51 protein-coding genes (2 of these 51 only partly in view) are annotated in these 56963 nt (G+C 72.9%); 36 read left to right on the forward strand and 15 right to left on the reverse strand.

Annotated elements, in window-relative coordinates; all coding sequences use genetic code 11:
- Positions 1-1505, forward strand: the 3' portion of a protein-coding gene (locus BM223_RS18970; protein ID WP_038675948.1) for an ABC transporter permease. 1147 nt of this gene lie to the left of the window's left edge; the window shows 1505 of its 2652 coding nt (coding positions 1148-2652); the start codon falls outside the window, past its left edge; it ends in the stop codon at positions 1503-1505.
- On the opposite strand, the gene yidC is transcribed toward BM223_RS18970, so the two are convergent.
- Both yidC and BM223_RS18980 read right to left on the reverse strand, forming a co-directional pair.
- Entirely contained in the window at positions 1506-2306 is an 801-nt protein-coding gene (yidC, locus tag BM223_RS18975; RefSeq protein WP_038675950.1) for a membrane protein insertase YidC, read from the reverse strand.
- Between the two features lie 60 nt (positions 2307-2366).
- On the reverse strand, positions 2367-2666 hold the full coding sequence (locus tag BM223_RS18980; RefSeq protein ID WP_038675952.1) for a hypothetical protein: 300 nt from the start codon (positions 2664-2666) through the stop codon (positions 2367-2369).
- 182 nt (positions 2667-2848) lie between these two features.
- On the opposite strand from BM223_RS18980, the gene BM223_RS18985 reads away from it, so the two are divergent.
- From BM223_RS18985 to BM223_RS19020, 8 genes are read left to right on the forward strand one after another with little or no spacing between them, the layout of a single operon-like run.
- On the forward strand, positions 2849-3469 hold the full coding sequence (locus BM223_RS18985; protein WP_038675954.1) for a TetR/AcrR family transcriptional regulator: 621 nt from the start codon (positions 2849-2851) through the stop codon (positions 3467-3469).
- Positions 3466-4266 (forward strand): TIGR03084 family metal-binding protein, encoded by an 801-nt coding sequence (locus tag BM223_RS18990; protein ID WP_038675956.1) that lies wholly within the window; start codon positions 3466-3468, stop codon positions 4264-4266. The genes BM223_RS18985 and BM223_RS18990 overlap by 4 nt, the downstream gene beginning before the upstream one ends.
- A complete protein-coding gene (locus BM223_RS18995) occupies positions 4263-5978 on the forward strand; it encodes an acyclic terpene utilization AtuA family protein (RefSeq protein WP_038675958.1) in 1716 nt (571 codons plus the stop codon). Before BM223_RS18990 ends, BM223_RS18995 begins: the two co-directional genes overlap by 4 nt.
- The gene (locus tag BM223_RS19000) at positions 5975-7126 is read left to right on the forward strand and encodes an acyl-CoA dehydrogenase family protein (protein WP_038675960.1); all 1152 of its coding nucleotides are present in this window, start codon (positions 5975-5977) and stop codon (positions 7124-7126) included. Before BM223_RS18995 ends, BM223_RS19000 begins: the two co-directional genes overlap by 4 nt.
- Positions 7126-7596 (forward strand): SRPBCC family protein, encoded by a 471-nt coding sequence (locus BM223_RS19005; protein WP_052138091.1) that lies wholly within the window; start codon positions 7126-7128, stop codon positions 7594-7596. The genes BM223_RS19000 and BM223_RS19005 overlap by 1 nt, the downstream gene beginning before the upstream one ends.
- Positions 7593-9209 (forward strand): acyl-CoA carboxylase subunit beta, encoded by a 1617-nt coding sequence (locus BM223_RS19010; RefSeq protein ID WP_038675962.1) that lies wholly within the window; start codon positions 7593-7595, stop codon positions 9207-9209. Before BM223_RS19005 ends, BM223_RS19010 begins: the two co-directional genes overlap by 4 nt.
- 5 nt (positions 9210-9214) lie before the next feature.
- Entirely contained in the window at positions 9215-11188 is a 1974-nt protein-coding gene (locus BM223_RS19015) for an acetyl/propionyl/methylcrotonyl-CoA carboxylase subunit alpha (RefSeq protein WP_038675964.1), read from the forward strand.
- Positions 11185-12354, forward strand: coding sequence for an acyl-CoA dehydrogenase family protein (locus tag BM223_RS19020; RefSeq protein WP_038675966.1), 1170 nt, complete (start codon positions 11185-11187; stop codon positions 12352-12354). The genes BM223_RS19015 and BM223_RS19020 overlap by 4 nt, the downstream gene beginning before the upstream one ends.
- 68 nt (positions 12355-12422) lie before the next feature.
- On the opposite strand, the gene BM223_RS19025 is transcribed toward BM223_RS19020, so the two are convergent.
- Together BM223_RS19025 and BM223_RS19030 are read right to left on the reverse strand one after the other, a co-directional pair.
- A complete protein-coding gene (locus BM223_RS19025) occupies positions 12423-13946 on the reverse strand; it encodes a class I adenylate-forming enzyme family protein (protein WP_038675969.1) in 1524 nt (507 codons plus the stop codon).
- Positions 13943-15169, reverse strand: a complete 1227-nt coding sequence (locus BM223_RS19030) for an alpha-hydroxy acid oxidase (protein ID WP_038675972.1) — start codon at positions 15167-15169, stop codon at positions 13943-13945. Before BM223_RS19030 ends, BM223_RS19025 begins: the two co-directional genes overlap by 4 nt.
- 213 nt (positions 15170-15382) lie before the next feature.
- Between BM223_RS19030 and BM223_RS19035 the strand changes: the two genes are divergently transcribed.
- The 22 genes from BM223_RS19035 (at position 15383) to BM223_RS19140 (ending at position 37420) form a co-directional block, all read left to right on the forward strand.
- Positions 15383-18094, forward strand: coding sequence for an alpha-L-rhamnosidase (locus tag BM223_RS19035; protein ID WP_052138092.1), 2712 nt, complete (start codon positions 15383-15385; stop codon positions 18092-18094).
- Complete coding sequence (locus BM223_RS19040; protein ID WP_052138093.1) at positions 18091-19071, forward strand: ABC transporter permease; 981 nt, start codon at positions 18091-18093, stop codon at positions 19069-19071. Before BM223_RS19035 ends, BM223_RS19040 begins: the two co-directional genes overlap by 4 nt.
- A complete protein-coding gene (locus BM223_RS19045) occupies positions 19068-19964 on the forward strand; it encodes an ABC transporter permease (RefSeq protein ID WP_052138094.1) in 897 nt (298 codons plus the stop codon). Before BM223_RS19040 ends, BM223_RS19045 begins: the two co-directional genes overlap by 4 nt.
- Positions 19961-20953, forward strand: a complete 993-nt coding sequence (locus tag BM223_RS19050; RefSeq protein ID WP_038675974.1) for an ABC transporter ATP-binding protein — start codon at positions 19961-19963, stop codon at positions 20951-20953. Before BM223_RS19045 ends, BM223_RS19050 begins: the two co-directional genes overlap by 4 nt.
- On the forward strand, positions 20950-21906 hold the full coding sequence (locus tag BM223_RS19055; RefSeq protein WP_038675976.1) for an ABC transporter ATP-binding protein: 957 nt from the start codon (positions 20950-20952) through the stop codon (positions 21904-21906). The genes BM223_RS19050 and BM223_RS19055 overlap by 4 nt, the downstream gene beginning before the upstream one ends.
- A gap of 61 nt (positions 21907-21967) precedes the next feature.
- Positions 21968-23554: an ABC transporter substrate-binding protein gene (locus BM223_RS19060; protein WP_082003487.1), complete on the forward strand. Its 1587-nt coding sequence runs from the start codon at positions 21968-21970 to the stop codon at positions 23552-23554.
- Positions 23555-23590: 36 nt separating this feature from the next.
- The gene (locus tag BM223_RS19065) at positions 23591-24376 is read left to right on the forward strand and encodes an SDR family NAD(P)-dependent oxidoreductase (RefSeq protein WP_038675980.1); all 786 of its coding nucleotides are present in this window, start codon (positions 23591-23593) and stop codon (positions 24374-24376) included.
- 36 nt (positions 24377-24412) lie between these two features.
- The gene (locus tag BM223_RS19070) at positions 24413-25342 is read left to right on the forward strand and encodes an NAD(P)-dependent oxidoreductase (protein WP_038675981.1); all 930 of its coding nucleotides are present in this window, start codon (positions 24413-24415) and stop codon (positions 25340-25342) included.
- Entirely contained in the window at positions 25339-26271 is a 933-nt protein-coding gene (locus tag BM223_RS19075; protein WP_038675983.1) for a zinc-dependent alcohol dehydrogenase, read from the forward strand. The genes BM223_RS19070 and BM223_RS19075 overlap by 4 nt, the downstream gene beginning before the upstream one ends.
- A gap of 28 nt (positions 26272-26299) precedes the next feature.
- A complete protein-coding gene (locus BM223_RS19080; RefSeq protein WP_038675985.1) occupies positions 26300-27082 on the forward strand; it encodes a hypothetical protein in 783 nt (260 codons plus the stop codon).
- Complete coding sequence (locus tag BM223_RS19085) at positions 27079-27828, forward strand: IclR family transcriptional regulator (protein ID WP_075018676.1); 750 nt, start codon at positions 27079-27081, stop codon at positions 27826-27828. The genes BM223_RS19080 and BM223_RS19085 overlap by 4 nt, the downstream gene beginning before the upstream one ends.
- A 39-nt stretch (positions 27829-27867) precedes the next feature.
- Complete coding sequence (locus tag BM223_RS19090) at positions 27868-28731, forward strand: fumarylacetoacetate hydrolase family protein (protein ID WP_038675988.1); 864 nt, start codon at positions 27868-27870, stop codon at positions 28729-28731.
- Positions 28732-28863: 132 nt separating this feature from the next.
- Positions 28864-29238, forward strand: coding sequence for a PLD nuclease N-terminal domain-containing protein (locus BM223_RS19095; RefSeq protein ID WP_038675990.1), 375 nt, complete (start codon positions 28864-28866; stop codon positions 29236-29238).
- 59 nt (positions 29239-29297) lie between these two features.
- On the forward strand, positions 29298-29780 hold the full coding sequence (locus tag BM223_RS29860) for a hypothetical protein (RefSeq protein ID WP_052138096.1): 483 nt from the start codon (positions 29298-29300) through the stop codon (positions 29778-29780).
- The gene (locus tag BM223_RS19105) at positions 29777-30775 is read left to right on the forward strand and encodes an NAD-dependent epimerase/dehydratase family protein (protein WP_038675991.1); all 999 of its coding nucleotides are present in this window, start codon (positions 29777-29779) and stop codon (positions 30773-30775) included. The genes BM223_RS29860 and BM223_RS19105 overlap by 4 nt, the downstream gene beginning before the upstream one ends.
- Before the next feature lie 43 nt (positions 30776-30818).
- Entirely contained in the window at positions 30819-31739 is a 921-nt protein-coding gene (locus BM223_RS19110) for an AEC family transporter (protein ID WP_038675993.1), read from the forward strand.
- A gap of 45 nt (positions 31740-31784) precedes the next feature.
- The gene (locus BM223_RS19115; protein ID WP_052138097.1) at positions 31785-32906 is read left to right on the forward strand and encodes a YihY/virulence factor BrkB family protein; all 1122 of its coding nucleotides are present in this window, start codon (positions 31785-31787) and stop codon (positions 32904-32906) included.
- A 12-nt stretch (positions 32907-32918) separates the two neighbouring features.
- Entirely contained in the window at positions 32919-33650 is a 732-nt protein-coding gene (locus BM223_RS19120; protein WP_038675995.1) for an IclR family transcriptional regulator, read from the forward strand.
- Positions 33651-33769: 119 nt separating this feature from the next.
- On the forward strand, positions 33770-34660 hold the full coding sequence (locus BM223_RS19125) for an ABC transporter substrate-binding protein (RefSeq protein ID WP_038675997.1): 891 nt from the start codon (positions 33770-33772) through the stop codon (positions 34658-34660).
- Positions 34657-35568 (forward strand): amino acid ABC transporter permease, encoded by a 912-nt coding sequence (locus BM223_RS19130; protein WP_235319096.1) that lies wholly within the window; start codon positions 34657-34659, stop codon positions 35566-35568. Before BM223_RS19125 ends, BM223_RS19130 begins: the two co-directional genes overlap by 4 nt.
- The gene (locus tag BM223_RS19135) at positions 35565-36347 is read left to right on the forward strand and encodes an amino acid ABC transporter ATP-binding protein (protein WP_269465044.1); all 783 of its coding nucleotides are present in this window, start codon (positions 35565-35567) and stop codon (positions 36345-36347) included. The genes BM223_RS19130 and BM223_RS19135 overlap by 4 nt, the downstream gene beginning before the upstream one ends.
- Positions 36344-37420, forward strand: a complete 1077-nt coding sequence (locus tag BM223_RS19140) for an aminotransferase class I/II-fold pyridoxal phosphate-dependent enzyme (protein ID WP_200887049.1) — start codon at positions 36344-36346, stop codon at positions 37418-37420. The genes BM223_RS19135 and BM223_RS19140 overlap by 4 nt, the downstream gene beginning before the upstream one ends.
- On the opposite strand, the gene BM223_RS19145 is transcribed toward BM223_RS19140, so the two are convergent.
- The 3 genes from BM223_RS19145 to BM223_RS19155 all read right to left on the reverse strand — a co-directional run bounded on the left by BM223_RS19145 (position 37385) and on the right by BM223_RS19155 (position 41302).
- Positions 37385-38428, reverse strand: a complete 1044-nt coding sequence (locus BM223_RS19145) for an AraC family transcriptional regulator (RefSeq protein WP_038675999.1) — start codon at positions 38426-38428, stop codon at positions 37385-37387. The two genes, BM223_RS19140 and BM223_RS19145, sit on opposite strands and share 36 nt — an antisense overlap.
- Before the next feature lie 322 nt (positions 38429-38750).
- The gene (locus tag BM223_RS19150; protein WP_052138098.1) at positions 38751-40127 is read right to left on the reverse strand and encodes an FAD-binding oxidoreductase; all 1377 of its coding nucleotides are present in this window, start codon (positions 40125-40127) and stop codon (positions 38751-38753) included.
- Entirely contained in the window at positions 40124-41302 is a 1179-nt protein-coding gene (locus BM223_RS19155; RefSeq protein ID WP_038676001.1) for a cytochrome P450, read from the reverse strand. The genes BM223_RS19150 and BM223_RS19155 overlap by 4 nt, the downstream gene beginning before the upstream one ends.
- A 101-nt stretch (positions 41303-41403) precedes the next feature.
- Between BM223_RS19155 and BM223_RS19160 the strand changes: the two genes are divergently transcribed.
- The 4 genes from BM223_RS19160 to BM223_RS19175 are packed head-to-tail and all read left to right on the forward strand — an operon-like array spanning position 41404 to position 45727.
- Positions 41404-43047: an HAL/PAL/TAL family ammonia-lyase gene (locus BM223_RS19160; RefSeq protein ID WP_038676003.1), complete on the forward strand. Its 1644-nt coding sequence runs from the start codon at positions 41404-41406 to the stop codon at positions 43045-43047.
- On the forward strand, positions 43044-43988 hold the full coding sequence (locus BM223_RS19165; protein WP_038676005.1) for a PDR/VanB family oxidoreductase: 945 nt from the start codon (positions 43044-43046) through the stop codon (positions 43986-43988). The genes BM223_RS19160 and BM223_RS19165 overlap by 4 nt, the downstream gene beginning before the upstream one ends.
- An 18-nt stretch (positions 43989-44006) precedes the next feature.
- The gene (locus BM223_RS19170) at positions 44007-45122 is read left to right on the forward strand and encodes an S-(hydroxymethyl)mycothiol dehydrogenase (protein ID WP_038676007.1); all 1116 of its coding nucleotides are present in this window, start codon (positions 44007-44009) and stop codon (positions 45120-45122) included.
- Positions 45119-45727 (forward strand): MBL fold metallo-hydrolase, encoded by a 609-nt coding sequence (locus BM223_RS19175; RefSeq protein ID WP_038676009.1) that lies wholly within the window; start codon positions 45119-45121, stop codon positions 45725-45727. Before BM223_RS19170 ends, BM223_RS19175 begins: the two co-directional genes overlap by 4 nt.
- 150 nt (positions 45728-45877) lie before the next feature.
- Here the strand turns inward: BM223_RS19175 and BM223_RS19180 are convergent, their stop codons facing one another.
- The gene (locus BM223_RS19180; protein ID WP_052138099.1) at positions 45878-46639 is read right to left on the reverse strand and encodes a tyrosine-protein phosphatase; all 762 of its coding nucleotides are present in this window, start codon (positions 46637-46639) and stop codon (positions 45878-45880) included.
- Between the two features lie 185 nt (positions 46640-46824).
- Between BM223_RS19180 and BM223_RS19185 the strand changes: the two genes are divergently transcribed.
- Positions 46825-47991, forward strand: a complete 1167-nt coding sequence (locus tag BM223_RS19185) for a phospholipase D-like domain-containing protein (RefSeq protein ID WP_158510149.1) — start codon at positions 46825-46827, stop codon at positions 47989-47991.
- Positions 47992-48050: 59 nt separating this feature from the next.
- Here BM223_RS19185 and BM223_RS19190 read toward each other — a convergent pair whose 3' ends face one another.
- The 7 genes from BM223_RS19190 to BM223_RS19225 form a co-directional block, all read right to left on the reverse strand.
- Entirely contained in the window at positions 48051-48866 is an 816-nt protein-coding gene (locus tag BM223_RS19190; protein ID WP_038683096.1) for a DUF1295 domain-containing protein, read from the reverse strand.
- Positions 48866-50119: an SAM-dependent methyltransferase gene (locus tag BM223_RS19195; RefSeq protein WP_038676013.1), complete on the reverse strand. Its 1254-nt coding sequence runs from the start codon at positions 50117-50119 to the stop codon at positions 48866-48868. Before BM223_RS19195 ends, BM223_RS19190 begins: the two co-directional genes overlap by 1 nt.
- The gene (locus BM223_RS29865; RefSeq protein ID WP_082003490.1) at positions 50116-53352 is read right to left on the reverse strand and encodes an FAD-dependent oxidoreductase; all 3237 of its coding nucleotides are present in this window, start codon (positions 53350-53352) and stop codon (positions 50116-50118) included. Before BM223_RS29865 ends, BM223_RS19195 begins: the two co-directional genes overlap by 4 nt.
- A complete protein-coding gene (locus BM223_RS19210; RefSeq protein ID WP_038676015.1) occupies positions 53352-54077 on the reverse strand; it encodes an anti-sigma factor in 726 nt (241 codons plus the stop codon). The genes BM223_RS29865 and BM223_RS19210 overlap by 1 nt, the downstream gene beginning before the upstream one ends.
- The gene (sigK, locus tag BM223_RS19215; RefSeq protein ID WP_038676016.1) at positions 54074-54682 is read right to left on the reverse strand and encodes an ECF RNA polymerase sigma factor SigK; all 609 of its coding nucleotides are present in this window, start codon (positions 54680-54682) and stop codon (positions 54074-54076) included. The genes BM223_RS19210 and sigK overlap by 4 nt, the downstream gene beginning before the upstream one ends.
- Before the next feature lie 40 nt (positions 54683-54722).
- On the reverse strand, positions 54723-55412 hold the full coding sequence (locus BM223_RS19220) for a fasciclin domain-containing protein (protein ID WP_038676018.1): 690 nt from the start codon (positions 55410-55412) through the stop codon (positions 54723-54725).
- Between the two features lie 81 nt (positions 55413-55493).
- Positions 55494-56963 carry the 3' portion of a molybdopterin-dependent oxidoreductase gene (locus BM223_RS19225; protein WP_038676021.1) on the reverse strand. It continues 51 nt past the right edge of the window, so 1470 of the gene's 1521 nt are visible here — the last part of the coding sequence; its start codon lies beyond the right edge, outside the window; its stop codon occupies positions 55494-55496.

The raw sequence follows: 56963 nt of genomic DNA on the forward strand, positions 1-56963 counted from the left end.
TGGTCGCGCTGGTGGCCGGGTTCGGCTTCCTGTCCGCGCTGCTCGCGGCCGTCGTCCCCGCGTTCGCGGCCTCGCGCCAGGACGTCGTCGCGGTGCTCGCGGGCCGCCGCGGCGAGGGCCGGCCCTCGCGCCGCTCGCCGGTGGTCGGCCTGGTCCTGATCGGGCTCGGCGTGGCCGGCTCCGTGGCCGGTTCCCGGCCCGGCGGCGGCAGCTCGGCGCTGCTCGTCGGCGGCTCCGCGATCGTCTCCGTGGTCGGCATGATCTTCCTGGTCCCGGTGGTCGTGGCCGCCGTCGCCCGGCTCGCCGCGCGGCTCCCGCTGCCCCTGCGCTTCGCCGCCCGCGACGCCGCGCGGCACCGGATGCGGACGGTCCCGGCGATCGCCGCCGTCGGAGCCACCGTCGCCGGCGTGATCGCGCTCGGCATCGCCGTCACCAGCCAGGCGGCCTCCGACGAGCAGGGCTACTCGCCGATGCTGCCGATCGGCAACGGCGCCGTGTCCCTGCCGACCGATGCCACCCCCGGCCAGGTCGACGAGGTCGAGGAGATCCTCCGCAAGGGACTGCCCGACGCCCCGCGCGAGCGGGTCACCGGCGTGGTCATGGACGGCGCGGACCACTCGCTCGACATCGGGCTCGCCCACGGGGACCAGCGCGTGATGACCAGCTACTGGGGGATCCTCGGGACGTCGTTCCTCGTCGCGGACGAGCTGCCCGGCTACCTCGGCACCCGCCCCGACGACCGCGCCGCGGCCGACCGGGTGCTGGCCGACGGCGGGATCGTCGTGCTGCGCAACCGGAGCGAGAAGGCGCTCCCCGCCGACCGGCTCACCGTCGAGGTCGGCGAGGTGCCGTTCGAGGGCGGCGAGATCGCGCACCTGCGCCACGCCGACCTCCCGGCCGCAGCCGCCCGGGTCCCCGAGCGCTCGTCGCCCGTGGCCGCGGTGCTCTCGCCCGAGGCCGCCGCGCTGCTCCGGCTGCCCACCGCAACGACGGCGATCGCCGTACGACCGACGATCGAGAAGGGCGCGCTCAAGAACGTCAACGAGCAGCTCGCCGCCAGCACTGCCAACGTCGAGCTCCAGGTCGAGCGCGGCTACCAGCCCGAGGCCGCGACCCGGATCATCAAGATCGTCCTCGCCGTGCTGGGTGGGATCCTCATGCTCGGCGGCACCCTGACCGCGACCTTCCTCGCCCTCTCCGACGCCCGGCCCGACTTCGCCACCATGGCCGCCGTCGGCGCCCGGCCCCGGACCCGGCGCGGGGTCGCGGCGTCGTACGCCTTGGTGGTGGGCCTCGTGGGCGCGCTGCTCGGCGCCCCGATCGGCTTCATCCCCGGGGTCGCGATCAGCCGCCCGCTGACCTATGACGACGTCACCAGCAGCACCCTCCTCGCCATCCCGTGGCCCCTGCTGGGTGCCGTGGTCGTGGGGCTGCCGCTGCTGACCGCGCTGATCGTCGGGCTGGCGGCCCGCAGCCGGCTCCCGCTCGTCGCGCGCCTCGACTGATCACGCGGCGGCGGCGCGCCGCGCCGCCGCCGGGGAGCCCGGTGTCGGGAACCACCGCGTGATCACGGCGCTCTGCCCGAGGGTCCAGCCGGCGTTGCACACCCAGTAGGCGAGGAGCGCGACCGGCGCGATGCCACCGGTGAGTAGCAGGCCCGCCGCGGAGAGCAGCGGCATCAGCTGCTGGGCCTGGACCATCGCGTCCGGGAGGTCGGCGAGCACGGTGTTGGGCGCGACGACGAAGCGCTGGGTGACGAAGCTCAGCGCGGCCGCGGTCCCGGCCAGGGTGGCGACGACGGCCAGGTGCGCGGCGCCGCCGCCGAGGTAGCCGTGCGCCGCCAGCGGGACGCCGGCCAGGGTGGCCGCGCCGAACGAGGCGACCAGTGCGGGCGTGAGCGCGCCGACCGCCGTCCCGCCGGCGACCTGGGCGAGCAGGTGGTAGAGCGCCATCCAGACCGGGATCTGCAGGAGCAGGGGCAGGCAGCCGAGCCGGGAGATGCCGTGCTCCGCGTTGACCTCGCGGCGCGCGGCGAACAGCTCGCGCATGCTCTCGGGATCGGTCCGCCCGCGGAAGCGCTCGGTGACCTCCTTGAGGTGCGGGCGGGCGCGGGCCCCGGCGTGCGCCTGCCGGACGCCGCGGATCGCCAGGGGCAGCAGCGCCAGCCGGACGACGACAACGACCCCCGCGATGCTCAGCAGCCAGGCGGCGCCACCGCCGGGGTCCAGACCGAGTGCGGCCGCGAGGGCGTGGGTGCCGGCGACGATGCCGGAGAGGGCGTGCGAGATCGGTTCGAGAGGGGACATGCGGAAGCTCCTGGGGTGATGCGGGAAGGGTCGCGTCGTGGCTCGCGGCGGGCGCGAGCGTCAGACCGCCCCAGGAGCGCGCGGCCGGACCGGGTGGTGCACCGGGTCGGTGATGCGCGAGGTCAGCGCGGGCGCGGATCGACCGGCGCGCGCGTGGGCCGGCACCGGGCTCGGTGCGAGGGAGCCGGCGACGGTGAGGTGGAGCAGCGCGGCGAGCGCCAGCGCGAGCACGGTCAGGCCCACCGACGTCGGGGACTCGGCGGCCAGGGCGGGCGTCGCGAGCAGCGCGAGGAGTCCGGCGAGCAGGCCGGCGACCAGCACGGAGGCCCGTGCGGTCAGCGGGTCGGCGTCGCGGCGCATGCGGCGAGCGTAGCCCGGCGTCCGGACTGGACGTACGAAACTCACGCTGGACCGACGGAACTTCATCGGTCCAGCGTGAGTTTCGCCGGTCGACCGGCGAAACTCCCGCCGCCTCCGGGCCACCCCCGATCCAACTTAAAGTCAGGCTTGACTGTTTGTTTGTCCCGCGACATGCTGGCTCCGTGAGCGCCACCACCCGCGTCCCCCAGGAGGAGCGGACCCGCGTCATGCGGCAGCGGCTGATGGACGCCACGGTCGAGCTGCTCGTCGAGAAGGGCTTCGGCGGGACGACGACCACCCTCGTCTCCGAGCGCGCCGGCGTCAGCCGGGGTGCCCAGCTGCACCACTTCCCGACCAAGAACGACCTCGTCGTCGCGGCGGTCAGCCACCTCACCGCGATCCGCGGCTCCGACCTCGAGGCCGCGGTCGCGCGGCTGCCGCGGGGCGAGGGGCGGACCGAGGCGGTTGTGCAGATGCTGGGCGACCACTTCGCCTCCGACGTCTTCACCGCGGCGCTCGAGCTCTGGGTCGCCGCCCGCACCGACGAGCACCTGCACGAGGCCGTCGCGCCGCTCGAGCAGCACCTCGGGCGCGAGACGCACCGGCTGACCGTCGAGCTGCTCGGGATCGACGAGGGGCGGCCCGGGACGCGCGAGCTGGTCCAGGCGACGCTCGACCTGGTCCGCGGCCTCGGCCTCGCCAACACGCTCGGCGACGACGCCCGCCGGCGCCGCCGCATCCTCACCGAGTGGGCGCGCACGCTCGACGCCGCGCTCCGCAACCCGCAAGGAGACGACGCATGAGTGTCCTCGACGACGTCATCGCCGACCTGGAGGCGGAGGGCGACCAGCTCCGCGCGACGGTCGCCGCCCTCGACGCCGACGGCTGGCGCACGACGACCCCCGCCGAGGGCTGGGACGTCGCCACCACCGTCGCGCACCTCCTGTGGACCGACGAGGTCGCGGTGCTCGCCGCGGGCGCGCTCGCCGACGACGCGGGCAAGCAGGCCTGGGACGCGGTCGTCCTCACCGCCATCGAGGACCCCACCGGCTTCGTCGACGCCGAGGCGCTGCGCATCGGCGCGGCGAGCTCCGACGAGCTCCTCGCCCGGTGGGACGCCGCCCGCCCCGCGCTCGTCGCGGCCCTCCGCGAGCACCCCGACGGCCAGAAGCTCCCGTGGTTCGGGCCGCCGATGTCGCCGACGTCGATGGCGACGGCGCGCTACATGGAGACCTGGGCCCACGCGCTCGACGTCTACGACGCGATCGGCGCCCGGCCCGAGGTCACCGACCGGATCCGGCACGTCGCCCACATCGGCGTCCGCACCCGCAACTTCGCCTACGCCAACAACGGGCTCGAGGCGCCCGCCGAGGAGTTCCGCGTCGAGCTCACCGCTCCGAGCGGCACTCTCTGGACCTGGGGTCCCGAGGACGCCGCCCAGCGCGTCACCGGCGACGCGTACGAGTTCTGCCAGCTCGTCACCCAGCGCATCCACCGCGACGACACCGGCCTGAAAGCGGTCGGCGACGACGCCGAGAAGTGGCTGACCATCGCCCAGGCCTTCGCGGGCCCGGCCGGCGGCGGGCGGGACCCCCGATGACCCAGCCGATCAAGATCGCCAACTGCAGCGGCTTCTACGGCGACCGTCTCTCCGCCCTGCGCGAGCAGCTCGAGGGCGGCGAGGTCGACGTCGTCACCGGCGACTACCTCGCCGAGCTGACCATGCTCATCCTCGGCATGGACACCCTGCGCGACGCCGACCTCGGTTACGCGCGCACCTTCCTCAAGCAGCTCGACGACACCCTCGGCCTCGCGCTCGACAAGGGCGTGAAGATCGTCAGCAACGCCGGCGGCCTCAACCCGGCGGCCCTCGCCAAGAAGATCGACGAGCTCGGCACCGGCGCCAAGGTGGCGTACGTCGAGGGCGACGACCTGCGCCCGGCCGACCTCTTCGAGGGCGCGCTCACCGCCAACGCCTACCTCGGCGCGTTCGGCATCGCGTCGGCGCTGAGCAACGGCGCGGACGTCGTCGTCACCGGCCGGGTCACCGACGCGAGCGTCGTTGTCGGTCCCGCGATCGCCCACCACGGCTGGGCTCCCACCGACTACGACGCCCTCGCCGGCGCCGTCGTCGCGGGCCACGTGATCGAGTGCGGGACGCAGGCCACCGGCGGCAACTTCTCCGGGTTCACCGACCTGTTCCGCGCCGGTGCACCGATGACGAAGCCGCTGGGCTTCCCGATCGCCGAGATCGCCGCCGACGGCAGCAGCGTGATCACCAAGCACGACGGCACCGGCGGGGCGGTCACCGTCGACACGGTCACCGCGCAGCTGCTCTACGAGATCCAGTCGACCCGCTACCTCAACCCCGACGTGACCACCCGGCTCGACTCGATCCGGCTCCGCCAGCAGGGTCCGGACCGGGTCGAGATCAGCGGCGTCACCGGCGCGGCGCCCGCCGAGCAGCTCAAGGTCGCGGTCAACACGCTCGGTGGCTACCGCAACCAGGTCGAGTTCGTGCTCACCGGCCTCGACATCGACGCCAAGGCCGATTGGCTGCGCAGCCAGCTCGACCCGCAGCTCACCGCGCAGAGCGTCACCTGGACCCAGACCCCCGCACGTACGGGCGATGCGGACACCGAGGAGGGTGCCTCGGTCATCCTGCGCTGCATCGGCAAGGACCCCGAGGCGGGCCCGCTCGGCAAGCCGTTCACGGGTCCCGCGGTCGAGCTCGCGCTCGCCAGCTACCCGGGCTTCACGATGACCACGCCGCCCCAGAAGCCCAGTCCCTTCGGCATCTACCGCCCCGAGTACGTCGACCGCGCCGCCGTCGAGCACACCGTCGTCCACCACGACGGCACCCGTGAGGTGATCGCCGACCCCACCGAGTTCGCCGACCCGGCGGAGCTCGACCCGGACCTCGGCAAGCGCCCGTCGCCGTACCCGGCGCCGGCCGACACGATCACCCGCCGGATGCCGCTGGGCACGTTCGTGCACGCCCGCTCCGGCGACAAGGGGGGCAACGCCAACCTCGGCCTGTGGGTCAAGAACGACGGCTCGGAGCGCTACGAGGCGCGCGTCCAGTGGCTCGCCAAGATCGTCAAGGACCGCAAGATCCGCGAGCTGGTGCCCGAGGCGAAGGACCTCGACATCGACGTCTACGTGCTGCCCAACCTCGGCGCGGTCAACGTCGTCATCCACGGCCTGCTCGGCGACGGCGTCGCCGCGTCCACGCGGTTCGACCCCCAGGCCAAGGGCCTCGGCGAGTGGGTCCGCAGCCGCATCGTCCACATCCAGGAGGACCTCGTATGACCAGCTTCGACCACGGCTGGACCGACGAGCAGCGCGCGCTCAAGCAGAGCGCGATCGCCTTCACCCAGCGCGAGGTGACTCCCCACCTCGACCAGTGGGAGAGGGACGGCGAGCTGCCGCGCGAGCTGCAGAAGAAGCTCGCCCACGCAGGCCTGCTCGGCGTCGGCGTCCCCGAGGAGGTCGGTGGCGACGGCGGCACGCTGCTCGACATCTGCGCGGCCCAGGAGGGCTTCATGGAGGCCGGCTGGTCCGGCGGCGCGATGGCGTCGGCGTTCACCCACGGCATCGCGATCCCGCACATCATCCAGAACGGCAGCCCCGAGCTGATCGACGCGTGGGTGCGCCCGACCCTGGCCGGCGACCTGATCGGCTCGATGGCGGTCACCGAGCCGGGCACCGGCTCCGACGTCGCGAGCATCACCACCCGCGCCGTCCGCGACGGCGACCACTGGGTGATCAACGGCGCCAAGACGTTCATCACCTCCAGCGTCCGCGGCGACTTCGTCACCACCGCGGTCCGCACCGGCGAGGCCGGGGCGCACGGCATCTCGATGATCGTCGTCCCCAAGGGGACGCCGGGCTTCACCGTCTCGCGCAAGCTCGACAAGATGGGCTGGCTGGCCTCCGACACCGGCGAGCTGTCGTACGTCGACGTGCGCGTCCCGGTCGGCAACCTGGTCGGCGAGGAGAACCACGGGTTCTACTACATCGCCGAGAACTTCGTGACCGAGCGGATCTTCCTCGCGCTGATGGGCTACGGCCACGCGCTGCGCTGCCTCAACCTCTCGGTCCAGTACTGCAAGGACCGCGAGACCTTCGGCAAGCCGCTGGTGAAGAACCAGGTGGTGCGCGCCAAGCTCGTCGAGATGCACCGCCAGGTCGCGATCGCCCGCACCTACACGCTCGAGGTCGCCCAGCGCTACGTCGCCGGCGAGAACGTCATCGCCGAGGCCTGCCTGGCCAAGCAGACCGCCGTCGACACGGCGGTGTGGGTCGCCGACCAGGCGGTCCAATTGCACGGAGGAATGGGGTACATGCGCGAGTCCGAGGTCGAGCGGCACTACCGCGACGTCCGGCTGCTGCCGATCGGCGGCGGCGCCACCGAGGTCCTCACCGACCTCGCGGCCAAGCTGCTGGGGTACTCCTGATGGGCATCCTGAAGCCGCTGGGCGGCGAGGTGACGGTGCACATGAAGGCGCCCGTCGAGGACGTCTGGGCGCTGGTCAGCGACGTCACCCGGATCGGTGAGTTCTCGCCCGAGACCTTCGAGGCGCAGTGGACCCACGGCGCCACCGGCCCGGTGGCCGGCGCGCGCTTCAAGGGACACGTGAAGCGAAACGGCGTCGGCCCCGTCTACTGGACGCCGTGCACGGTCACGAAGGCCGAGCCCAACCAGGTGTTCGAGTTCGCCGTCGGTCTCGACGGCAACGCCCTCAACACGTGGGGCTACCGGATGCAGGCCGAGAACGGCGGCACGAGCGTCACCGAGTACTTCCGGCTCACGCCGGCCTGGTACATGCGCGGCTACTGGCTGGTCCTCGGCCGGCTCCGCGGCAAGACCAACGAGCGCGGCATGCGCACGACCCTGGAGAGGATGAAGGCGGTGGTGGAGGCATGACCACGACAGAGGCCACGGAGGTCGAGCCTGTCGAGAGCCCGGAGCAGTCCCGTCGTACCGCGATGGAGGCCAAGCTCGCCGACCTGCACGCCGAGCAGGCGAAGGCGGTCGAGGCCGGCGGCAAGTACATCGCCCGGCACAAGGAGCGCGGCAAGCTCACCGCCCGCGAGCGGATCGACCTGCTCGTCGACGAGGGCTCGGCCTTCCTCGAGCTGATGCCGCTGGCCGGTTGGGGGAGCGACTTCGCGGTCGGCGCCTCGCTGGTGACCGGCATCGGCGTCGTCGAGGGCGTCGAGTGCCTGATCGTCGCGAACGACCCCACGGTCAAGGGCGGCGCGCTCAACCCGTGGTCGCTGAAGAAGTCCTTCCGGGCGGCCGAGATCGCTGAGAAGAACTTCCTCCCCACGATCAACCTGACCGAGTCCGGCGGCGCGGATCTCCCCACGCAGAAGGAGATCTTCATCCCCGGCGGTCGCGGCTTCCGCGACCTGACCCGCTCATCGGCGCGCAAGCAGCCCACCATCTCGGTGGTCTTCGGCAACTCGACCGCCGGCGGCGCCTACGTCCCCGGCATGAGCGACTACGTGATCATGGTCAAGGAGCAGGCCAAGGTGTTCCTGGCCGGCCCGCCGCTGGTGAAGATGGCGACCGGTGAGGAGTCCGACGACGAGACGCTCGGCGGTGCCGAGATGCACTCGCGGACCTCCGGTCTGTCCGACGCTCTCGCGATCGACGAGCACGACGCGATCCGCCTCGCCCGTCGTACGGTCGCCCGGCTCAACTGGCGCAAGCAGGGCGACGTCCCCACCGAGGCGTTCGCCGAGCCCGACCTCGACCCCGAGGACCTGCTCGACCTGATCCCCACCGACCTCAAGGAGCCGTTCGACCCGCGTGACGCGATCCTGCGGATCGTCGACGGCACCGGTCCGGGCAACGAGCTCGCGTTCGACGAGTTCAAGCCGCTCTACGGCTCGGCGCTCTGCGTCGGCTGGGCCAAGCTGCACGGCCACCCGATCGGCATCCTCGCCAACGCGCGCGGCGTGCTGATGAGCGAGGAGGCCCAGAAGGCCGCGCAGTTCATCCAGCTGGCCAACCAGAAGGACACGCCGCTCCTCTTCCTGCACAACACCACCGGTTACATGGTCGGCGCGGAGTACGAGCAGGGCGGCATCATCAAGCACGGCGCGATGATGATCAACGCGGTCTCCAACTCGAAGGTGCCGCACCTGACCGTGATCATGGGCGCGTCCTACGGCGCCGGCAACTACGGCATGAACGGCCGCGCGTACGACCCGCGCTTCCTGTTCACCTGGCCCTCGGCCAAGTCGTCGGTGATGGGCCCCGCCCAGCTCGCCGGCGTGCTCGAGATCGTCGCCCGCGAGTCCGCGGAGAAGAAGGGCCAGCCCTTCGACGCCGAGGGCTTCGTCGCCATCAAGCAGATGGTCGAGGAGCAGATCGAGGAGCAGTCGCTGCCCTACGTCCTCTCCGGGATGGTGTACGACGACGGTGTCATCGACCCGCGCGACACCCGGACGGTGCTGGGCATCTGCCTGTCCGTCATCGACAACCAGCCGATCGAGGGCGCCATGAACTTCGGCGTCTTCAGGATGTGAGCGCCATGATCACGCGACTTCTGGTGGCCAACCGCGGCGAGATCGCGCGCCGCGTCTTCCGCACCTGCCGCGACCTCGGCATCGAGACCGTCGCCGTCCACTCGGACGCCGACGCGGGGATGCCGTTCGTGCGCGACGCGGACGCCGCCGTCCGCCTGCCGGGGAGCACGCCGGCCGAGACCTACCTGCGCGGCGACCTCGTCATCGCCGCCGCGCTCAAGGCCGGCGCCGACGCCGTCCACCCGGGCTACGGCTTCCTCTCCGAGAACGCCGCGTTCGCCCGCCAGGTCGCCGAGGCCGGGCTGACCTGGGTCGGCCCGGACCCGTCGTCGATCGAGCGGATGGGCTCGAAGATCGAGTCCAAGAAGCTGATGGAGGCGGCCGGCGTCCCGGTGCTCGGCAACTTCACGGCCGACACGGCGAGCGACGACGACCTGCCGCTGCTGGTCAAGGCGTCGGCCGGTGGCGGCGGTCGCGGCATGCGCATCGTGCGCACGTTGGCGGACCTGCCGGGTGAGATCGAGAAGGCCGCATCCGAGGCCGAGTCGGCGTTCGGCGACGGCACCGTCTTCGTCGAGCCGTACGTCGAGAGCGGGCGGCACATCGAGGTCCAGGTGCTCGGGACGCCGGACGGCACGATCGTCCTCGGCGAGCGCGACTGCTCGGTGCAGCGCCGGCACCAGAAGGTGATCGAGGAGGCGCCCGCGCCCGGGCTTCCCTCCTCGACCCGGCAGGCCCTGCACGAGGCGGCCCAGGCCGCGGCCGAGGCGATCGACTACCGCGGCGCCGGCACCGTCGAGTTCCTCTACGACCCGGCCAAGGACCGCTTCTACTTCCTGGAGATGAACACCCGCCTCCAGGTGGAGCACCCCGTCACCGAGGCGATCTACGGCGTCGACCTGGTCGCGCTGCAGATCGCGGTCGCCGAGGGACATTCCCCCCAGGTCGACGTGGGGGAGCCGAACGGGCACGCCGTCGAGGTCCGGCTCTACGCCGAGGACCCGGCCCACGACTACCAGCCGCAGAGCGGGCGCATCGCCCGGTTCGAGGTGCCCGGTGTGGTCAGCGCGTTCGAGGGCCCTTCGTCGTACGGCATCCGGCTCGACTCGGGCGTCGGCTCGGGCGACGAGATCGGCACCTTCTACGACGCGATGATCGCCAAGGTGATCGTGCACGCGCCGACCCGCGAGCAGGCGCTGCGCCAGCTCGCCGGCGCGCTCGCCAAGGCGCGGCTGCACGGCCTGGTCACCAACCGCGACCTGCTGGTCAACCTGCTGCGCGACCCGGTGCTCACCGGTGGCGACATGCACACGACCTGGCTCGACACCGCCGATCTGGCCGCGCTCGCGGCCGGTCCCGGTGCCGAGGGCACCGCGCAGCTGTCGGCCTTCGCCGCGGCCGTGGCGCTCGCCGAGGCCGCACGGCTCGGACGTCCGGTGCAGAGCCGGATCCCGTCCGGCTGGCGCAATGTCGTCGCCGGCCCGCAGGTCACGACGTTCCTGCACGGCACCGACGAGCTGCCCGTGCACTGGTACGGCGGCCGCACGTTCCGCTCCGCCGACCTGGAGTGTGTCGTGGTCACGGCGGCCGGGCCCGACGTCGTCGAGATCGAGGTCGACGGGGTGGCCCGCACGTTCCGGGTGTTCACCGAGGGGGATCGCGTCGACGTCGAGTCGTCGCTCGGGCACGTCGCGCTGCGCCGCAAGCCGCGCTTCGTCGACCCGTCCACCCAGGTGGCGGCCGGCTCGATGCTCGCTCCCATGCCGGGCAGCGTGATCGCGGTCCGCGCGGCGGTCGGGGACGTCGTCGCCGAGGGGCAGCCCATCCTCGTGATGGAGGCCATGAAGATGCAGCACACCATCGCGGCGCCCTACGCGGGCACCGTCACCGAGCTGTCGGCGGTCGCCGGTCAGCAGGTCGAGGCGGGCGCCGTGCTCGCCGTCGTCGAACCCGCCGAGTCCGAAGGAGAGGACGCATGACGCAGACGATGTTCACCGAGCCGGAGGAGCGCGTCGCGCTGCGCGAGGCGGTCAAGAAGCTCGCGAGCAAGTACGGCCGCGAGTACGTCGAGAAGCAGGCCCGCGAGGGCGGCAAGATGACCGACATGTGGCTCGAGATGGGCCGCAACGGCTTCCTCGGCGTCAACATCCCCGAGGAGTACGGCGGCGGTGGCGGCGGCATGGCCGACCTGGCCGCCGTCCTGGAGGAGTCGGCCGCGGCCGGCGCCCCGCTGCTGATGATGGTCGTCTCGCCCGCCATCTGCGGCTCGATCATCACGCGCTGCGGCACCGAGGAGCAGAAGCAGCGCTGGCTCCCCGCGATCGCCGACGGCACGCACCTGATGGCCTTCGGCATCACCGAGGCCGACGCCGGCTCGAACTCGCACCAGATCACCACGACCGCCACCCGCGACGGCGACCACTGGGTGATCTCGGGCCAGAAGACGTTCATCTCCGGCGTCGACGAGGCCCAGTCGGTGCTCATCGTCTCGCGCACCGAGGACGCCAAGACGGGCAAGCTCAAGCCCGCGCTGTTCGTCGTACCGACCGACGCGGAGGGGTTCACGAAGCAGCCCATCCCCATGTCGTGGCAGGCCCCGGAGAAGCAGTTCACGCTCTTCCTCGACAACGTGCGGGTCCCCGTCGACGCGCTGGTCGGCGACGAGGACGGCGGCCTCTGGCAGCTCTTCGCCGGCCTCAACCCGGAGCGGATCATGGGCGGCGCCTTCTCGTGCGGCATCGCCCGCTACGCGCTCGAGAAGGCGACGTCGTACGCCAAGGAGCGCTCGGTGTGGAAGGACCAGCCCATCGGCGCCCACCAGGGCATCGCGCACCCCCTCGCCAAGGTGAAGATCGAGCTCGAGCAGGCCCGCCTCCTCTGGCAGAAGGCCGCCGCGCTCTACGACGCCGGCGACGACTTCACGGCCGGCGAGTACGCCAACATGGCCAAGTACGCCGGCGGCGAGGTCGCCTGCAACGCCACCGACGTCGCCGTCCACACCCACGGCGGCAACGGCCTGACCCAGGAGTACGGCCTCGGCAACATGCTCGTCGCCGCCCGCCTCGGCCGGATCGCCCCGGTCAGCCGCGAGATGATCCTCAACTTCGTCGCCATGCACTCCCTGGGCCTCCCCAAGTCCTACTGAGCTCCGTCGTACCGGACAAAACGGTCGTGAAATCGCCTGTTTCACGACCGAATTGTCCGGTACGACGCTCAACCCCGGAGGTCGTCGCGGCGGATCTTGCCGGTGGCGGTCTTCGGGAGCTCGGGGACCAGGTGCACCTCGCGCGGGGCCTTGTACGCCGCCAGGCGGGTGCGGGTGTGGGCGATGAGCTCGTCGGCGGTGGCGGTCCGTCCCGCGGCCAGGACGACGTGGGCGACGACGATCTCGCCGCGGTAGTCGTCCGGGCGGCCGACGACGGCGGCCTCGTGGACGGCGGGGTGCTCGTAGAGGACGTCCTCGACCTCGCGCGGCCAGACCTTGTAGCCGGAGACGTTGATCTGGTCCTTGAGCCGGTCGACGAGGTAGATCCAGCCGTGGGTGTCGACCACGACGACGTCGCCGGTGTGCAGGCGGCCGGCGGGCATCGTGCGCGCGGTGGCCTCGGGGTTCGCCCAGTAGCCCGGGACGACCTGGGGGCCGGTGACGACGAGCTCGCCCGGCTCGCCCGGGGCGGCGGGGTCGTCCTCGTCGGTGACGACCTCGATGCCGACGCCGGGGAGGGCGCGGCCGATGGCGACCGCTCCTGAGAGCGGGTCGACCGGGGCGGCCTCGCCGAGGGGGACGGCGACGACGGCGGACGTCGTCTCGGTCATGCCGTAGACGTTGTGGAGGGCGATCCCGAAGCGGTCGCGGAAGCGGTCGATCGACGCCTGGGGGACGGGCGCGCCCCCGGTGTAGACCGCGCGCAGGGACGCGAGGTGGCGGCGGTCGGCCCACGCCAGCTGCTCGATCGCGTGGAAGGCGGTGATCGAGGCGATCGTGTACGTCGCCCGCTCGGCCTCGATCGTCGCGACCGCGTCGGCGGGGTCGAAGCGGCCGGACAGCGCGAGCATCGCGCCACCGCCACCGCCACCGCCACCGCCACCGACGAGCGCCAGCGCGCCCGAGGCGACCGCGCCGGTGATGTGGAAGAGCGGCGCGGCGGCGTAGACGACGTCGTCCTCGGTGAGCCCGATCCAGGCACCGAAGCGCTCGACCGTGGCGAGCACGTTGGCGTGGGTGTTCATCGCGCCCTTGGGCGGACCGGTGGTGCCGGAGGTGTAGGTCAGCATCGCGACGTCGTCCGGTGCGACCTCGGCCTCCGGCACGACGACGTCGCCCGGCCGCACCGGGTCGACGGCGCCGTCGCCCACCGCGAGCCACCACCCGACCGCGGTGCCGTCGGCGGCCGGCCGGAGCGCCTCCGCGTCCGCGGCGCCGGTGATGACGCCGACCGCGCCGGAGTCGGCGAGCAGGTGGTGCAGCTCGCGGTCGCGGTACATCGGGTTCGCCAGGACGCCGACTGCGCCGAGCCGCCACAGCGCGAGCAGGGCGAGCGGGAAGGCGGGGACGTTCTGCAGGTGCAGCGCGACCCGGTCACCCGCTCCTACACCGCGGGCGGCGAGGTCGGTGGCGAGGACGGCGGCGTCGGCGTCCAGCTCGGCGGCGGTCCAGCGCCGGCCGCGGTGGCTCAGCGCGACCCGGTCGGGTGCCGCGAGGACCCGCGCTCGCCAGGCGGCGGTCAGCGTCGTCACGGCAGGTTCCGCGGCAGTGTGACGTGGCGCGGCGCGAGCTCGGCGACCGAGCGGGCGCCGAGCAGCCGCATGGTGCGCGCCAGCTGGGTCTCGAGGATGTCGATGCTGCGCTCGACGCCGGGCAGCCCGCCGGCCATCAGCCCGTAGAGGTAGGCACGGCCGATGAGGACGAAGTCGGCGCCGAGCGCGAGCGCGGCGGCGATGTCCTGGCCGTGCATGATGCCGGTGTCGAGGATGATCTCGGCGTCGGTGCCCAGCGCGGCTCGGGTCTCGGGCAGCAGCGTCAGCGGGACGGGCGCGCGGTCGAGCTGGCGGCCCCCGTGGTTCGAGAGGACGACGGCGTCGGCCCCCGCGTCGACGGCGCGGCGCGCGTCCTCGACGGTCTGGATGCCCTTGACGACGAGCTTGCCGGGCCAGCGCTCGCGCAGCCAGGTGAGGTCGTCGAACGAGACCGACGGGTCGAACATCGCGTCGAGCAGCTCGGCGATCGTGCCCGACCAGCTGTTGAGCGAGGCGAAGGTCAGCGGCGGCGTGGTCAGCAGGTCGACCCACCAGCGCGGCCGCGGGATCGCGTCGAGGACCGTGCGGGGGGTGAGGGTGGGCGGGATCGTCATCCCGTTGCGGACGTCGCGCAGCCGCGCGCCCGCCACCGGGACGTCGACCGTGACGACGAGCGTGTCGTACCCGGCCGCGGCCGCCCGGTCGACGAGGCCGATCGAGCGTTCCCGGTCGGTCCACATGTAGAGCTGGAACCAGCGCCGGACGCCGGGTGCGGCGGCGGCGACGTCCTCGAGCGACGTCGTCGCCATCGTCGACAGCGTGTAGGGGATGCCGGCGCGCTGGGCGGCGACCGCGCCGGCGATCTCGCCCTCGGTGTGCATCAGCCGGGTGAAGCCGGTGGGCGCGATGCCGAACGGCAGCCGGCTGGTCGCGCCGAGGATCTCGACGGACGTGTCGAGCGTGCTCACGTCGCGGAGGATCTCGGGGTGGAAGGTCAGCTCGCGGAAGGTCGCGCGGGCGCGCTCGAGCGAGATCTCCGCGTCGGCGGCGCCGTCGGTGTAGTCGAACGCCGCCCGGGGCGTCCGCCGCCGGGCCATCGCGCGCAGCTCCTCGATGGTGTGCGCCTGGGCGAGCCGGTGCCGGCGGCCGAAGGCGGGACGGCGGAACCGGATGAGCGGCGCGAGGTCGCCCCAGCGGGGGAACCGGCGGGGCGTACGCGGCATCTCCGCAGGTTCACATCCTTGAACTTTGGTTCGCATACTTGACATGTGATGGACGATACACGAGGGTGAGGTCATCCGCCGAGCACGTCCGCTGCCGGACGACGGCGGGGATCGCGAGGGGCGAACGAGCCGCGCTGCCGCCTGCCGGGCGGGCGTGCCGGCCTGCCCTGACGCGTCCGTGCGTGGCCGTGCCGAGAAGGAAGTGAGAGTGTCGTGAAGCAGGTTCCCGTCGAGGAGGCGAGCGTCCGCGCGCCGCTGGCCGTGCCGGCCGCCGGCGTGGCCGCGACGCTCCCCGCACGCGACGACCACCGCCTCCGCGCCGGCTTCCGCCGGCAGGCGCTCGGGCTGCCCGTGCGCGCCACGACGCTGACCTGGGAGCCCGGCGCCGCCGTCGCGCCGGGCACCGGGTTCGTGGTCGAGGCGACGCTCGCCGGTGAGCAGGTCTGGAGGACCGCGGCCGACCGTCCGGTCGCGGTCCTCCCGGCCGAGGTCGCCGCGACCGCCCGCCGTCTGGAGTGGCAGGTGCGCAGCGCCGACGGCGCCTGGGCCAGCGAGCGCGCGAGCGTCGAGTTCGGCCTCGCCGACGCGGCCGCCTGGCAGGCGCCCTGGGTCGCCGCCCCGGCCAACCCCTTCGCCCGCGAGACCGACGACCCCGCGCCGCACCTGCGCCGCGAGGTCGAGCTCGCCGAGGTGCCGGACACCGCGCGCCTCTACGTCACCGCGCTCGGCATCTACCGGATCTGGGTCAACGGCACCGAGGTCACCGCCGACGACCTGCTCCGCCCCGGCTGGACCGAGTACGGCGTCCGGGTGCACCACCAGACCTTCGCCGTCGAGCAGCACCTGCGCCCCGGCCGCAACGTGGTCGCCGTCGTCCTCGCCAAGGGCTGGTACGCCGGCCGGCTCGGCCTGCTCCGCTACCCCGGCCTGTACGGCGAGCGCCCGGCCCTGCGCCTGCAGCTCGAGGCCACCACCGCCGCCGGCGAGCGCGACCTGCTGCTCGGCACGTCCGAGGAGTGGCGCGCGAGCACCGGCGCGATCCGGGCCACCGACATGCTGCGCGGCGAGATCCTCGACCTGCGCCGCGAGCCCACCGGCTGGACCGAGCCCGGCTACGACGACAGCACCTGGGCCGCCGTCGAGGCGATCACGCCCGACCCGCTGCCCGAGATCACCCCGCAGCCGCACGACTCGGTGAGCGTCCTCGAGGTCCGCACCGGCGAGCTGGTCCGCGAGCACGGCCGCGGCCCGGTGGTCTTCGACTTCGGCCAGAACCTCGTCGGCTGGACCCGGATCACCTCCGCGCTGCTGCCGCGCACCGAGGTCGTCGTCCGGACCGGGGAGATGCTCACCCCCGAGGACCTCGTCTACCGCGACAACCTGCGCGGCGCCTTCCAGGAGGACCGGATCGCCGGCGACGGTGAGGACCGCCAGGTCCTCGAGACCCGGTTCACCGTGCACGGCTTCCGCTACGCCGAGATCTGGGGCCTGCCGAGCGAGAACCCCTACGGCAACTACGAGCTGCCGGCCGGCGTCGAGGTCGAGGCGGTCACGCTGACCGCGCTGCCCGAGGAGGTCGGCCGGTTCGAGAGCAGCAACGAGCTGCTCAACACGTTCGCCTCGGCGGTCGAGTGGACCGTCCGCGACAACTTCATCGAGGTGCCGACCGACTGCCCGCAGCGCGACGAGCGCCTCGGCTGGCTGGGCGACGCCGGCGTGATCTCCCCGACCGCGCGCTACTTCCTCGACGTGGCGGCCTTCCTGGGCAAGTTCGTCCAGGACATCGCCGACACCCAGGGCCCCGACGGCGAGGTCTGGTCGTACGTCCCGCCGGTGCCGCCGGGCAGCGCTCGTCCGGGCGCGCCGGGCTGGGCCGACGGCTTCGTGCGGATGGCGCACGTCCTCGCCGACACCTACGGCGACCTGACCACCGTGGACCGCGTCTTCCCCGCCCTGGAGCGCTTCTGCGCGCACGTCGACCGGGAGAACCCCGACGGCCTGCGGGTCAACGCGGTCGGCGCCGACTTCGCCGACTGGCTCTCGCTGCCCGAGAAGGACGGCGAGCCGACCCACCCCGGCTACGCCTGGACCGGCGCCCGCTCCACGGCGCCGCGCCCGGTGGTCGGCACCGCCCACACCTACCGCTCGCTGCGCCAGCTCGCCGACCTCGCCCGCTGGACCGGCCGCGACGCCGAGGCCCGCCGCCTCGACGAGCGCGCCGAGGAGGTGCGCGCGGCGTACCGCAAGGCGTTCGTGGGCGACGGTTCGGAGATCGCCGACGCGACCCAGACCGTCTACGCCCAGGCGATCGGCTTCGGCCTGCTCGAGGGCGACGACGCGACCGTGGCCGCCGAGCGGCTCGCCTCCATGATCCGCAGCCGCGGCTACGTCACCACCGGCATCCATGGCGTCCAGCACGTCATGCCCGCGCTCATGCGGCACGGCCACGCCGACCTGGCGTACGACGTCCTCCTGCGCGAGGACATGCCCGGCTGGCTCTACATGGCCGCGCGCGGTGCGACCACCGTGTGGGAGAAGTGGGACGGGCTGCGCCCCGACGCCACGCTGTCCACCGCGCAGATGAACTCCTTCAACCACTGCGCGCTCGGCGCGGTCGGTGCGTCCCTGTTCGAGGAGGTCGCCGGCATCGGCGTCGGCGGCGCCCTCCGCTCGGGCCGGATCGACGTCCGCCCGGTCTACACCGAGCGGCTCGGCTGGGCCGGCGCGGCGCACGACAGCGCGCTCGGCCGGGTCGGCAGTCGCTGGGTGCACCAGGGCGACACGGTCGCCCAGGAGGTCGTCGTCCCCGCGGGTGCCACGGTCGCGTTCACCGCGCCCGACGGCTGGCAGCTCGACGGCGGCACCACCGCCGCCGACCTCGCTCCCGGCACCCACCAGCTCACCCTGACCCGGGGGCGTCCGTGAACCGCACGCGCCTGCTCCGCGTCGGGCTCAAGGTGCTGCGGCTCGCCGCGGTGCTGCTGGTCGTCTCGACGCTCTGCTTCTTCAGCCTCGCGCTGCTGCCGGGCGATCCCGCGCGGCTGATGCTCGGCGACGCCGCGACCGCCGACGCGGTCGCGACGCTGCGGGCACAGCTGGGCCTCGACCTGCCCACGATGGAGCGCTTCGGGCACTGGATCGGCGGTGTCCTCCAGGGCGACCTCGGCGAGTCCTACCGGACCGGCCAGTCGGTCACCGAGATCCTCGGCGAGCGGGCGCCAGTCACCGTCGAGCTCATCGTCCTCAGCCAGGTCATCGCGCTGGGCCTGGCGGTTCCCGCCGCGATCGTCGCCGCGCACCGCCGCCGGACCGGCACCGACCGGGCGCTGAGCCTGTGGGTGTTCACGGCCCTGTCGACGCCGGACTTCGTGGTCGGCGTGGTGCTCATCTGGATCCTGTCGGTGCACCTGGGCTGGTTCCCGGCCAACGGGTACGCCCCCTGGTCGGACGGCGTCGGGCCGCACCTGTCGTCGCTGATCATGCCCGCCATCGCCCTGGCCGGGACGTCGTTCGCGCTCTACCAGCGCGTGCTGCGGGCCGACCTGGTCGAGACGCTGCGCCAGGACTACATCGAGGTCGCCCGGGCCAAGGGCCTCTCGCTGACCCGGATCACCTTCCGGCACGCGCTGCGCCCCAGCCTGCTCGGCCTCAGCACCCAGATCGGCGTCACGGTGGGCATGCTCATCGGCTCGACCGTCGTCGTGGAGTCGCTCTTCGGGCTGCCCGGCATCGGCGACGAGCTCGCCGGAGCGGTCACCGCCCGTGACTACGTCGAGGTGCAGGGCCTGGTGCTCGTCATCGCCACCTGCTTCGTCCTCGTCAACGCGCTGGTCGACGTCCTCTACCCCGTGATCGACCCGCGGCTGGCCTCGTCGCGCCGTACCCGAGGAGGTGCCCGATGACCGCCGCCGCACCCGTGCCCGCTCCCGTCCCGACGCCCGAGCCCGCACCGGCGAAGCGCCGCCGGCGTCGCCGCGGCGGCCGCTGGACGATCGCCGAGCGGCTCTCGGCCGGCTGGCTGATCCTGCTCGTCGGCGGCATGCTCGTGCTGCCCACCCTGCGCGGCATCGACCCGCTCGACATCGGTGCCGAGAGCCGGTTCGCCAAGCTCAGCCCCGAGCACTGGCTCGGCGCCGACAACCTCGGCCGCGACCTGCTCGCCCGGGCTCTCGACGGCGCCCAGGTCTCCGTGCTGATCGGCGTCGGGTCGGTGCTCATCGCCGCGCTGATCGGCGTCCCGCTGGGCATGCTGTCGGCCTACTACGGCGGCGTGATCGCTGCCGTCATCTCGTTCGTGGTCGACGTGATCCTCGCCTTCCCCGGCCTGGTGCTGGCCCTGGGCCTGGCGTCGTTCCTGGGCGCCAGCGTCACCAACGTGATGATCGCGATCACCGTGCCGATGTTCCCGGTCTTCGTCCGGCTCGCCCGCGCCCAGACGCTCGCGCTGCTGGAGACCGAGTACCTGGAGGCCAGCGAGGTGATCGGCACCCCGGTGCTGTCGATCATGCGCCGCGACGTGCTGCCCAACATCTCCGAGGCGATCCTCGCGTTCGGCTTCGTCAGCATCGGCCGCGCGATCCTGATCGAGGGCAGCCTGAGCTTCCTCGGCATCGGCGTGCCCCGCACCCAGCCCACCTGGGGCGGGATGATCAACGAGGGCCGGATCTACATGACCACCGACCCGCTGCTGATCCTCGTCCCGGGCGCCTTCCTGCTGCTGACGATCCTCAGCCTCAACCTCATCTCCGACCGGTTCCTGGTCGACGGTGACGCCGTGACGGGAGCCCGCGCATGAGCGAGCCACTGCTCCAGGTCCGTGACCTGGTCGTCGAGTTCCGCACCGCCAACGGCCCGCTGCGCGCCGTCGACGGCGTCAGCCTGGACGTCGCCCGCGGCGAGCGGGTCGGCATCGTGGGGGAGTCCGGATCGGGCAAGTCCGTGCTCTCCCGGACGGCGATGGGCCTGCTCGGCCGCAAGGACGCACGCATCTCGGGCGAGATCACCTTCCGTGGCCAGGACCTGCTCGCGATGAGCGACAAGCAGCGCCGCGACCTGTGGGGCCGCGAGATCGCCATGGTCTTCCAGGACCCACTGAGCTCGCTGCACCCGATCACCCCCGTGGGCCAGCAGATCGTCGAGACCCTGCGCCGCGATCCCGCGATGGACAAGACCAAGGCGCGTGCCCGGGCGATCGAGCTGCTCGACATGGTCGGCATCCCGCAGGCCGAGCGCCGGTTCAGGTCCCGCGCCCACGAGCTGTCCGGTGGCATGCGCCAGCGCGTGATGATCGCGATCGCGGTCGCGAACAGCCCGTCGCTGCTCTTCGCCGACGAGCCGACCACGGCGCTCGACGTGACGGTGCAGGCGCGCATCCTCGAGCTGTTCGACGAGCTGTGCCGCGAGCTGTCCATCGGACTCGTGATGGTGAGCCACGACCTCGGGGTCGTGGCCCGCCACACCGACGCCGTCTCGGTGATGTACGCCGGCCGGATCTCCGAGCAGGGCACGGTCGACGACGTCCTGCGCTCGCCGCGGATGCGCTACACCAGCGCGCTGCTGGCGGCGATCCCGCGCATCGACCACGGCCGGCGCGCGCTGCCCCAGCCGATCGGCGGGCTCCCGCCCGACCTGGTGAACCCGCCCGCAGGCTGCCGGTTCGCGCCGCGCTGCGCGCACGCGGTCGCCGCGTGCGCCGACCAGGTGCCGCCGCTGGAGCCGGCCGCCGACGTGCCGGGCCACGCCTTCGCCTGCTGGAACCCGACCCCGACGGAGGTCGCGCGATGACCACGACGACCACGCCCGTGCTGGAGGTCCGCGGCGGCGGGGTCACCTTCCGTGACGCCGACCGCAACGAGTTCCGGGCCATCGACGGCGTCGACCTGCAGCTGCGCCGCGGCGAGATCCTCGGCCTGGTGGGGGAGTCCGGCTGCGGCAAGTCCACGACGGCGCGCGTGCTCATGGGCCTGCAGCGGCTGACCAGCGGTCAGGTGCTGCTCGACGGAGCGCCGGTCACGCCGGGACGTCGTCGCTCGCTCGCGCCGCGGGTGCAGGCGATCTTCCAGAACCCCGCCGGCTCGTTCAACCCGCGCCGCTCGCTGCTCGACTCCGTGGCCGAGCCGCTGCGGGTGTGGAAGCAGGGCAACGCGGCCGAGCGCCGCGAGCGGGCGCTCGAGGAGCTCGCCCGGGTCGGCATCTCCCCGCAGATGGCGCAGCGGCGTCCTTCCGAGGTCTCGGGCGGTCAGTGCCAGCGCGCCGCGATCGCCCGGGCGACCGTGCTGCGGCCCGAGGTGCTCATCTGCGACGAGCCGGTCTCCGCGCTCGACGTGTCGATCCAGGCCCAGATCCTCGAGCTCCTCGCCGAGCTGCGCGAGGAGCAGGGCCTGGCCATGCTCTTCATCTCCCACGACCTCTCGGTGGTCGCGACGCTCTGCGACCGCACCGCCGTGATGTACGCCGGCACGGTGGTCGAGCAGGGTGACACCCCTGCCGTCACCGACCGGCCGCGGCACCCGTACACCGCGATCCTCCACGACTCGGTCCCGACGCTGGTCCCGTCCGCCCCCACGGCGACGGGCCTGCGGATGCGGCCCGCGACCGGCACGGTCGACGGCCGTGCCGAACCCGGCTGCCGGTTCGCCGGCCTGTGCCCCCTGGTGCAGGACGACTGCCGTGCCGCCCGACCAGAGCTGCAGCCAGGTGCCCACACCGCTGCCTGCCTGCACCCGCTGGGTGCCTGAGCCTCCGCTCAGCACCTGCACCCCAACGCACGCCGACGTGCGTCGATCACAAGGAGAAGAGATGACCACATTCGGATCTGGCGGGCTCGGACGCCTCCGGACCGCGATGGCTGCCTCGGTAGCGGGCGTCCTGCTGTTCGCCGCCTGCTCCGGCGGCGGCTCGAGCTCCGACTCCGGTGACCCGCAGTCCGGCGGCACCCTCAAGGTCGGCATGAGCTCGGAGGTGACCACGCTCGACCCCGCCAAGGGCTCGGCCAACGCGATGGCGCTCACCGGCTACGCCATCTACGACACGCTGATGAAGGTCGAGAAGCTCGGCGACGAGCCGCAGCCCAACATCGCGCAGTCGATGGAGCCCAACGCCGACTTCACCGAGTGGACGATGAAGCTCCCCACCGGCCTGAAGTTCAGCGACGGGACGCCGTTCGACGCCGCCGCGGTGAAGTTCAACATGGACCGCCACCTCGACCCGAAGACCGCCTCGACCGCCGCCTCGCTGCTCTCGTCGGTCGAGTCCGTCGACGCCCCCGACGCGACCACCGTCGTCTTCCACCTCAAGCACGCCTACGCAGGCCTCCCCTACGCCTTCTCGTACGACGGCAGCGGCACCGCCGGCTACATCGCCTCGCCGACGGCCCTCAAGGAGTTCGGCGACGACTACACCGGCCACGCGGCCGGCGTCGGCCCGTACAAGCTCGAGTCCTGGGGCCCGGGCAAGGACACCGTCCTGGTCCGCAACCCGGAGTACTGGGGTACTGACGAGCCCTACCTCGACAAGGTGCAGATCCGCCTGATCGAGGACGAGCAGGCCCGCTTCCAGGCCCTGCAGGCCGGGGACATCGACTACGCGCCGACCATCAACCCGACGATCATGCTGCAGGCCAAGAACGACGCCTCGGTCAACTTCGTCCAGGGCGTCGGCAGCGACCAGGACTCGATCGTCCTCAACACGACGAAGGCTCCGTTCGACGACATCCGGGTCCGCAAGGCCGTCTCGATGGCGCTCGACCGCGACGAGATCGTCGACCTGACCAAGGAGGGCATGGCCGAGCCGGCCGTCAACCTGTTCCCGAAGGCCGACCCCTTCAACGACGAGCACGAGGTCCCCGGCTTCGACCTCGACGAGGCCAAGAAGCTGATCGACGAGTACAAGGCCGACACTGGCAAGGACGTCTCGTTCACGTACATGTGCCGTCCCACGGTCAACACCACCGACGTCATCGAGCGCCAGCTGGCCAAGGCCGGCATGGACGTCAAGGTCGACGTGCAGGAGAGCACCACCGCGGTCTCCAACTTCATCGCGGGCAAGTACGACGCCGCGTGCTGGACGATGGCCGGCTTCCTCACCCCCGACCTGCTGCCGTACCGGTTCTTCTACTCGTCCGGCGACCTCAACAGCACCGGCTTCGCGAACCAGGAGTTCGACAAGCTCGTCGACGACGCGCGGCTGACCGACGACACGGCGCAGCGCAAGGAGCTGTGGGGCCAGGCCGACGGCATCCTCACCGAGGAGCTGCCGTGGGTGTGGACGACGAGCCAGCCGATCGGGTTCATCTCATCGAAGAAGGTGCACAGCGCCGACCTCGACGACCCGAGCCGCCTGCGCTACTCGGTGCCCACGATCAACAACGTGTGGCTGTCGAAGTAACGACCTGAGCAACTCGACCCGGAGGAAGGGAACACCATGGAGAACGCAGCACCGCGGCCGAAGGTCGCCCTCGTGACCGGCGCCGCCTCGGGCATCGGCCGGGCCACCGCCGAGCTCTTCGCCGAGCGCGGCTACACCGTGGCTGCGCTCGACATCGCCGAGTCCCCTTCCTCCGGGTCCGCACGGATCCACCCGCTCCTGGTCGACGTCGCCGACCGGGACCGGGTGGGCGCGGCCGTCGACGAGGTGGCCGCCACCCACGGCGGCATCGACGTCGTCGTCAACTGCGCCGCGAGCTTCCTGGCCCGCGGCGTCGACGTCACCCCGCAGGAGTGGGACTCCGTGCTGCGGATCAACGTGCAGGGCATCAGCAACGTCGTCCAGGCGGCGCACCCGCACCTGGCCCGCTCCGAGGGTGCGGCCGTCGTCAACACCGCCAGCATCTCGGCGCACGTCGCCCAGCCGCAGCGCTGGACCTACAACACCACCAAGAGCGCGATCGTCGGCCTGACCCGCTGCATGGCGATGGACCTGGCCGCCGACGGGATCCGGGTCAACTCGGTCTCGCCCGGCTGGATCTGGACCCCCGAGGTCGCCGCCGCGGCCGCCGACGGAGGGCGTGAGCGCTGGGAGCCCGTCTGGGGCCGCTTCCACCTGCTCCGCCGGCTCGGCGAGGCGGCCGAGGTCGCCGCCGCCATCGGCTTCCTCTGCTCGCCCGACGCGAGCTTCATCACCGGTGTCGACCTGCCCGTCGACGGCGGCTACCTCGCCATGGGCCCCGAGGGCCTCGGCGACTCCTCCAGCTTCGCCGGCTCGGCCTGAGCCTCGGCGTCTACCGACACGAACAAGAGAGTTCCCATGCGAAGAATCGTCATCACCGACACCAACCTGGGCGACGGGTCCCACGAGCGCGCCGAGCTCGGCGACGGGTACGACGTGACGCTGGCCGGCGTGCTCACCGAGGACGAGGTGATCGCGGCCGCGCAGGACGCCGAGGGACTCCTCGTGCAGTGGGCGCCGATGACCGAGCGGGTCTTCGCCGCGCTGCCCGGCCTGCGCGCGGTCGTGCGCTACGGCATCGGCCTCGACAACATCGACCTCGACGCCGCGGCCCGCCACGACGTCGCGGTCAGCAATGTCGACGACTACTGCATCGACGAGGTGGCCGACCACGCCGCCGCCTCGATCTACGCCCACAGCCGCCGGCTCACCGCGGCCGCGCGCCGGGTCGCCGAGGCCGGTTGGGGCACTTCCGGGATCGCCGCGCCGCTGCCGCCGGCCCAGGACCCCGTCGGCATCGCCGGCTTCGGGCGGATCGGCCGCGCCGTCGCCGCCCGGGTCTCCGCGCTGGGCTTCCCGGTCCACGTGTGGGACCCGTTCGCCACCGACGTCCCGGCGTCGGTCACCCGGCACGAGACACTCGCCGGGCTCGCGGCCGCGGTCCACCACCTGACCCTGCACATGCCGTCGACCGCCGAGACCGCCGGCGCGGTCGACGCCGGCGTGCTCGCCGCGCTCGGCGAGGGCGGCCACCTCGTCAACACCGCCCGCGGGGCGCTCGTCGACGAGGAGGCGCTGCTCGCCGCGCTCGACGCCGGCACGCTCGGCTTCGCCTCGCTCGACGTGCTCACCAGCGAGCCGCCGGCCGGCGTCGCGGCCCAGGTCGCCGCGCACCCGCGGGTGCTCGTCAACCCGCACATCGCCTACCTGTCGACCGAGTCCCTGCCCCAGCTGCGCATCCGCGCCGCGGTCAAGCTCGCCGCCCTGCTCGAGGACGCCGCGCGATGAAGGCCCTCGTGTTCACCGGTCCCGGCGTGGTCGAGCTCCAGGACGTCCCCGAGCCCGTCGCGGGCGACGGCGAGGTCGAGATCCAGGTGGTCGCCTCCGGGATCTGCGGCAGCGAGCTGCACGGCATCGCCCACACCGAGTTCCGCAAGCCGCCGCTGGTGATGGGCCACGAGTTCTCCGGGACGACGGCCGACGGCCGGCGGGTCACCGTCAACCCGCTGCTCAGCTGCGGCACCTGCGCGGCCTGCACCCGTGGCGACGAGCAGCTCTGCGAGACCCGGGCGATCATCGGCATCGACGCCCCCGGCGCCTTCGCCGAGCGGGTCGTCGTCCCCGAGCGGGCGGTGCGCGAGCTGCCCGACGAGCTCTCCTTCACCCAGGCGGCACTCGTCGAGCCGCTCGCCAACGCCGTGCACGCCGTCCGGCTGGCGGGGCTGGGGCCCGACAGCCGGGTCGCGATCCTCGGCGCCGGCACGATCGGCCTGAGCTGCCTGCTCGTCGCGCTCCAGCACACGGCCGACGTCACGGTCACCGACCTCGCGCCGGGGCGTCTCGAGCTGGCCGCGAGCCTCGGTGCCGCGCACACCGGCACCGGCCTCGACGGCCGCTACGACGCGATCATCGACGCCGTCGGGGCCGAGGCGACGCACCAGGCGTCGGTCGACTTCCTGCGTCCCGGCGGTACCGCCGTCTGGATCGGGCTGCTCAGCCCGTCGGCCGGCTTCGACGGCCAGGAGATCGTCCGCGCCGAGAAGCGCGTGGTCGGCTCGTACTGCTACTCGCCCCGCGATTTCGACGCGGCACTCGACCTGGCGACCCGGGTTCGGCTGGACTGGGCCACTACCTTCCCTCTCAGTGAGGGTGCCGCGGTGTTCACGAGCCTCATGTCGGGCGTCACCGAGACGACCAAAGCAGTGTTGATGCCGTGATCGACGAGGGCAGGGAGAAAGAGGAGCGATGACGTTCGGAGTGCGGATCCTTCCGCTCGGCACCGGTGAGGTGCCCGGGCCGGAGGTCTACTGGATGTCCGACTGGGACCAGTGGTACGAGCTGGCCTTCCAGGCCTTCCTCGTCGAGGGCGACGGCGTCCGGGCGCTCGTGGGCACCGGTCCCGCGGAGGACCTGACCGCCATGAACGAGGGCTGGGCCTCCTTCCTCGGCGAGCGTGCCGCCTTCCGCCGTGACCCCGGGCAGTGGCTGCCCGCGCAGCTCGACGCGCTCGGCGTCCCGCTCGACAGCATCACGCACGTGCTGCTGACGCCGCTCCAGCTGTACACGACGTCCAACGTGCGGGCCTTCGACAACGCGCAGATCTGCCTCACCCGCCGCGGCTGGACGCACTTCCACACCAGCCACCGGCACCCGCACGACGACCGGGACACCTCGCTCACGCCCGACGTCGTCGCGCACCTGACCGGACCCGCGTGGGACCGGGTCCGGCTGCTCGACGACGAGGACGAGATCGTCCCCGGCCTGCGCACCTGGTGGACCGGTTCGCACCACCGGGCCTCGATGGCCGTCGAGGTCGACACGGCGGCCGGCGTCGTCACCATGACCGACGCCTACTTCACCGAGCGGAACCTGCGCGAGGACCACCCCATCGGCATCTGCGAGAACATCTACGAGGCGCTCGCCGCGCACGACCGGGTCCGCCGTACCGCCGACATCGCGCTCACCCTGTACGACGCCGGGCAGCTCACCCGCTTCCCCGACCGCGTCGTCGCGCCGGTGCCGCGATGAGCACGCCGGTCAAGTCCGCCGACCGGGTGCTGCTCATCTTCGAGCTGCTCACCGAGCACCCCGACGGGCTCACCCTCGCCGAGGTGCAGCAGAAGATGGCGCTGCCCAAGAGCAGCGCCCACGGCCTGCTGCACACCATGGTGTCGCGGGGCTTCCTCGACCTCGACCAGACCACGAAGAGGTTCCGGATCGGCATCCGGCTCTGGCAGGCCGGGCGCAGCTACCTCAGCGCCGCGTCGATCGAGAACCTCGCGCTCCCCTACATGGCCGCGGTGCGCGACGAGCTCAACGAGACCGTGCAGCTCGCCGTGCTCGACGGCGCCGACAACGTCTACGTCGCCAAGGTCGACCCCGACCACCAGCTGCGCCTGGCCTCGCACGTCGGCGCCCGGCTGCCGGCGTACGCCACCGGGATAGGGAAGGCCCTGCTCAGCACGCTCGACGACGACGAGGTGCTGCGCCGCGTGGGGGACGAGCCGTTCACCCGCTACACCAGCACGACCCTGCCCGGCCCCGACGCCCTGATCGCCGAGCTCCACGAGATCCGCACCCAGGGCTACGCCGAGGACCACGCCGAGTACACGCCCGGCGTCTTCTGCGTCGCCGTCCCCCTGGCCCGCACGGCCGAGCACCAGCCGGCGATCAGCGTCTCGATCCCCGATGTCCGCAAGACCGACGAGCTCATCGCCCAGGCGATCCGCTCGCTCCAGGACGCCGCCGCGGCCATCGCCGCGCGGATCGCCTGACCCCTCCCTCCCCTCCCACCAGCAAGGAGCAGTTCCCCCATGGAGTTCTTCAGGTACGGCGCGCCCGGCACCGAGCAGCCGGCGGTCCGCGACGACGCCGGGACGACGTACGACCTGCGCGGCCTGACCGCCGACATCGACGGCGCCTTCCTCGCCGCCGACGGCATCGCCCGGGCCCGCGCGGCCCTCGCCGCCGGGGAGCTGCCCGCGCTCGCACTGGCCGACGACGTGCGGATCGGTGCCGCGATCGCCCGGCCCCAGGCGGTCAGCTGCATCGGCATGAACTACGCGGCCCACGCGGCCGAGTCGGGCGCCGAGCCGCCCGCCGTCCCGGTGCTCTTCTACAAGCACCCCGGCACCGTCGTCGGCCCCGACGACGACGTCCTGCTCCCCGTGGGCTCGACCCGCAGCGACTGGGAGGTCGAGCTCGGCGTCGTCATCAAGGACACCCCGCGCCACCTCTCCGACGACGCCGACCCGCTGGCGTACGTCGCCGGCTACGTCACCGCCAACGACCTCTCCGAGCGGGCCAGCCAGCTCGAGCACTCCGGCGGCCAGTGGTCCAAGGGCAAGTCGGCCGAGACCTTCTGCCCCGTCGGCCCGGTGCTGCGCCCCGCCGACGAGATCGACCCGCAGGCGCTGCGCCTGCGCTCCTGGGTCAACGACGAGCCGCGCCAGGACTCCTCGACCGCCGACATGGTCTTCACCGTCGCCGAGATCATCCGGCACCTGAGCCGGCACGTGTACCTCGCGCCGGGCGACCTCGTCCTCACCGGGACGCCCGAGGGCGTCGCGCTGTCGGGCCGCTTCCCCTACCTCGCCGAGGGCGACGTGATGGACCTCGAGATCGAGGGGCTCGGGCACCAGCGCCAGCGGGTCCGCCAGGCCACCGCCACGTCCTAGCGAACTCCCGCTCGTCGTACCGGACAATTTGGTCGTGATTCGGGCTCGATCACGACCAAATTGTCCGGTACGACGGTGCCCGGGTGCCTGGATTCTGCCCCGCAGTGAGGCAGATCCGGGCACAATGCCGCCATGCTGCGCCTGCTGCCCCCGGTCCTGATCCTCGTCCTCTGGCTCTTCTGCGTCGTCGACGTGATCACCTCGCGCGAGGACAGCGTCCGCAACCTCGCCAAGACGTGGTGGCTCCTCATCGTGCTGTTCTTCCCGCTGGCCGGCTCGATCGCCTGGTTCGTCGCGGGGCGGCCCCAGCCGGAGCGCCCGATGACGCGCCTGGACGGCGCCGCCCCCGGCTTCCCGGAGTACGAGCGCCGTGGCCGGTTCGCCGCCGAGGACCCGGCCAAGGACGAGGAGTTCCTCCGCAAGGTCCGCGAGCGCGCCGAGGAGCAGCGCAAGCGGGGCGAGCAGCAGCGCCGTGCCGCCGAGGAGGAGGACGGCGCCGGCGCCTGACCCGCCCGCGCGCGGCGCCGCACCCGTCTGCCCGGCGGCCGACCGGGTATGCCAGGAAGATGGATGACGACGTGCTGCACGGCTACCTCCAGCACCACTGGGTCGGCTCGACCGGTGGGGTGTCGCTGTTCCACCGCGTCGCCCGCACCCACCCGGACCCCCTGGTCGCCGCCACGGTCGGCGAGATCGCCGGCGAGGTCGCGGCCGAGCGCGAGACGCTGCGCACGATCATGAGCATCGTCGGCGTCACCCCCAGCCGCCTCGGCGCCCTCACCGCCCGCACCGGCGAGCTGCTCGGCCGCCTCAAGCCCAACGGCCACCTCCTCACCCGCTCGCCCCTGACCGACGTCGTCGAGGTCGAGGCCCTCCGCATCGCCGTGTCCGGCAAGCACGCTGGCTGGCAGCTCCTCCGCTCCGTCGCCGACGCCGACCCCCGGCTCGACCCCGTCCTGCTCGACGACCTCGTCCAGCTCGCCGAGAGCCAGCTCGACCGGCTCGAGCAGGCGCACCTGGGGATCGCGCGCAAGCGGCTGCTGACGTGAGGGTGGTCGTCACCGGGGCCTCGGGGAACATCGGCAGCGCGACGGTCCGGGAGCTCGCGGCCGGTGGCCGGCACGACGTGCTGGCGCTCGCCCGGCGCCGCCCCGATCTCCCGCCCGACGACGTGCCGGCGGCGGTCACCTGGGCGGCCGCCGACGTCGGCCGCGACGACCTCGACCCGCTGCTCGCCGGAGCCGACGCCGTGGTCCACCTGGCGTGGCGGTTCCAGCCCACGCACCACCCCGCCGAGACCTGGCGCACCAACGCCGTCGGCACCCGGCGCGTGCTCGCCGCCGTCCGGCGCCAGGGCGTCCCGGCCGCCGTCTGCGCCTCGTCGGTGGCGGCCTACTCCCCGGTCGGCCACGACCGGCCGGTGACCGAGGAGTGGGAGACCGATGGTGCCTCGCCGGCGACGTACTGCCGGGAGAAGGCGTACAACGAGCGGGCGCTCGACGCCTTCGAGGCGACCGGCGACACCCGCGTGGTCCGGGTCCGGCCCGCGTTCGTCTTCCAGCGCTCGGCCGCCAGTGAGCAGCGCCGCATCTTCGGCGGTCCGCTGCTGCGCCCCGCCTTCCTCGACCGCCGGTTCGTGCCGGTGCTCCCGGTGCCCGCCGGGCTGCGGCTGCAGGCCGTGCACGCCGGCGACGTCGCCCGGGCCCTCGTCGCGGCCGTCGAGCGCCCGGTGCACGGCGCCGTCAACCTCGCGTCCGACGGCGTCCTGCGCCGTGCCGACCTCGGCGCCCTGCTCGGCGCCCCCACCGTGGAGGTCCCGGCCGGGCTCGTCCGCGGCGCGATCGACGCCGCGTGGCGCGCCCACGTCGCGCCGGTGCCCGGCTCGCTGCTCTCGGCGCTCCTCGCGGTCCCGCTCCTCGACGCGGGCCGCGCGCGGGCCGAGCTCGACTGGCAGCCGCGGCACACGGCGGCGGAGGCGGTCGCGGCCATGCTCAGCGGCGCCGCGGCACGAGCCGGCTCGACGCTGCCGCCGCTGCATCCGTGAGACCGGGGCCGCCCGCCCCGACCGCAGGTGATGGGATCACCCCGTGGGAGGTGTCCTCGAAGGCTTCGCGACGATAGCTGTCGTCATCGCCCTCGGGGCCCTGCTCGCCGACCGCGGCATCGTCGACGCGCACGGCCAGCGCAGCCTCTCGCTGGCGTCGTTCTACCTCGCCAGCCCGGCGCTGCTGGTGACCGTGCTGGCCGACTCCGACCCCTCGCGGGTGCTGTCCGGGCCGCTGGTCGCGACGGCGGCGGGCGTGGTCGTCAGTGCCGGGCTCATGGTCGTCATCGCGCGGGTCCGCCGTCTCGACTCGGGGACGGCGGTCGTGGCGAGCCTCTGCTCGGCGTACGTCAACGCGGGCAACCTGGGCCTCCCGATCGCCGCCTACGCCCTGGGGGACGCCGCGCTGGTCGTGCCGGCGCTGCTCATGCAGCTGCTGGTCCTCCAGCCGCTGGCGCTGACGGTGCTCGACGTCGTCACGAGCCCCCAGCGGCCGAGCATCGGCAAGATCCTCTCCCGGCCGGTCACCAACCCCCTGACGATCGCGTCGTTCGCCGGGCTGCTGCTGGCGACGACGGACACGGCGCTGCCGCACCCCGTGCAGGCGCCGCTCGAGCTGGTGGGTGGGATGGCGGTGCCCGCCATGCTCATCGCGTACGGCGTCGCGCTCCGGCTCGGGCCGCTGCCGGGGCGCGGGGTGACCCCGCGGGCGCTGGCCACGGTGACGTTGCTGAAGATGGTCGTCCAGCCCGTGGCGGCGTACGTCGTGGGCCGGTTCGGGGTGGGCCTGGAGGGCCACGACCTGTTCGCGGTCACGCTGCTCTCGGCGCTGCCGACGGCGCAGAACGTGTTCGTCGTGGCGATGCGGTACGACCGGGCGGTGCTGCTCGCGCGGGACGCCATCTTCGTCTCGACGCTGGCGTCCGCGCCGGTCGCCGTGGGGATCGCCGCGCTGCTCGCCTAGCGCACCCTCCCGAGGTCCGCAGGGCCGATGCCGTAGGTTCTGGCCGTGGGTGTCGTCGGCAACATCGATCGCGGACAGCGGAAGAATTCCGTCTTCGGCTTCCCGCTTGCCGTCATCTACAAGTTCTTCGACGACCAGGGCAACTACCTCGCGGCGATCCTGACGTTCTACGCCTTCCTCTCGATCTTCCCGCTGCTGCTGCTCGCCACGTCGATCCTCGGCTTCATCCTCGAGGGCAACCCGCGGCTCCAGGAGCAGGTGCTCGACTCCGCGCTCGGCCAGTTCCCGATCATCGGCGACGCGCTCGGCCGGCCCAACGGCATCCAGGGCTCGACCGGCGGCATCATCGTCGGCTCCCTGACCGCGCTCTACGGTGCGCTCGGCCTCGGGCTCGCTCTCCAGAACGTCCAGTCGGCCGCCTGGGCGGTGCCGCGCAACAGCCGCCCGCACCCGGTGATGACCCGGGTCAACAGCCTCTTCCTCCTGCTGGTCGCGGGCACCTTCATCTTCATCATCTCGGTCGGCTCGGCCGTGCTCACCGAGACCAACCTGGTCGGCGCGCTGTCCCAGCACACGTGGTTCCACTGGCTCGTGCGCCTGCTGACGGTCGCGATCCTCGGCTCGTCGATGACCGTCCTGCTCCGGATGGCGGCCGCCCGGGCGATCCGCGATCGCGGCATCCGCGCAGCGCCGGGCGGGTTCACGGTCGCCGTGCTCTGGCAGTTCCTGCAGTGGATCGGCACGGCCTACGTCACCAACGTCGTGGCCAGCACCGACCGCAACGGCATGGCGACCTTCGGCCTGGTCCTCGGCCTGATGGGCCTGCTCTACATCGGTGCGGTCATGGGCGTGCTCGGCATCGAGGTCAACGTCGTGCTCGCGCGCAAGCTGTGGCCCCGCGCGCTGCTCACCCCCTTCACCGACTCCGTCGACCTCACCGAGGCCGACCGTCGCGCGTACGCGATGTACGCCCAGATGCAGCGCCACAAGGGCTTCGAGACCGTCGCGGTGCGCTTCGACGGGCGCGACGGCGACTCCCACGAGATCGTCCTCGACCCGCGCACCGAGGAGGTGCTCAAGCAGCACATCCCCGGCCGGCCACCGCGGCCGGAGGCGGCCGACGAGCCCACCCAGCCGTTCCGGCTGCCGCCGCCGCCCGCGATCTGAGCCGGGCCGGTCATGGCGCAGAACTCCTTCACCCGCGGCCTCGACGTCCTCATCGCGATCGCCCGCAACGGCCAGGTGACCGTCGCCGAGGTCGCCGACGAGCTGGGGCTGGCGACGAGCACGGCGTACCGGTACGTCCGCTCGCTGCGCGACTACGGCCTGATCGAGGAGTCCCAGGGCGTCTACGTGCCCGGCTGGCGGCTGATGGAGATCTCCGGCGAGCACCTCACCCACACCCGGCTCGCGGAGATCTCGGGGGAGTACCTCCGCACGCTGACCTACCAGACCGGTGAGACCGCGGTGCTCGCCGTCCGGGCGGGCTCCCACGCGATCTGCCTGCGCCAGTCGGTCTCGTCGGCGCCCGACCACTACGCCTTCCGGATCAACGAGCTGCTCCCGCTGTACGCCGGCGCCGGCCAGCGGCTGCTCCTGGCCTACGCGCCCCGCCCGATCGTCGAGGTGGCCCTCGCGAACCTCGTCGCGTACTCGTCGGCGACGGTCCGGGCGGCCGACCTGCCGGCCGTCCTCGCCCAGGTGCGGCGCGACCAGTTCGCCGTCTCCCGGGGCGAGTTCAAGGAGGGCGCGATCGCGGTCGCCGTCCCCGTCTTCAGCAACGGCGAGGTGACCGCGTCGCTGACCATCGCCGGGCCCTCGGACCGCTGCGACAACCCCGACTGGGTACGCCGCGCGACCCGCCTGCTGCGCGCCGCGGCGACCGACATGTCGGCCGCGCTGGAGAAGTAGCCCGAGAAGTAACAGGGCCGAAACCGCCGTTTCCCACGCCATGGGAACGGCGATTGTTGCCGACCTCCTCGGGGCCGGATCCTCCTGTGATCCACGACACTCAAGGAGCGCACCGCATCATGACGCGACCCCGCCACCTCACCCTCTCGGCCGCCGCCCTCGCCCTGGCCCTGCCGGCGCTGCTCTCCGCCTGCGGCGGCAGCAGCGAGGCCGACGACAAGCCGTCCTTCGACAAGGCCGCCCCGCTCCACAGCGCGCTCCCGAAGGACCTGCAGGACAAGAAGTCGATCACCATCGCGAGCAACGTCGAGTACCCGCCGTTCGAGTTCTACGACACCGACAACAAGACCGTGCTCGGCATCGACCGGGAGATCGCCGACGGCCTCGAGAAGCAGCTCGGCATCGACATCGAGTTCGAGAACATCGCCTTCGACGCGATCATCCCCGGTCTCGTCTCCGGCCGCTACGAGATGGCGATGTCGGCGATGACCGACAACAAGGAGCGGCAGAAGGAGGTCGACTTCGTCGACTACTTCGCCGCCGGAGCCGGCGTCCTCGCGCACGAGGCGGACGCCGAGAAGTACGCGACGCTCGAGGACATGTGCGGGACCACGGTCGGCATCGTCAAGGGCACCACCGAGGTCGCCCAGGCCGAGGAGCAGTCGAAGAAGTGCGAGGCCGCCGGCGACGACAAGATCGAGTCGATCGTCTTCCCCGGCCAGAACCAGGTGATCCTCGCGCTGCAGAACGACCGCGTCGACGCCGTCCTCATGGACAGCGCGCCCGGTGCGTACGCCGCCTCGCAGACCGAGGGCCTGGTGATGAGCAAGCCGTACGAGTCGCAGCCGTTCGGCATCGTCTTCGCCAAGGGCAGCACCGAGCTGCAGAAGGCCGTCCAGCAGGCGCTCGAGGCGCTGCTGAAGGACGGCGACTACCTCAAGGCGCTCGAGAAGTACGGCCTGGAGAGCGGTGCCGTCGATGCCTTCCCGGTCAACGGCGGCACCCAGTGACCGCCACCCCCGTGACCGACTCGCCCGCTCGTCCCGCGTTCGCGCGGGACGCGCGGGTCGTCGTCCCGACGCGGCACCCGGGACGCTGGGCGATGGCCGCCGTGATCCTCGTGCTCGTGGCGGGGGCGATCACCCAGGTGATCGGCAACGAGCGGTTCCAGTGGGACGTCGTGGGCGACTACCTGTTCGCGGAGCCGATCCTCCAGGGCGTCGCCCGCACGCTGATGCTCACCGTGGCCGCGATGACGATCGGTGTCGTGCTCGGCGTCGTCGTCGCGGTGCTGCGGCTCTCGCCCAACCCGATCCTGTCGTCGGCGGCATGGGCGTACTCCTGGTTCTTCCGCGGTACGCCGCTGCTGGTCCAGCTGCTCTTCTGGTACTTCCTCGGTGCCCTCTACCCGACCATCGGCGCGGGCAGCTTCTCGTGGAGCGCCAACGACCTGATCTCCCCGCTCACCGCGGCCCTGCTCGGCCTCGGGCTCAACGAGGCGGCGTACATGAGCGAGATCGTGCGCGGCGGCATCCTCTCGGTGCCGCCGGGCCAGGCCGAGGCGGCGAGCGCGGTCGGGATGCGGCGCTCGCAGGTGATGCGGCGGGTCGTGCTGCCGCAGGCGATGCGGGTGATCATCCCGCCCACCGGCAACGAGACCATCGGCATGCTCAAGCACACCGCGCTCGTGCTCGTCATCGGCTACAGCGAGCTGATGACGTCGGCCTCGCTCATCTACTCGCGGACCTACCAGACGATCCCGCTGCTCATCGTGGCCGCGCTCTGGTACCTCGCGATCTCGGCGGTGCTCTCCGTCGGGCAGTTCTTCATCGAGCGGCACTTCGGCCGCGGCTTCTCCCACCACCGGGTGAGCCGCCGCGGGAGCCGCGCGACGCGCAAGGGGGAGGCGGTCGCATGACCACGACGACAGCGGACGAGCCGATGTTCCAGGCCTGGGACGTGCACAAGTCGTTCGGCCACGTCGAGGTGCTCAAGGGCATCGACATGTCGGTCGAGCGCGGCGAGGTGGTCTGCCTGCTGGGGCCGTCGGGCTCGGGCAAGAGCACGTTCCTGCGCTGCATCAACCACCTCGAGAAGTTCGACCGCGGCGAGATGTGGGTGGGTGGCCAGCGGGTCGGCTACCGGCCGCACGGCGACAAGCTCAAGGAGCTCAACGAGCGCGAGGTGGCGCAGCGCCGCTCCGGCATCGGGATGGTGTTCCAGGGGTTCAACCTCTTCGGCCACCGGACCGCGCTGGAGAACGTGATGGAGGGCCCGGTGGTCGTGCGTCGCGAGAAGCGGGCCGTCGCGGAGCAGCGGGCCCGCGACCTGCTCGGCCGGGTCGGCCTGGCGGACCGCGTCGACAACTACCCCTCGCAGCTCTCCGGCGGCCAGCAGCAGCGGGTCGCGATCGCCCGGGCGCTGGCCATGCAGCCCGACCTCATGCTCTTCGACGAGCCCACCTCCGCGCTCGACCCCGAGCTGGTCGGCGACGTGCTGGCGGTGATGCGCCAGCTGGCCGAGGACGGCATGACGATGATCGTGGTGACCCACGAGCTCGGCTTCGCCCGCGAGGTCGCCGACCGCGTCTACTTCATGGACGGCGGCGTGGTCGTCGAGTCCGGGCCGCCGTCGGAGGTGCTGGAGCGGCCCCGCGAGGCGCGGACCCAGGCGTTCCTCTCCAAGGTGCTCGCGTGACGGTGTCGACCGGACCGGTGCCCCGGCCCGAGCTGAGCGGCCTGGCGGCGTACTCGTCGGTGGCCCCCGGGCCGGTCCCGGTCCGGGTCCGCGCCTCCTCCAACGAGGCACCCGGCGGGCTGGCCGGCCCGGTCCTCGACGCCGCCGTGGCGGCGGTGGGCGGCGCGTCGCGCTACCCGCTCATCGGCGGAGGCGACCTGGCGGCCGCGCTCGCGTCGTCCCTCGGGGTGGCCGCGGACGCCGTCGCCGTCGCGGACGGTGCGCTGCCCCTGCTCGACCGGCTCCTGCTGGCCTACGTCCGCCCGGGCGACGAGGTGGTCATGGCCTGGCGCTCGTACGAGGCCTACCCGCTCAGCGTCCAGGTCGCCGGAGGGCGCCCGGTCGGCGTGCCGCTGACCGCCGACGGCGCGCACGACCTGCCCGCGATGGCTGCCGCGGTCGGCCCGGCGACCCGGATCGTGCTCGTCTGCAACCCCAACAACCCGACCGGGACCGTGGTGCCGTGGGACGCGCTGGTGTCGTTCGTCGACGCCCTGCCGCCCGACGTCCTGGTCGTGCTCGACGAGGCCTACACGGAGTACGACGAGCGCCCCCGCCCCGACGACGCCGCCGTCGCCGCGCTGGCCGACCGCGGCAACGTGGTCGTGCTGCGGACCTTCTCCAAGGCGCACGGACTGGCCGGCCTGCGCGCCGGCTACCTCGTCGCGTCGTCCGCGGTCGCGGGCGCGGTCCGCTCGGTGCTGCCGCCGTTCCCGGTCTCGTCGGTCGCGGTGGCCGCGGCGCTCGCCTCGCTCGCCCACCCCGACGTCCTCGCCGACCGGGTCGCCGGCACCCGGGTGGAGCGCTCCCGGGTGCGCGCGCTCCTGGCGGCCCGCGGCTTGCCCGCGCTGCCGTCGTCGGCCAACTTCGTGTGGCTGCCGCTCGCCGAGCGGGCGGTCGACTTCGCGGACCTGTGCCGCGCGCACGGGCTGCTGGTGCGGCCGTTCGCGGGGGAGGGCGTCCGGATCACCGTCGGCGACCCGCACCTGCGGGCGGTGCTAGGGGAGGTGCTCGACGTCTGGTGCCGCGGCTGACGCCGGCGAGGCCCAGTGCCGGAGGTCGGCGAGCAGGAGCGGTGGATCGGTGCCGGAGCTGATCGGCACCACGACCGCGCTCGGCTGCAGCCGGCGCCAGCCGGCCGGCGTCCGGCCCTCGATGCGGCGGAACGTGCGGATGAACGTGTTGACGTCGGCGAACCCCGCCCGCCGCGCCACCTGGTCGATCGTCGCCGAGCGGTCGGCGACCAGCAGCCGGCGGGCATGGGCGCACCGCACCGCGCGGAGGTACGCCGCCGGCGACGTGCCCTGCCGCGCGAACTGCTGCTCCAGGTGGCGCCGCGACACCATGAACCGGCTCGCGACGTCGTCGATGCCGAGCGTGCGCTCGTCGTGGTGCTGGTCGATGTACCACCGCGCGCTCGCCCACAGCGCCACGCCGCTGAGGTAGGGCCGCGAGCGGTCGCCGTACTGGAGGCGGTGGGTGACCGCGTGGAGCAGGTCGACCAGCAGGTCCTGGTCGGCCGCCGGGGTCAGCGGCTCGCGGCCCAGCAGCGTGTTCGCGAGCTCGCGCCCGAGGACCTGGTTCTCCGCGATCCCCGGCGGCATCGACTGCCCCGCGATCGTCCGCAGCGTGCGGGCCCCGAGCCCCGTGTGCTCGGTCGGCAGCCGCAGGCTGAGGACGTCGGTGCGCCCGTGGAACCGGATCCCGTAGGGCTGGTCGGACTCCATCACGTACGCCCCGCCCGCCACGACGTCCTGGGCCCGCCCGTGGTGCGCGATCAGCCGGCTGCCCCGCAGCAGGACCGAGAACATCACCGCCTCGCGCGGATCGGCGGACACCAGCCGCGGCGTGCGCTGCACCGTGGACGGCGTCGCCCCCAGCTGGCTGATGCTCAGCGGCCCGAGCGTCCGGTAGCGGATCGACCCCAGGAAGCCCTCGTCGGCACTCACCTGCAGCGGGACGCACGCACTGCGGCACAGGCTCGACCACTCGTCGAGGCCCGAGACCTCGAGGTGCTGGTGCTCGTCCTCGTCCTGTGGCACTGGTGTTCGCTCCCGATCGCTCACACCTGCCTAACCGTGCCTGGGGCGGGGTGTGCGCGTAGTGGGCACGGTTGTGCGCAAAACGTCGATTGTTCGTGGTGGGTGGTGGGTGGTGGGTGGCGGGTGAGCTGGGTTGCGGTGGCGGCCGCGCTTAGCCGGCCGTCTCCCGCCGTCAAGGCCCTCGCTTCGCTCGGCCGCTGCGCGGCGGGCTTCGCCCGGCCTTGACTGCGGGGCCCTGACGGCCGGCTTGGCGGCGCGGGGTGCCGGCACGGACTTCGTCCGCGCCGCCGCTACGCGGCCGCCACCTTCGGCCGCTCGGCTCCTAGGCGAGCACCTTGCCCGGGTTCATCAGCCCCAGCGGGTCGAAGGCGGCCTTGACCGCGCGCTGGAGGGCCATGGCGTCCGGGCCGACCTGGCGCTCGAGCCAGTCCCGCTTCAGGATGCCGACGCCGTGCTCGCCCGTGATGGTGCCGCCGAGCTCGAGGGCCGCGGCGAACACCTCGTCCGCCGCCGCGGCGACCGGGTCGGGGATGCCGGTGGCGCCGTGGTCGAAGACGAAGGTCGGGTGCAGGTTGCCGTCGCCGGCGTGGGCGACGGTCAGCACCGTCACCCCGTGCCTCGCGGCTGCGGCCTCGACCCGGCGGATCATCTCGGGCAGGCGCGAGACGGGGACGCCGACGTCCTCGACGAGGCACTGGCCGAGGCGTTCGGCGGCGGGGTAGGCGAGGCGGCGGATGGCGAGGAGCTCGTCGGCCTCGGCCGGGTCGTCCGAGACGGCGGGCTCGTCGACGGCGCCGGCGGCGGTGCAGAGGGTGGCGACGAGGGCGGCGTCGTCGGGCAGCCGCCCGTCGACCTGGACGACGAGCATGGCCTCGATGCCGGAGAGGCCCATCCGCTTCCAGGTGTCGATCGAGCGCAGGGTGGTGCCGTCGAGCAGCTCCATCAGCAGGACGTCGGGCCCGGCGGCGACGATCTGGGCGACGGCGGCGCCGGCGGCCTCGAGGGAGCCGAAGGCCGCCACGATGGTCGCCGGCGGGACGACGGGGCGCCGGTGCAGGCGGACGGTGGCGGCGGTGATCACGCCGAGCGTCCCCTCGGAGCCGACGAGGAGGCCGGTCAGGTCGTAGCCGGCGACGTTCTTCGTGGTGGCCGCTCCGGTCTCGACGACGCGCCCGTCGGCGAGCACGACCTCGAGCCCGAGCACCGACTGGCGGGTGACGCCGTACTTCACGCAGCGCAGGCCGCCGGCGTTGGTGGCGACGTTGCCGCCGATCGTGGAGATCTCGAAGCTCGACGGGTCCGGCGCGTACATCAGGCCGTGCTCGGCGGCGGCGCGGTCGAGGTGCGCGTTGACGACGCCCGCCTCGACCACGGCGACCCGGTCGAGCGGGTCGAGGGAGCGGATCGCGTTCATCGCCTCGGTGGAGAGCACGAGGCAGCCGTCGACGGCGCTGGCGCCGCCGGCCAGGCTGGTCCCGGCGCCGCGTGGCACCACCGGCACGCCGTACGACGACGCGAGCCGCAGCGCCGTCGCGACGTCGGCGGTGGTCCGCGGCAGCACCGCGGCGGCGGGCATCCCGCCCGGGACGACGGTCGCCATGTCCTGCCGGTACGACGTCAGGAGGTCGCCGTCGGTGACCACCCGGCAGCGTCCGCCGAGCTCGTCGACCAGCGCCGCGACGAAGGGTGAAGTGCTCACGCCGGGACGATACGCACGGGCAGCGACGACAGGCCGCGCAGGGTGTTGTGCAGGAAGGGCACCGGCTCGCCGGCGGGCTCGATCGAGCGCACCCGCTTGGCGAGCTCGCCGAACAGGACCTCCATCTCCAGGCGGGAGACGGGCTGCCCGACGCACTGGTGGATGCCCATCCCGAACGTGAGGTGGCCGCCCGCCTCGCGCTCGATCCGGTACTGGTCGGCGTCCGGGCCGAAGCGGTCGACGTCGCGGTTGGCGGCGCCGGGGAAGACGATGAGCTTGCTGTCCTCGGGCAGCGTGAGGCCGCCGATCTCGACGTCGCGCGCCGTGGTCCGGAAGAACGACTGGAAGGGCGACTCGAAGCGCAGCGCCTCGTCGATGGCGAACCTCGTCAGCCGCGGCGTCGCGTGCACGAGGTCCCACTGGTCCGGGTTCGCGACCAGGCAGCCGAGGGTGTTGCCGATGGCGATGACGGTGGTGTCGAGGCCCGCCGAGAGCAGCGCCCGGACCAGGACGGCGGCCTCCTCGGGCGCGATCGCGCCGGCGTCCGCGTGCGCCCAGATCTTGGCGCCGAGGCCGTCGGGGGACAGGTTCTCGCGGGCGCAGTTCTGCATCGTCCACTCGATGGTGTGCTCGCCGGCCCTCATGAAATACTCGTAGCGCGCGTCCTCGGGGCCGAACTGGGCGAAGTTCATGGCGCCGTGGGGGAGCAGGTTCTCGGCGCGGCCCTCGCGGGGGATGCCGACCGCGTCGCCGAACACCCGGATGGGGAACAGCTCGGCGAGGTCGGTGATCGCGTCGAACTCGCGCAGGTCGAGCAGCTGGTCGACCAGCGGGGTGGCGAACTCCTGGAAGCCCGCGCGCAGCGGCCGCATGTTGCGGGGGCTGATCACGTCGGCCATCGCGGCCCGCAGCGGCGTGTGCATCGGCGGGTCGGAGTCGAGGATGCCGGGCTTCCGCCACGGCGGCTGGTGGTGGTAGTTGCGCGGGCCCACGCCCGCGCCGGAGATGAAGGTCTCGTGGTCGACGAGGATCTCGCGCACCTCGGCGAACCGGGTGAACGCCGCGACGTCGTACTTGTCGAGCCAGACGGCGGGACCGGCCTCGCGCATCCGCTGGAAGAGCGGGTACGGGTCCGTGAGGTTCGCGTCGTCGTACGGGTCGTCGGCAAGGTGCATGGCGGGACGCTAGGAGCGCGCGGAAGGGCGGAACAACGGAGGTTCCCGTCCCATGAGAATGAGAATTGCCGGGGGTCGGCGCGCTTCCCGACGATGGCTCCATGACGCAGAACTCGCGGGTCGTCGTCCTCGGCGGCGCCCGGCTCTCCCTCACCGACCTCGTCGCCGTCGCCCGCCACGGTGCGCGCGTGGAGCTGGACGACGCCGTGGCCGACCGGCTGCGGGCGAGCCAGGAGTGGGTCGAGAGCGCCGGCCTGGAGCGCCCGATCTACTCGATCAACACCGGCTTCGGCTCCCTCGCGGGGCGCCAGGCGTTCGCCGACCCGGCCGACGCCGCCGAGCTGTCGCGCCGCCTCGTGCTGAGCAACGCCTCCGGCATCGGCCGGTACGTCGACACCGAGCTGGTCCGCGCGACCATGCTCATCCGCACGGTCAGCCTGCTGTCCGGGCACTCCGGCGTCCGTCCCGAGGTGGCCCGGCTCGTCGTCGACATGCTCAACGCGGGCGTGCACCCGGCGATCCCGGAGTACGGCTCGCTCGGTGCCTCCGGCGACCTGATCCCCCTCGCCCACCTCGCCCTGGTGATGACCAAGGGCGTCGCGGGCCGCGAGAGCGCCGAGGAGGACGTGCGCAACTCCGGCGAGGTGCTCGTCGACGGGCACGTCGTCCCGGGTGCGGAGGCGATGGCCGCCGCGGGCCTCGACCGGATCGCGCTCGCCGCCAAGGAGGGCCTGGCGCTCCTCAACGGGACGTCGTTCTCGTGCGCCCAGGTGGCGCTCGCGCTGCACGACGCGCAGACCCTGCTCGACACGAACATCATCACCGCCGCGATGTCGATCGAGGCGCTCAAGGGGTTCGGCGACGCGTTCATCGCCGAGCTGCACGAGGCGCGCGGCCAGGCCGGCCAGATCGAGGTCGCCGCCCGGATCCGCGGCCTGCTGGAGGGCGCCACGCTCACCGACGGCGACCGCGACCACGACCCGGTCCGGCAGCCGCCGCAGGACGCGTACTCGCTGCGCTGCGTCCCCCAGGTGCTCGGCCCGATCATCGACACGCTCCGCTTCGTGTCCGGCCTCGTCGAGAACGAGATGAACGCGGCGACCGACAACCCGCTGATCTTCCCCGCGCTGCCGCGCCCCCTCAAGGCGGTCTCGGGCGGCAACTTCCACGCCGAGTACATGGCGTTCGCCGCGGACTTCCTCAGCATCGCGGTCACCGAGATCGGCAACATCACCGAGCGCCGGCTCTTCCGGATGGACGACGGCACGCTCAACCGCGGCCTGCCGGACATGCTCGTCAACAGCGAGCAGGTCGGCATGGACTGCGGCTACATGCTGCCGCAGTACCTCGCCGCGGCACTGGTCTCCGACTGCAAGACGCTCGCGCACCCCGACTCCGTCGACTCGATCCCCACCTGCGCCAACCAGGAGGACCACGTCTCGATGGCCAACAACGCCGGCCGGCACGCCCGCCAGGTCGTCGCCAACATCGAGGCCGTCGTCGCGATCGAGCTGCTCATGGCCGCGCAGGCGCTCGACCTGCGGATCCTCCAGGACGAGGTCACCGAGGCCGGCCTGGCGCCGTCCAGCCGCGCGGTGCGGGCGCTCGTGCGAGCGTCGTCCGACAAGCAGGGGCAGCCGGTCGCGCACCTCACCCAGGACCGCGTGCTCTACCCGTGGCTGCGCCGCGCGGTCGAGCTCGTGCACTCCGGCGCCGTGGTCGCGACCGTGGCGGAGCTGTCGTGAGCAGCGACGTCCGGGTCCGGGTCGCGGCTGCCCGCCAGGTCGCGGAGCGGGTCCGCGAGCTGGTCCTCGCCCCGGCCAACGGGACGCCGCTGCCGGGCTGGACGCCAGGTGCCCACGTCGACCTCGTCCTCGCGCCCGACCTGGTCCGCTCCTACTCGCTGTGCTCGGCCCCCGGTGCGGACACCTGGCGGATCGCCGTGCTGGAGGAGTCGGCCGGCCGCGGCGGCTCCCGCCACGTGCACCACACCCTCGCGGTCGGGGACGAGCTGGTCACCTCGGCACCGCGCAACAACTTCGAGCTCGTGCTGGGGGCGCGGCCGGTGCTGCTCGTGTCCGGTGGCATCGGCGTCACGCCGATCCTCCCGATGGCCGCGGCCGCCGAGAAGGCCGGCGCCGACTGGCGGCTGCTGCACCTGGCCCGCAGCGAGGCCGCGGCGGCCTACGTCGACGAGCTCACGGCGTACGGCGACCGCGTGGTCCGCCACGTCGACACCGACGGCGGCCCGCTCGACCTCGCTGCCACGCTCGACCGGCTCGGCGGGGCGGAGTCCGACGTGTACGCCTGCGGCCCCGCGCCGCTGCTCGCCGCGCTGGAGGACTACGCCGCGGCCCGCCCCGGCACCCGGCTCGTCCTGGAGCGGTTCACCGGCTCGGGCGACGCGGTGCGCGAGGGCGACCACGCGTTCGTCGTCGAGATCGCCGACGGCACCGAGATCCCGGTCGCCGCCGACCAGACCATGCTCGAGGCGCTCACCGAGGCTGGCATCCGGGTGCTCAGCTCGTGCCAGGAGGGCGTGTGCGGGACCTGCGAGACCGTCGTCCTGGAGGGCGAGCCGGACCACCGCGACCACGTCCTCGGTGACGACGAACGGGCGAGTGGTGAGATGGTCATGCCGTGCGTGTCGCGATGCCGTGGCGCGCGGATCGTTCTGGATCTCTGAGAGAGGGAGCAACCACAGATGAGTCAGCAGGTGAAGGCCGTCGTCGCTCGTACGAAGGGCGCCCCGGTCGAGGTCGTGACGATCAACGTGCCGGACGCCGGTCCGGGCGAGGCGGTGGTGAAGGTCTTGTCGTGCGGGGTGTGCCACACCGACCTCCACTACCGCGAGGGTGGGATCAACGACGACTTCCCGTTCCTGCTGGGCCATGAGGCCTCCGGGATCGTGGAGGCCGTCGGTCCCGACGTGACGTCGGTGGCCGTGGGTGACTTCGTGGTGCTGAACTGGCGGGCGGTGTGCGGGGAGTGTCGTGCGTGCAAGCGGGGTGAGGCGCAGTACTGCTTCGCCACTCACAACGCCAAGCAGAAGATGACGCTGGCTGATGGGCCGGACGCCGGGACCGAGCTGTCGCCGGCGCTGGGCATCGGGGCGTTCGCGGAGAAGACCCTGGTCGCGGCGGGTCAGTGCACGAAGGTCGACCCGTCGGCTCGTCCGGCCGCCGTCGGCCTGCTGGGCTGCGGCGTGATGGCGGGTATCGGTGCGGCGATCAACACGGGTGCGATCACGCGCGGGAAGTCGATCGCGGTGATCGGCTGCGGCGGTGTGGGTGTGGCTGCGATCGCGGGTGCGGCGCTGGCGGGTGCGTCCCCGATCATCGCGGTCGACATCGACGCGAAGAAGCTCGAGAAGGCGAAGTCGATGGGCGCGACCCACACGGTCGACTCCTCGAAGGTCGACCCGGTCGAGGAGATCAAGCGGATCTGTGCGGAGACCTACGAGGGTGCTGAGGGTGCCGATGTCGTGGTCGAGGCCGTGGGCCGTCCGGAGACGTGGAAGCAGGCGTTCTACGCCCGTGACCTGGCCGGCACGGTGGTCCTGGTCGGCGTCCCGACGCCGGACATGAAGGTCCCCGACCTGCCGTTGATCGACGTGTTCGGTCGTGGGGGTGCGCTGAAGTCGTCGTGGTACGGCGACTGCCTGCCCAGCCGGGACTTCCCGATGCTGGTCGACCTGTACCGGCAGGGCCGGCTGGACCTGGATGCGTTCGTGACCGAGGAGATCGGTATCGACGACATCGAGGCCGCCTTCGAGCGGATGCACCACGGCGACGTCCTGCGCTCGGTCGTGGTCCTGTGACAGCGCGGGTCGACCACGCGGTCACCTCGGGCACGTTCAGCCTCGACGGCGAGACCTTCGACGTCGACAACAACGTGTGGGTGGTGGGCGACGACGTCGAGTGCGTCGTGATCGACGCCCCGCACAGCGTCTCGGACATCGTGAAGGTGGTCGGGGACCGCAAGGTCAAGGCGATCATCTGCACCCACGCCCACGACGACCACGTCCGCGTGGCGCCGGCGCTGCGCGAGAAGGTGGTCGCGCCGATCCTGCTGCACCCCGACGACAAGGTCCTCTGGGAGCTCACGCACACCGACCACCTCTGGGACGTCGACCTGGCCGACGGCCAGACCCTCGAGGTCGCCGGCACCACCCTCCAGGTGATCCACACGCCCGGCCACGCGCCGGGCGCGGTGTGCCTCTACGCCCCCGACCTGGGCTGCGTGTTCACCGGCGACACCCTGTTCCAGGGTGGCCCCGGCGCGACCGGCCGCTCGCACAGCGACCGCGGCACGCTCGAGTCGTCGATCCGGACCAAGCTGTTCTCGCTCCCGGGCGAGACCGTCGTCCACACCGGGCACGGGGACGACACGACCATCGCGGCCGAGCAGGTCCTGCTCGGGTAACACGCTGTCCACCGTGCTGGACGCCGGTTGTCGTCGCGACACGCCGTGAATTCGGCGTGTCCGGCGACGACAGGCGCCGGGTAGTGCGGCGGACAGCGTGTTACAGCACCTCCGCCAGCCAGCGACGGCCGCCGGCCGCCGGCCCGCTCGCTACGAGCTGACCCGCAGCATCCCCCGCAGCTCACCCAGCACGTCGTCGTCGAGCCCCAGCCCGTCCCGCAGGTACGACGTCCGCCCGCCGAAGTGCCGGTCCACGGCCGTCCAGGCGGCGTCGAGGTACTCGGTGGCGACGACCAGGGTGGGCTCGTAGACGGCGACCGCGTCGGGGCCGAGGTGGGTGGCGATCTCCGCCTCCACCCGGGCCCGGCTCGCGGCGCTGCGGGCGTTGGTGAGCAGGTAGTCGCTCTCGATCGTCGGGTCGTCGACGCCGGCGATGTGGAGCAGGAGGGCGGAGACCCAGCCGGTGCGGTCCTTGCCGGCCGAGCAGTGGAAGAGCTGGGGGCCGCCGGTGGCGAGCTGGCGCAGGACGCCGCCGAAGGCGGTGCGCGAGCGGTCCTCGGTGACGAAGGTCCGGTAGACGTCGTCCATCAGGGCGACGGCGTCCTCGCGGCGCTCCAGGCCGGACATCCGCTCCATGGGGATGCCGATGGCGTCGAAGTGGAGCGGCTCGGCGCCCGGGACGGCGGGGTCCGGGTGCAGGTCGACCTCGGTGGGGGAGCGCAGGTCGATCACGGCGCGCAGCCCGATCGCGCCGAGCCGGCCGTGGTCGTCGTCGGTCAGGCGCAGGTCGTTGGAGCGGTAGAAGACGCCGGTGCGCAGCCGCGCGCCGTCGGTGGTGGCGTAGCCGCTGCCGGCGACGTCGCGGAAGTTGTCGGCCGACGCCAGGCGCAGGTACTCCTCGTCCGTGCTCACGAGCAAACCCTAGGCGGCGGCGCCAGGGGAGGTGCCGGCCGGTCCTGGTCGCTTGTGGCTGCGCTCCGGCAAGCGGTGAGACAGGCGGAGTGTCTCGTTGTGTCGGAGGGATGGCATACGCTCACGGCACCCCCCAATGAAGAGAGGAACACCACATGCACAACATGTCCCCCGTGGGTCCGAGCATGGCTGGCAAGCGCTCCCGGATCCGATCCTGGTGGCTCGGCCTTCTCGGCGCCACTGTCGCGGTCGGTTCGACCGTCGCTCTCGCCGCCACTGCGCCGCAGGCCCAGGCCGCCGGGCAGTGCGCCGTCACGAACGCGAACTACCAGATGTGCTGGACGGACGGCGCCGACAGCAACACGCTTCTGTTCCAGAAGGCTGCGGAGCGCATCGCGGTCGCCCCGGCCGGCTCCACCATCCACGTGGCTATGTACCAGTGGCACAATCTCACGAACGATCCACTGTTCGACGCGCTGCGGCAGGCAGTCATCGACGGCAAGCCGGTGAAGGTCCTTCTTGGCAACAAGTCTGGGGTCAACGACCCGGCAAAGGACGGCGCCGGGGCGAAGATCCAGGGTGCGGTCGGCGCCGGCAACGTCTTCTGGTGCACGGCCGCCCAGCAGAACGAGGCATGCCTCCAGCGGAGCGAGACGAGCCCCGGTCTGATGCACGCGAAGTTCGTGCTGATCAAGTACCCGACCGGCCGCACCGAGGTGATCACGTTCTCGTCGAACATCACCTCGGGTCAGTACGGCCGGGCTCAGAACAGCCTGGCGGTGTTCGGCGACGTCGCGCTCTACGACGCCTACTACGGGTTCTGGGATCGCTTGGTGCAGAAGAAGTGGCTCGGCTGGACCACCGACGGCGACCTAGGGCGCGACGGGTCGTTCGGCGGCAACAAGGCGTACTTCTTCCCACGTGCCGCTGGTGACCCGATGGCCAGCATCATCGACGGAAAGCACTGCGCGGGCGATGGCGAGCAGATCCGGATCCTGTCCAGCGACGACGACCTTCGGCCGACCATGAGGACGGCGATTCAGAAGGCCAAGACGCGCGGTTGCTTCATTCGGATCACGGTGACGTCCGAGACGATCAAGAGCGCGATCCTCAACGCCCCCGGGAACAACCTCACGGGCTCGAACATCAACGTCAACGGCGAGGTCCACAGCAAGGTCGTCTACATCCGGGCGCGGACCAGCGCGTCGAGCGCGCTCAGCGAGGTGGTGTTCACCGGATCGCACAACCTTGGCCAGTACGCACTCCGGTACGCCGACGACGTCATGGTGCGCACCCAGGAGCCGACCGTGACCGCCGCCTACCGCACCTACGTGATGAGCTTCCAGTCCTGACCCGAGCCTGAGAATGGTTCCGGCGGCCGGCTACGGCTGGTCGCCGGAACGCCTCGGTGTCAGGGCCTGGACGAACGCGGAGGCCGGGGGAAGAACCGCGCCGTCCGGGCCGCGTACGCCGGGTAGCCCGGCCGCTGCATCATCGTCTTCTCCAGCAGGCGGGCCCCGGTGGCCTCGCTGAGGAAGTAGGTCATCGCGATCGGCGCGACGAGGGTGGCCAGGCCCGCGACCCAGCCGGTGGCGAGTCCACCGGCGAGCCACAGACCCCACCAGACGCAGGCGTCGCCGAAGTAGTTGGGGTGCCGGGACCAGGCCCAGAGGCCGGTGTCGAGGACCTGCGGACGCTCGTCCCGGGGCCGGGCCCGGTACGCCGCGAGCTGGGCGTCGCCGACGGCCTCGAAGACCAGCCCGACCACCCAGAGCACGGCGCCGGCGACGACGACGGGCCACCAGCGGACGTCGCGGACCATGCCGACCGAGACGGGCAGCGCGATCACCGCGAGGGCGAGGCCCTGGACGGCGAAGACCTTGCGGACGGCGACCGCGAGGCCGACGTCGGGCAGCGTGCCGCCGAGCACCTTCTCGTAACGAGGATCCTCGTCGGTGTGGCCCGTGCTCCGGCGACGGACGTGCTCCGCCAGCCGCAGCCCCCACACGGTCACGAGTGCGACGAGGATCCCCGAGCGGAGGGCGTCGCCCGCGTCGGCGACGACAGCGACGACGGCGCACGCGAGGGCGGCGAGCACGAAGCCCAGGCCCCAGGCGATGTCGACGACGACGACGCGGCCCTGGCGGCGGGCGACGAGGGCGGTCGCGGTCATGAGGAGGGCCGCGACCACGACGGAGGTGGCGACCGAGACCAGGACGGTGGACATCAGCGCACCCACGGCAGGGAGTGGGCCGCGCCGGGCCGGACCATCAGCAGCTGGTCGACGCCCATCCGGCCGTCCCGGAAGGCCATCGAGCCGCCGACCAGGTAGAGCCGCCAGACCCGGACCAGCTCCTCGCCGACGAGGGCGGTGATCAGCTCGATGTTCTCCTCGAAGCGGCGCAGCCACCCGGCCACGGTGAGCACGTAGTGCTCGCGCAGCGCGTGCACGTCGCGCACCTCGAGGCCGCTGCGCTCCAGCAGCGCGGCGGTCTCGCCGACCGGGCGCATGTACATGTCCGGCGCGATGAACGACTCGATGAAGGGGCCGCCGCCGGGCCAGCGCCCGGTGCGCGACATCTGCTGGACGAGCACCCGGCCGCCGGGGCGCACGGAGTCGTGCAGCACCCGCGCGTACGACGGGTAGTTGCGCTCGCCGACGTGCTCGCCCATCTCGAGGGAGGCGACCGCGTCGTACTCCGCGCCCGGCAGGGGCACGGCGTCGCGGTAGTCGCAGAGCAGGATCTCGACCTTGTCGGAGAGCCCGCGGCGGCGTGCCGCCGCCTGCGCGAAGCGGCGCTGCTCGGCGGAGATGGTGACGCCGACGACGCGGGCGCCGTAGTGCTCGGCAGCGTGGAGCGACAGCGAGCCCCAGCCGCAGCCGACGTCGAGGAGCCGCATCCCCGGCTCCAGCCCGAGCTTGCGGCAGACCAGGTCGAGCTTGGCCTCCTGGGCGTCGGCGAGCGGCTGCTCCGGGGAGGAGTGGTAGCCGCAGGAGTACGCCATCGTCCGCTCGTCGAGGATCAGCGAGTAGAAGTCGGCGGTCGTGTCGTAGTGGTGGCTGATCGCGCGGCGGTCGCGGTCCTTGCTGTGCAGCCGGCCGCGGACCCGGGCCTGGGTGGCGGGCGGTGCGGGCGGCCGGCCGATCAGGTCGAGCCCGATCGCGGCGCGCAGCGCGCCGGCCATCGCGCGCACGGACGGACGCCGTCCGGACAGCCCGCGCGAGCGCGCCACCGAGAACGCGTGGGTGAGCGCCGCGTCGAGGTCGCCGGGCACGTCGAGCTCGCCGGTGACGTAGGCCTGCGCGGCGCCGAGCTCGCCGGGGTGCCGGATCAGCCGGCGCAGCGCGTCGGGTGAGCGCAGCTCGACCACGGGGGCGTCGGCCGGGCCGGCGGTGGTGCCGTCCCAGGAGACGAGCCGGACGGGCAGGTCGCCTCCCACGAACGGGCGGAGGGCGTCGGCGAGCACGGTGGCGGTCATCGGGACTCCTCGTCGGGGCGGGTCAGGGTGAGCTGGTGGTCGTCGATGTAGCCGGCGGCGAAGCCGGCGCGGCAGTACTCCAGGTAGAAGTGCCACATCCGGGCGAAGGTCTCGTCGAAGCCGAGGCGCGTCACCTCGTCGTGCGCGGCGGTGAACGCCTCGTCCCAGCGCTGCAGCGTGGTCGCGTAGTGCGGCCCGATGGCGAGGTCGTCGGCGATCCGCAGCCCGGTGTGCGCCCGGGTCACCTCGTCGATCGCGCGCACCGACGGCAGCGCGCCGCCGGGGAAGACGTACTTGGTGATGAAGGTGTGCGTCGAACGCGTCGCCAGCATCCGGTCGTGCGGCATCGTGATCGCCTGGATCGCGACTCGTCCGCCCGGCGCGAGGACGTGGTCGAGCGTCCGGAAGTACGCCGGCCAGAACTCCTGGCCGACCGCCTCGATCATCTCCACCGAGACCACCGCGTCGTACGCCGCGCCGGGCTCGTCGAGCAGTGCCCGGTAGTCGCACAGGTCGACCCGCACCCGTTCGGCCTGCCCGGCGGCGGCGATCCGCTCCCGGGCCAGCTCCTGCTGCTCGACCGACAGCGTGATCGAGCGGACGTCGGCGCCCCGGGCCGCGGCCCGGATCGCCAGCTCGCCCCAGCCGGTGCCGATCTCCAGCAGCCGGGTGCCGGGGCCGACGCCGGCCTGGTCGAGCAGCCGGTCGATCTTGCGGTGCTGCGCGGCGACGAGGTCCTCGCTCGGGGAGCCCGGGTCGGTGAAGAGCGCGCTGGAGTAGGACAGGGTCGGGTCGAGGAAGGCCGCGAACAGGTCGTTCGAGAGGTCGTAGTGGTGCGCGACGTTGGCCCGGGTGTTGTCCTGGGTGCCGCGCTGGCTGCGCGGCAGCCGGGTGACCACGAGCCCGCGCAGCCGCTGCAGCGGACGCGGCACGAGCGTGGTCAGCTCGGCGGCCAGGACGGTCAGGAAGTCGCCCAGGACGCCGTCGCCGGGGACGCCGTCCTCGGTCCAGGCGCCGGTCATGTAGGCCTCGCCGAATCCGATCAGCTGGTCCCGGCCGAGCCGGGCGAACAGCTCGTCGGGACGCCGCACGACGATCGCCGGGCCGCCGCGGCCGAGCACCTCGACGTGCCCGCCGGCGTGCTCCAGCCGCACCGTGACGGCGAGCCGGCCGACGGCCGTGCGGAACAGGCGCTCCGCGACCCGGGCGGCGATCCCGCCGGTGGGGACCGGCCCGAGCGCGGCCTCGGGGCGGGGCTGCACGGGCACGCGCCGGGCCCAGAGCGCGATCCCGTGCGCCCGGATGAGCGCCGCGCCGCGCAGTCCGGCGAGCGGGAGCCGGGGCGGATCCGTGGGCACGCCGTCGAGCGTGGCGTCGAACCGGGCGCCGTCGTCGGTGACGAGGCGGACCCCGAGCCGGAGCCGGCCGTCGGGCCCGGGCGGCGGCGCGAGCACCTCGTAGTGGCCGTCGGTGCCGTGGAAGGGCGAGACGTACATGGCCTTGTCGACCACGACGCGTCCCTCGGCGGTGGCGGGCCCGTCGAGCAGGTAGGCGTGCCGGTCGCCGTAGGTGTTGTGCACCTCGACGACGGTCGCGGCGGGGTCGCCGTCGGAGCGGTCCGGCGGCCAGCACCAGTGCACCGAGATCGGGTTGAAGCAGTGCCCGAAGGCCCGCGGCTGCGCCGCCATCAGGACGCGCCCGCCGCGCAGGTCCGTCCCGAGGCCCTGCTCGCCGAGGAAGCGGTCGAGCCCCTCGCGGACGGTCAGGGTGTCGCCGGCGAAGTGGTCGCGACCCTCGAAGCGTCCCGGCACGCCGGGGACGGTGCCGTCGGCGGCGACCTGGTCGAGGTCGACGACGCTCAGGTGCGAGCGCAGCGTGAAGGCGTTGCGGACCGGCTCGCGCCGCCGGTGCACCAGGGTCGTCGCGTACGACGTCGCCGCCGGTGCACCGGCGTCCTCCCATGCGAGCCCGAGACGCTCCGCGGCGCGCAGGCCCGAGCGGGCGCCGTCCTCGTGGAAGCCCCAGCCGTGGTACGCCCCGGCGAACACGATCCGGTCGCTGTCGATCTCGGGCAGCCGGGCCTGCGCCGCGACGGAGGCGGGGGTGTAGCGCGGGTGGGCGTAGTCGCGCCGGACCAGCACGCTCGCGGGGTCGACGACGTCCTCGCCGCCGAGGGTGACCAGGTAGGCGGTGTCGGTGGGCAGCCGCTGCAGCCGGGTCAGGTCGTAGGTCACCTGGACGTGGTCCTGGGCGATCCGCGGGCGCCGGAAGTTCCACGACGCCCACGCGTCGCGCGCCTGCGGCATCAGCCGGGTGTCGGTGTGCAGCAGCGCGGTGTTGGCGGAGTACGGGATCGCGTCGAGCAGCTCCTTCTGGAGCAGCGTCGGCGCGGCGAGCATGCCGAGCGCCTGGTCGGGGTGCGTCGCGACGACCACCGCGTCGTAGACCTCGCGGCCGGCCGGGGTGCTGACCTCGACGCCGTCGGCGGTCTCCTCGATCGCGAGCACGGGGGTCCCGGTGCGGATCGTGCCGCCCGCCGCCCGGATCGCGTCGGCGACCCGGGTGACGTAGGCCGCGGAGCCGCCGGTGACGGTCCGCCAGGTGGGCGAGCCGAAGACGGCGAGCATGCCGTGGTGCTGCAGGAAGGCGAAGAGGTAGGCGGCGGGGTAGTCCAGCGCCGTGTCCGGGTCGCACGACCACACGGCCGCGACGAGCGGCTCGACGAAGTGCCGCCGGAAGTACGGCGAGAAGCCGCCGTGGTCGAGGAAGGCGGCGAGCGTGGTCAGGTCGGTGCTGCCCGCGTCGAGCAGGCGCCGGGCCGCCCGGTGGAAGCGCGGCACCTCGGCGAGCATCCGCAGGTACGCCGGGTTGCGGTGGTTGCCCGCGCCTGCCGGGAAGAGCCCGCGCCGGCCGAGCGCGCCGGCCCACTCCAGGCCGGTCCGCTCGTCGCTGATCGACATCGACATCTCGGAGTCCTGCGTCGGCACGCCGAGCTCGTCGAACAGCCGGCCGAGCACCGGGTAGGTGCGCCGGTTGTGCACGATGAAGCCGCTGTCGATGCGCAGCGTGCGCCCGGTCGGGTCGGTGACGTCGTGGGTGTCCGCGTGCCCGCCGAGCCGGTGGTCGGCCTCGAGCAGGGTGACGTCGGCGTGGCGCGAGGAGACGTACGCCGCGGTGAGTCCGGCGACGCCGGAGCCCACCACGGCGATCCGCCGTGGTGTGGGGGTGGTCATCACGACTCCAGCGGGAAGACCGCGATCGGCTGGGTGGTCGGCTGCTCCGAGCCGCCGTCGGGCTCGACGGTGATGCCGACCCCGGTGGCCTCGGCGGCGTCGCCGTCGAGGACGTACGTCGTGTCCGACTCGTCCGGCATCAGCCCGGCCGGGATCATCTTGCCGGCGGGCGTCTGGAGCCAGAGCTCGTAGACCTTGCCGTCAGGGGCCGGCGCCATGTCCTTCGTCCGGATGAGCGCCTTGCCCTGGCTGCGCGAGAGCACGATCGTCGCCTGCGAGCCGTCGGGGAAGGCCTTCTCGACGTGGGTCGCGTCGCCGGCCCGCAGGATCTGCTCGGCTGCGCTCAGCTGCGGCGGGGGCTCGGTACCGTCGGACCAGGGCCGCAGCACCGCCAGCCCCACCCCGAGGAGCAGGACGACGGCCGCGGCCGCCGCGAGCAGCGTCGGCAGCCGGCGGAACAGCGGGGTCACCGTCGCCGGCTCCCGGGTGAGCGGCGGCAGCGGACGGATCCGCTCGATGCCGGCCAGCACGTCGTCGCGCAGCGCGGGCGGCGGGCCGACCTCGTCGGCGATGCCCAGCAGGGCGGCGGCCTCGCGGAGGCTGTCCACCTCGGCGCGGCAGTCCGCGCACTGGCTCAGGTGCGTCTCGAACCGGGCCCGCTCGTCGGCGTCGAGCGCGTCGACGGCGTAGGCGCCGGACAGGGCGTGGTCGTGATCGGTCGTCATCGGCCTACTCCGATCGTGTCGCGCAGCCGGATCAGGCCGTCGCGGATCCTCGTCTTCGCGGTCCCGACCGGGAGGTCGAGAAGGGCGGCCACCTCCGTGTGGGTGTAGCCGCCGAAGTACGCCAGCTCGATCGCCTCGCGCTGGACGTCGGTGAGCTGCGCCAGTGCCGCACGCACCCGGTGCGCCTCGAGCGAGGCGTGGGCGGCGTCGGCGGTGACGTCGTGCTCGACACTCTGGTTGGCCTGCTCGTAGGCCAGGTCGCGCCGGGTCGTCGCCTCGGCGCTGCGGACCCGGTCGACCGCCTTGCGGTGGGCGATCGTCATCATCCAGGCGAGAGCCGAGCCGCGTGCGGCGTCGTACCGGCTCGCCTGGCGCCAGACCTCGAGGAACACCTCCTGGGTGACCTCCTCGGCCTGCGCCGGGTCGCGCACGACCCGCAGCGCGAGTCCGTGCACGCGGGGCGCCGTGGCGTCGTACAGCTCGGCGAAGGCGGCCTTGTCGCCGCGGGCCGCTCGGTTGAGCAGCGCGCCGAGGTCCGTGCCGTGCCCGCCGGCCGGCGCCCCCGCGTGGGGGACGCCGGCCGGCTCGCCGGGGACCGGATCCATGGACTTGATCCTTCCGGTTCCTGTGGTTCCTGACGAGGGGTCACTTGACCCCGGTCAGCACCTTGTCGATGACGTAGACGGTCGCGTTGGACGTCGGGATGTTGCCGCACAGGACGTTCGCCGTGACGGTGCCGTCGGTGACGGTCATGCCGCTCTCGGCGTCGCCGGAGATGGTCAGCTTGTCGCCGGCCAGGGTCTCCTGGTCGCCGACGACGGCCATCGGGTCGTCGTTGGCGCCGAGCACGTGGTGCGCCAGGACCTTGTAGAGGGCGCTGTCCTGGCCCTTCGACTTGCCCTCGGCGACCAGGCCGTTGAGGTCCTTCTCGGGGATGGCGGCGAATGCGTCGTTGTAGGGCGCGAACACGGTCAGGGCCGGCGCTCCGTTGAGCGTGTCGGCGAGGCCGTCGATGCTGGTGACCGCGGTGACCAGGGTGCTGAGCAGCGGGTTGTTGCTCGCGGCGGTCGCGACCGGGTCCTTGACCATGCCGTCGAACGAGCCGGCGCCGGAGGTCGGGATCTTCGAGCAGCCGGGGCCGAAGGTCTGGGCGCCGGCGTCGGCGTTGCCGTCGGTGCTCGGCGCGTCGCTGGTCATGCCGCCGTCCTGCGACGACGTGCTGTCGCCGTCGGCGGCCTTCGAGTCGTCGTCGCTGCCGCAGGCGGCGAGCGAGACGGAGAGGGCGAGCACGGCGGCGGTGGCGCCGGCGGTCCGGGTGAGCCGGTGGAGCTTCATGATGGGGCCTTCCGTAGGAGCGGATGTGCAAGTAGTTCGGCGTCGTGCGGAGATCGGATGGGTCCCGGGCCGAGAAAATTCTCAGCCGACCTGGACGAGCAGCTCGTGCAGCCCGCTGGCGCCGTTCGGGAACGGCTCGGCACGGACGGCGGTCTGCGGCTCGCCGTCGCCGGAGCGGGCGCGGACGGCGATCCGGTGCGACCCGGAGCCGGCCTCCCAGCGGTAGAACCACTGGCGCCAGTAGTCGTCCCCACCACTGGGCCCGAGCTGGGCGTCGACCCAGGCGCCGCCGTCGATCCGGACCTGGACGCCGGCCACCCCGCCACGCTCCTGCGCCCAGGCGACACCGCCGATGACGACGTCACCGGCGTCGACCTTGGCGAGCGCCCGCGGGGTGTCGATGCGCGCCGAGATCTTGATGGGGGCGTCGGTCGCCCAGCCACGCTCGGTCCAGTAGGCGTCCTGCGCCGCGTACGTCGTCAGGGTGAGCCGGGTGACCCACTTGGTGGCGCTGATGAACCCGTAGAGGCCGGGGATCACCATCCGCACCGGGAAGCCGTGCTCGCGGGGCAGGGCCTTGCCGTTCATGCCGACCGCCAGCATCGCGTCGCGCCCGTCGGTGGCGAGGGCGAGCGGCGTGCTGATGGTCATGCCGTCGACGTCGGTGGAGAGGATCTGGTCGGCCTTCGTCGTGTCGATGCCGGCCCGGTCCAGCACGTCGCGCAGCGGGACGCCGAGCCAGCGGGCGGCGCCGACGTAGGGGCCGCCGACGCTGTTGGACACGCAGGTGAGCGTGATGTCGCGCTCGATCATCGGCATGCCGAGCAGGTCGTCGAAGCTCAAGGTCACCTTCCGGTCGACGTCCCCGTCGATGGTGAGCGTCCAGTCGTCGGTGCCCACGACGGGCACGTCCAGCCGGGTGTCGACCCGGTAGAAGTCGCGGGTCGGCGTGCGGAAGGGGGTGATCCCCGGGACCTGGTCGTCGAGCCCGCGCGGCAGCGGCGGCGCCGGGTCGGCGGGCCGGGGCAGGGTCACGTCCTCGGGGCGCAGCCGCAGCGACGACACGAAGCGCCCCGCCGCCCCGCCGGCCACGGCGAGGGCGCCGAGGACGGCCGCCGTCAGCAGCAGCGCGCGACGACCGTCCTCGCCCCTCCCCGCCCGGCGGGCCTCCTGGGCGGCGCGGTCGGCGCGGGCCAGCAGCACCAGGGCCAGCGGGCCGGTCACGGCCGCCACCAGGCTGGGCAGCAGGTCCAGCGCGCCGGTCTCGGCGCGGGTGAGCACCGCGGCGACCGCGATGCCCACGAGCGCGACCAGGATCGCCGCGCCCACGGCCAGGCGGCGGCGGGCGACGGCGCCGGCCAGGGCCGCCAGCACCAGCACCCCCACCAGCACCGAGCCGACCAGGACCACCTTGTCGCCGGTGCCGAAGCGCCGGATCGCCCACTCCTTGAGCGGGGTGGGCGTCAGGTCGATCACCGCCGAGCCCACGGCCAGGACGGGGGACGACGCCGGGTGCGTGAGCGCGGCCGCCAGGTGGGCGAGCCCGATGCC

The organism is Pimelobacter simplex, assembly GCF_900114845.1.
In the GTDB taxonomy this organism is placed as follows: domain Bacteria; phylum Actinomycetota; class Actinomycetes; order Propionibacteriales; family Nocardioidaceae; genus Nocardioides; species Nocardioides simplex.

Bases quoted from the DNA above. Each gene is read 5' to 3' on its own strand.
- BM223_RS19085 (WP_075018676.1), top strand. From the start codon at position 27,079: ATGAGCACGCCGGTCAAGTCCGCCGACCGGGTGCTGCTCATCTTCGAG.
- BM223_RS18995 (WP_038675958.1), top strand. From the start codon at position 4,263: ATGACCCAGCCGATCAAGATCGCCAACTGCAGCGGCTTCTACGGCGAC.
- BM223_RS19045 (WP_052138094.1), top strand. From the start codon at position 19,068: ATGACCGCCGCCGCACCCGTGCCCGCTCCCGTCCCGACGCCCGAGCCC.
- BM223_RS19095 (WP_038675990.1), top strand. From the start codon at position 28,864: ATGCTGCGCCTGCTGCCCCCGGTCCTGATCCTCGTCCTCTGGCTCTTC.
- BM223_RS19005 (WP_052138091.1), top strand. From the start codon at position 7,126: ATGGGCATCCTGAAGCCGCTGGGCGGCGAGGTGACGGTGCACATGAAG.
- BM223_RS19220 (WP_038676018.1), bottom strand. From the start codon at position 55,412: ATGAAGCTCCACCGGCTCACCCGGACCGCCGGCGCCACCGCCGCCGTG.
- BM223_RS19185 (WP_158510149.1), top strand. From the start codon at position 46,825: ATGGCTGGCAAGCGCTCCCGGATCCGATCCTGGTGGCTCGGCCTTCTC.
- BM223_RS29865 (WP_082003490.1), bottom strand. From the start codon at position 53,352: ATGACCACCCCCACACCACGGCGGATCGCCGTGGTGGGCTCCGGCGTC.
- BM223_RS29860 (WP_052138096.1), top strand. From the start codon at position 29,298: ATGGATGACGACGTGCTGCACGGCTACCTCCAGCACCACTGGGTCGGC.
- BM223_RS19000 (WP_038675960.1), top strand. From the start codon at position 5,975: ATGACCAGCTTCGACCACGGCTGGACCGACGAGCAGCGCGCGCTCAAG.
- BM223_RS19070 (WP_038675981.1), top strand. From the start codon at position 24,413: ATGCGAAGAATCGTCATCACCGACACCAACCTGGGCGACGGGTCCCAC.
- BM223_RS19055 (WP_038675976.1), top strand. From the start codon at position 20,950: ATGACCACGACGACCACGCCCGTGCTGGAGGTCCGCGGCGGCGGGGTC.
- BM223_RS18990 (WP_038675956.1), top strand. From the start codon at position 3,466: ATGAGTGTCCTCGACGACGTCATCGCCGACCTGGAGGCGGAGGGCGAC.
- BM223_RS19090 (WP_038675988.1), top strand. From the start codon at position 27,868: ATGGAGTTCTTCAGGTACGGCGCGCCCGGCACCGAGCAGCCGGCGGTC.
- BM223_RS19190 (WP_038683096.1), bottom strand. From the start codon at position 48,866: ATGTCCACCGTCCTGGTCTCGGTCGCCACCTCCGTCGTGGTCGCGGCC.
- yidC (WP_038675950.1), bottom strand. From the start codon at position 2,306: ATGTCCCCTCTCGAACCGATCTCGCACGCCCTCTCCGGCATCGTCGCC.
- BM223_RS19120 (WP_038675995.1), top strand. From the start codon at position 32,919: ATGGCGCAGAACTCCTTCACCCGCGGCCTCGACGTCCTCATCGCGATC.
- BM223_RS19195 (WP_038676013.1), bottom strand. From the start codon at position 50,119: ATGACCGCCACCGTGCTCGCCGACGCCCTCCGCCCGTTCGTGGGAGGC.
- BM223_RS19075 (WP_038675983.1), top strand. From the start codon at position 25,339: ATGAAGGCCCTCGTGTTCACCGGTCCCGGCGTGGTCGAGCTCCAGGAC.
- BM223_RS19050 (WP_038675974.1), top strand. From the start codon at position 19,961: ATGAGCGAGCCACTGCTCCAGGTCCGTGACCTGGTCGTCGAGTTCCGC.
- BM223_RS19030 (WP_038675972.1), bottom strand. From the start codon at position 15,169: ATGCCGCGTACGCCCCGCCGGTTCCCCCGCTGGGGCGACCTCGCGCCG.
- BM223_RS19080 (WP_038675985.1), top strand. From the start codon at position 26,300: ATGACGTTCGGAGTGCGGATCCTTCCGCTCGGCACCGGTGAGGTGCCC.
- BM223_RS19020 (WP_038675966.1), top strand. From the start codon at position 11,185: ATGACGCAGACGATGTTCACCGAGCCGGAGGAGCGCGTCGCGCTGCGC.
- BM223_RS19160 (WP_038676003.1), top strand. From the start codon at position 41,404: ATGACGCAGAACTCGCGGGTCGTCGTCCTCGGCGGCGCCCGGCTCTCC.
- BM223_RS19155 (WP_038676001.1), bottom strand. From the start codon at position 41,302: ATGCACCTTGCCGACGACCCGTACGACGACGCGAACCTCACGGACCCG.
- BM223_RS19135 (WP_269465044.1), top strand. From the start codon at position 35,565: ATGACCACGACGACAGCGGACGAGCCGATGTTCCAGGCCTGGGACGTG.
- BM223_RS19125 (WP_038675997.1), top strand. From the start codon at position 33,770: ATGACGCGACCCCGCCACCTCACCCTCTCGGCCGCCGCCCTCGCCCTG.
- BM223_RS19065 (WP_038675980.1), top strand. From the start codon at position 23,591: ATGGAGAACGCAGCACCGCGGCCGAAGGTCGCCCTCGTGACCGGCGCC.
- BM223_RS18980 (WP_038675952.1), bottom strand. From the start codon at position 2,666: ATGCGCCGCGACGCCGACCCGCTGACCGCACGGGCCTCCGTGCTGGTC.
- BM223_RS19010 (WP_038675962.1), top strand. From the start codon at position 7,593: ATGACCACGACAGAGGCCACGGAGGTCGAGCCTGTCGAGAGCCCGGAG.
- BM223_RS19210 (WP_038676015.1), bottom strand. From the start codon at position 54,077: ATGACGACCGATCACGACCACGCCCTGTCCGGCGCCTACGCCGTCGAC.
- BM223_RS19060 (WP_082003487.1), top strand. From the start codon at position 21,968: ATGACCACATTCGGATCTGGCGGGCTCGGACGCCTCCGGACCGCGATG.
- BM223_RS19170 (WP_038676007.1), top strand. From the start codon at position 44,007: ATGAGTCAGCAGGTGAAGGCCGTCGTCGCTCGTACGAAGGGCGCCCCG.
- sigK (WP_038676016.1), bottom strand. From the start codon at position 54,682: ATGGATCCGGTCCCCGGCGAGCCGGCCGGCGTCCCCCACGCGGGGGCG.
- BM223_RS19015 (WP_038675964.1), top strand. From the start codon at position 9,215: ATGATCACGCGACTTCTGGTGGCCAACCGCGGCGAGATCGCGCGCCGC.